Here is a 57,211-nt window from a genome sequence, read left to right as displayed (position 1 = left end):
TCGACGCCACCGGAAAACGCTTGCCGGTGCCCAACTTTCCCGGTTTCGACACGATGGGAACCTTCAAGTACATCCTCGACAGTGGTCACGAGTACACGTGGTTCATCCTCGATCAGAAGATCATCGAGAAGGAATTTGCACTGTCCGGTTCGGAACAGAACCCCGACTTCACCAATCGCGATTTCAAACTCCTGCTCGAACGCATCAAGAAGGGTGCACCCGGACCTGTCGAAGCATTCAAGCAGAAGGGCGTAGACTTCGTGGTGCGCAACAACCTTCGCGATCTTGTCGACGGCATGAACGCGCTCACCGACGAGCCGCTCCTCGACTTCGAGGACATCGAACGTGAAATGATCGCCCGCGATCGTGAGGTCGACAACAAGTACAGCAAAGACTTCCAAATCACCGCCATCCATGGTGCCCGCAACCTGCTGGCCGACAAGATCGTGCGCGTCGTCGCACCGCACAAGATCCTCGACGCCAAAAACGGCCCGCTGATCGCCGTCCGCCTCCACTTGCTTACGCGAAAGACTCTCGGAGGCTTGGAGACCAACCTCGATTCTCAGGTCATCAAGGCTGACGGCAGTGTATTCGCCGGCCTGTATGCCGCCGGTGAAGTGGCCGGCTTCGGCGGCGGCGGCGTCCATGGATACAGCGCACTGGAAGGAACCTTCCTCGGCGGCTGCATTTTCTCCGGCCGTGCAGCGGGCCGAGCGTTGGCACGAGACCTGTAACCGCAATCAGCCCGCTCGCGTACGGCGAGCGGGCTGAATACCGTTTCAACCGAGTAGCGTTCCACCAGTGAGAATTCGTGCAATCATCTCGAGCCGTGGCCCTTCCTGCTCTGGCTGTGCGTGCACTACCGCGCTGAGCGCCTCTCCGTCCAGTAGATGGACGACGGTGAACAGAACCATATCGAGCTGATCTTCCGGAATGTCCTGCATCACCGGGAGCTGACGGGCAACGTCAGCGATCTCCTTGTGGTACCGCTCCGTGACCGGGGCAAGATGCGCTCGAAGTTCGGTATCTGCGCGCGAAGCACCCAAAAGTTCGTACCATGCCGCATTGACAGGTGCACGACATGCCGCTCGCAGCAACAAGAGGCAATCCCTCACGGAATCGGATTGCAGCAGTTCGAGACCGCCGCGAAAGTTCGCAATCTGCTGCTCCCGCACTCGATCTGCAGCTGCGGCCATCAGATCTACGCGCGTCGGAAAGTGCCGGAAGAGACCACCCGATGACACGTCAGCCCGGGTACACACTTCACGAATCGTCGTCGCCGTGTAGCCGACCTCGCCGAGACTGGCCATGGTCGCGTCGAGAATCTTCGAGACCGTGTATTCACGGCGCTCCTGCTGCGTGCGACGGCGTTCGACGTCCACTTTCATTTACGATGTCGCCTTTCGCCGAGTCGAGCGATCACGCTTACCGGCGCGCAAAAAAATTCCGGTTCCGGCACCGGCCCCGTAGCCAGCAGCGAACTCTCCCGATTCGAAGACCACCTCACCACCGATGACTGTCGCGACAACAGCACGATCATTGCGATTCACCATGCGACTGAGCCCGCCGAACTCCGGCATCGGCGCCTCCGCATACTCCTCGGTAGAGCTGTCGAGTCCGGCAGGATCGACGATCACGAAGTCGGCACGATCACCGACACGCAGGAATCCCGCATCGAGGCCGTAGAACTCACCGATTTCTCCGGTTAATTTGTGCACGACTTCTGCCGTGTCCATGACCGGTGTGCCGCGCTCCGCGTACTCGTGAATTCTCTGCAACAAACGGATTCCGTAGTTGTAGAACGCCATGTTGCGCAGATGCGCCCCCGCATCGGAGAAGCCGATGGTCACTCCAGGTCGAGTGAGAAGGTGATTCAGTATCTCGGGTCGGTGGTTGGTGATGACCGTCGTCCAGCGCACGGAAGTTCCGTATTCCACTACCAAATCGAGAAATGCGTCGACCGGATGCATCGCCCGATCTCGTGCGACGTCCCCGAAGGTCTTGCCGATCAACGTCTCGTCCGGACATTCCAGAATTGTCGCGTCGTCGAAATCTCGATGCCAGATGCGTGAGGAGAACTTCTTCTCGAAGTCCTGACGGAACCATCGCCGGTACCCTTCGTCCCGCAATAGGTCGTTGCGGCCCATCTCTTCTCGCAGATGCAATGCTGCTCGCCCGGAACCGAACTCTTCGAAAACCACCAAGTCGATACCGTCCGAGTACACCTGGAACGGAACCGGAAGATGTTGCCAGCGCAAAGCGCCTTTCCCGAACCCGTTGGTAAGCCTCGCTATCGGACCGAAGATCCGATAGAGCCACGGGTCGGATTTGGGATCAGCTGCGGCCAGAACGGACAGCTTGAGCGGCTTGCGCATCAAGCCGGTGCTGGCTGCCGCAAAGAAGATGATGTCGTACTTCGTATTGAGATTCGGAATGGTCTGCAAGACAGCATTTCGGCGTCGCAGGATCTTGTGTAGCCGCCGAAACTCACTCCACCTCGCATACGTCGAGGGCAACGACCGTGAGCGATACCGGTCCCCGTCGAGTTTGTCCCAGGGGTTGGTCATGGTCGAGAGTCCGAGGAATCCTGCGTCGAGCGCACTCTCCACGGCAGCCTCCATGGTTTGCTGCTCTTTTTTGGTCGGTTTCTGACTACCGTCGGTCGATCTGCCCAGCCCCATCACCTTGGCTCGGATATCCGAGTGCCCCAGGAAAGCAGCAACATTGGGCCCCAAAGCCAGAGAGTCGAGCGCCAAAGCATATTCCTGCGGCGACGACCACGTCTTTCCGTTGCTCAAGGCAGCCAAAACGTGTTCACGCGGAAGAGCTTCCACCCTCGAAAACATGTCCGCAATGTCAAGAGGATCGCTGAATACCGTTGACAACGAACAGTTTCCAACCAAAACGGTGGTGACACCGTGCCGGACGGATTCGTTGAGCCCCGGTGCCACCAGAACCTCGGCATCGTAGTGCGTATGCACGTCGATGAAGCCGGGCATCACCCATTTACCCTCGGCGTCGATAACCCTCGTGCTCACACCAGGGCTCAGCGGTTCACGACTGACCTCGACCACCTGGCCGTCCCGGACCCCGATATCTCTGATCGACGCCGGACTGCCCGCACCGTCGAACCACAGTCCGCGTTGAACAATCAGGTCAAGATAACGCGCCATTGGTGACCTCCATCACATTGATGCAGGAAGGCTACTTCATTTAGAGGTTGCGCACTCTCTTTTTGGGCGAATTTTTCTACGCCGCCCAGAGAATTACACCGATCGGCGTCAACATACCGATTGATCCCGTCAAAATCTTGTCAACAAGGCACCCAGCGCTCCCGATCCGTCCGGATACTTGTTCGGTGAGACATGCAGTGATGATCGGCCACGCCAACGCCCTACGCCAACGAACCCCGCGCGCAGCGAAGCAAAGTCTCCGCGAGCGTCAAAAGCTCTCGGTGGCAACAGGTCTGGCAGGACTTTCGCTCGACGCGATGGCCTCGGTATCGTACGGTCCTGAGGCCATTGTGTTGGTGCTGGCGCTAGCCGGCGGGGCCGGACTCGGGTTCACTCTTCCGGTGACAATTGCCATCGCGATACTGCTCGCAGTCTTGGTTGCGTCGTACCGCCAGGTCATTGCCGCCTTCCCCGAAGGCGGCGGCGCCTACGCCGTCGCCCGGAAACACCTGAGCAAGCGAGCCAGCCTGACTGCTGCCGCGTCGTTGATCATCGATTACACCCTCAATGTCGCAGTGTCGATCGCTGCCGGCGTCGCGGCACTGACGTCGGCTTTCCCAACTCTGTTGCCCTATACGGTGTGGATCGCACTGGTGATTCTCGGCGGCATCACGGCGTTGAATTTGCGCGGAATCGCTGATTCGGCGCGAGCATTCATGCTGCCTACCGCCATCTTTGTGGTCAGCATCTTCACCGTGATTATCGCGGGACTGTTTCGAGACGAACCGGCCGCCCAAGTGTCGGCACCGTTCCTCGTCGGCAATGCGCACACAATCGGGGTTCTTCTACTCCTCAAAGCATTTTCGAGTGGTTGCGCCGCATTGACCGGAGTCGAGGCCATTGCCAATGCCGTACCGAGCTTCAAGAAGCCCCGAGTACGCACGGCCCAGCGCGCCGAGGTCGCATTGGGAGTCCTGTTGGGCACCATGCTGATCGGACTCGCAGTACTGATCGAAAAGTTCGCCTTGGCTCCGGTACCCGGAACAACAGTCCTGTCCCAGCTCACATCCGCCGCTCTCGGAAATGGCGTCGGCTACTACGTCGTCCAGTTCTCGACAGTAGTGCTGTTGGCCCTCGCTGCGAACACGTCGTACGGCGGACTACCCAACCTGATGCGAATCCTCGCCGATGACAATGTTCTTCCACACCGCTTCAGCCGGAAGTCGTCTCGGGACGTCTTCACGTACGGAGTGTTGGCCTTGGGCGGTGTCGCTGCCCTGCTTCTGATCGGATCCGCCGGCAAGATGAATACCCTTGTCCCCCTGTTTGCGATCGGCGTATTCATCGGGTTCACTCTCGCCCAGTACGGCATGGTGAAGCACTGGCTGACACTGCGAACCCCCGGCTGGAAATGGCGCTTGGCCCTGGGCGGTTTCGGAGCTGCCTTGACCGCGATCGCAGCGGTGGTGACCACCGCAATGAAGTTCACCGAAGGCGCCTGGCTGATCGCGCTCGCGCTACCGGCACTCGTGTTGGGTATGGAACGCGTCCGCGGCGCCTACCAGCACATCGGGGAACGTCTGACCGTCAGCGCAGACAAGAGCACCTCTCCGGCAATCGGATACAAGCCGGCCGTGCTGGTTCCGGTCTCAGGCCTGACGACGCTGTCGTCGCGCGCCATGGACGCTGCGTACGCCATGTCGTCGCAACCGATCGCCATCCGAGTCTGCATGGAGCACGAGTCGACGGCCGAGTTCGCTCGAAGATGGAATGCAGAGTACCCGAATTCCCGGTTGATCATCATCGAGGACACCGAGAACTCGGTGGGACTCTCACTGTCCCGGTACATTCGAGCACATTTCCCCCACCGGGAAACGTTTGCCGTGATCGCCACTCTTGATCCGGCAACGCCGTGGCACCGGTTTCTTCCGCGTCAACGCACTGACGAGGTTGCCGACGCACTGCGCAAGCACACCGATGCCGTGGTCTGCCAGGTACCGGTTCGGATAGATCCGGCCTTCCGAGATCCTGCGTTGCGCGCCTAGATCACAGCGACGTGCCGAACAGCATCCCGAGCAGGTACGTTGCGCCGGCGGCGCCGTAACCGATGGCGAGTTGTCGAAGCGCACGCTTGAAAGGCGGACCACCGGAAAGCAATCCGACCACCACACCGGTGCCCAGCAGGGCAATGCCAACCAAAACGGAAGCCACAATGAGTGCCGCCGTGCCTTCCAACCCGAACAGGTACGGCAGCACCGGAATGATTGCGCCGGAAGCGAAGAAGCAGAAACTCGCCAACGCTGCACCGATGCCGGAACCGACCGCCTCATGGGTGTCCTCGACATCCGTAGACCCGAAGTTGTTGTACTTCAATGCCTCTGCGGCACGCACTTCAGCTTCCTCTTGCGTCATACCGCGAGCCCGATACACCAGCGCCAACTCGTTGGCATCGACATCGAGGAGTCCGACGGCGTCTCTTGCTGCCGCTCCCGGCGTGGAGGCCTCGAGTAATTCACGTTGGGAGCGCACCGAAACATATTCGCCGGCCCCCATCGACAATGCACCGGCCAGAAGTCCGGCCATACCGGTGATCAACACGATCTGATTGGAAACGCCGCTGCCGCTGATACCGAGGACCAAAGCCAAGTTGCTGACCAGTCCGTCGTTTGCGCCGAACACTGCGGCACGGAACGTTCCCGAGAGTCTGTTGCGGCCACGTGTGGCCAGGGCCCGTACAACTTCTTCATGAATCTTTTCGTCGGCACCCATCGACGCGGTGGCGTCGGCATCATGCGGGTAAGGCGACCGTGTCTCGGCGCGTTGGGCAAGGGCGAGAACAAAAACCGAGCCGAATCGTCTCGCCAGGAAACCGAGTATGCGCGTACGGATATCGCCACGCATCGACTTGCCCACATGATCGCCGAGGAGGGCTCGCCAATGGGCCTCATGCCGGCCTTCAGCTTCGGCCAAGGCAAGAAGGATCTCGCGCTCCTCGCCGGTCCGGCGTCCGGCAAGATCTCGGTAGACAGCCGCCTCGGCCTGCTCATCCGCTAGATACCGGCGCCACCGCTTGATGTCACGAGGCTGCGGATCGGGCCGTGCATCCGGAATCGGCGACATCGAATCTCCTTCGTGCTCGGCGGCGTAGTTCTTGTACGGGCATAGTTACCGCATTCCCGCACATCCCAGACTTAATTCGGATATACCGGACACACGTATCGGTTGTCCGGAGGAGCGAACCCCATGAGTCCAACACAAACACGTCGGATCGTCCTGTTCGCGGCACCGCTGGCGGCACTGGCCCTCGTCAGTGGTTGCGGATCCGACAGTTCCGATACCGCGGCAAGTTCCTCAGTTCCCACACCCACCGCGGCATTGTCGACCTCCGCTGCGCCGGCACCCGCACCGACTACTCACGCCGGGCACTCCACGACCGGGCAATCACAGCCCACCACGACGATGGTCCCGAATCCGCAGAACTGCACCGTCGGAGAACTGAGCGTGACCCTCGGCCAGGCGGGCGGCGCGGCAGGCTCCACCGAACTCCCTTTGGTCTTCACCAATACAAGCTCACGAACCTGCAACCTCGACGGTTTCCCCGGCGTCTCGTATGTCACGGAAGCCTCCGGGAATCCGGTGGGCGCGCCCGCGACCCGATCCGGCTCCGGTTCGGTTGTCTCACTTGCTCCCGGATCCGCCGGAACCGCGCTGGTTCGTGCCACCAACGTCGAGAACTACCCGGCCGATCAGTGCGGTGTCACCGAAGTTGCGGGGCTGCAGGTCTATCCGCCGGGCAGCTACGATTCCGTCTTTGTTCCCTACCCCACCAAAGCCTGCTCGATGACCGGCGCAAACATCAACCAACTGAGCGTCGCACCGGTCACCGGCTGATCCCTACGGCTTCAGGCGTCGTAATCCCCCGAGTGCGGGAATCATGAAGATGCCTGAAAGAACCAGTACCAGAGCGGCTTCCGTCAGCTGGAATCGACGGAACTGATCAGCGGAGTGGTATCGGGTTTCGTAGTGATCGACGCCTTGTTCTTGCAGACACACCTCCATCTCTTGGTCCTGTTGCGCCTCTAGTTCATCGATGCGGAGTGTGTACTCGGCACCTGTCTCCTCGGGGCGTTGGTCGTACGGATTCCCTTCGCCCGATCCTCCCCACGTGCACTCCTCGTAGCGAAGGTCGACAAAATTGCCTCGGATATCGACGTATCCCTGGTCGATCTCCCAATTCACTCCGGGAAGAGAGCCATCCTCCGTAGCCGTGTAGGTAACTCCCCCGTTGATGATCGGCGATGCGTCGACACTCAACGGCGCGTAGTGAGGCCTGGCGACAAATTGAAACATCACCAGTACACCAATTACACCGACCATCGTCAGCGCCATGGCCCCGATCGAACTGCGCACCAGCAGCGCAAATGCCGCCCCGAGCATCAGCGACATGAATGTGTAAGCACCCAAGGCCAATCCACTCGATTGAAAGAACGGGTACGTCAGATTCGACAAGTCGATGAGATACCCACGGCCGCCGACGAATCCGAAACTTTCGCGTTCACGCGGCCTACGCGTCCACTCCAACACAAAACCGAGCAGCGTGGTAGCAGCGGTCAACGGCACGAAAACAACCAGCACTCTCGTCCAGAACCAACGGACTCGGCTGACTGATTGGGTCAATCCCAAGACATGCGTGCCCTGCTCGATATCTCGCGAGAAGACCGTCACACCGACCAGTGCGCCCAGGAGCACCGGAAGCATTGTTGCAATCACGGTAGTCGCGGTCAATGCCGTTTCCGCCGCGCAGACCGCCGTCGCGCTACCGAAACAACCGAGAAACGACCCGAACGGGCGAGCACCGCTGTCGCCCTCGATGATCAGCCCACTGACCAATGCCGTAATTGCCAGCGCCGCAATAGTTCCCAAGGAGACAATGAGCGACGTCCGATGATGACGCCAGGTTACCCAGATCATGCTGACACCTTCGATTCTGCGCTCAGATGCCCGAGCACTAGGTCGTCCAAAGTTGCGTCGTCGATTGTCCAGCCAGCAGATCCACTCGGCCTACGACCCTCGATGAGGTGCGCATTTCGGCGGAGCCCCTTGTCGGTATGCACCACTGTGCCGGCGCCCACTACATCCGACGGATCGCCATCACCCACCAATACGTAATGGGCAGAAACCAATTCATCCAACGGCCCCGAGAGTCGCGCATTTCCGTCGCCGAGGAGAAGCAGTCGATCCGAGACGTCGGCCAGTTCGGAAATGATGTGCGAGGAAAGCAATACGGTGGTGCCGAATTCGGCGACATCTTCGAGTAACGACGACGCGACCGACCGCCTCGCGACGGGGTCCAAATCTGCCAACGGCTCATCGAGGAGCAGCAGTTTCGGCCTGCGCCCGAGCGCCAAAGCCAATGCCACTCTGGTTCGTTGGCCAGGCGAGAGATTCTTGGCCTTCGCGTCGAGAGGAACGTCTGCCCGCTCTACCAAGCCGAGTGCGTACTTGCCGTCCCAATGATCATTGGTGTGCGCACCGAACCGAAGCAGCTCAGCGACAGTAAATTTGGGGTACAGCGGCTTGTGCTGCGCCAGATACGCCAAGCCTGGACTGATGCCGCCGCGACTCGGCTCTGCGCCGAGCACGGAAATCGAGCCGTGATCCGGCGTCATCAAGCCCACTGCCACATTCATCAGAGTGGACTTGCCGGCTCCGTTCACTCCCACCAGTGCCGTGATACTTCCCGTCGCCACCTCGAAGGTGCAGGCGTCGAGCACCTTCTTGCGCCCGAAGCGCTTGTCCACGTCTGCCATGGTGAGCGCAGATTCTTGCTCGGTCATGGTGCCTCCCCCTCTTCTCCGGACGACTCTGTTTCAGTGAACTCGCGTTCGAGTTCCATATCTACGAGTGCCTCGATGTCTGTTCGCTCGAGGCCGGCAGCCACGGCGTCCGAGACCCAGCGAGACAACTCGGTACGTAGCGCGGTGCTTTCTGCCATCCCCGGCTTGGCCAAGGACTTGGTGACAAATGTGCCCAAGCCCGGCCTCGGCGTGACCAACCCGTCGCGCTCGAGCTCCTTGTACGCCTTGAGCACAGTGTTGGGATTGATCGCGAGCGCACCCACGACGTCTTTTGCAGTAGGCAGTCGGTCACCGACCTGTAGGTCGCCGAGACGGAGTGCCTGCTTCACCTGCACAACCAATTGCACGTAGGTGGGAATGCCGGATCGGCGGTCGATACGGAAGTCGATCATCCGAACCCTTTCACTAGTTCATTAGTGGAATAGATATTTACCCTACCTTTGTTCTTCAGGTCAAGGTCTTTGCCCTTCCGGTCAAGAGCAGGCACCCCTGTAAAGTGCAGATGCCCCGGATTTCCGGGGTGCCACGCTGCTTGTGAAGTCCGGTGCGATCCCGGCACTGTCGACGCAACTGTGATGTCGCCCGGATTTTGACGAGGCGAACGAGTCAGGTCACCCAGCTTCGTGGCGACACGATGGTCCTCGGACGAAGGACGCTCGTGCAGCCCAGCCTCCTGGCCGCGCCGCATGGCGACCTTTGCCCACTATTGGAGGGGTGGCTGTGAGCAGTCGGCCGACACGAACGTTCCGATCGATTTTTGCTGCGTTGGCGGTGAGTACAGCCCTGTTGGCGGGCGCCTGCAGCAGTTCGACGTCCGACGCTCCCATTACGACGGCAGCTTCCGACGGATCGTTCCCGGTGACGGTTGCAGCCGGCTCCACCGACATCACCATCGAGACGCGTCCGCAGTCGATCGTCTCGCTGAGCCCCAGCGCTACCGAAACACTGTGGGCCGTCGGTGCCGGCGATCAGGTCAAGGCCGTCGACAATCAGTCCGACTACCCCGCCGGAGTTCCCGTCACAGATCTGTCGGGCTTCGCGCCCAACGTCGAAGCCATCCTCGGCTATGCGCCCGATCTGGTCATCGCCTCCGACGACATGAATGATCTGGTCTCCGGATTGAAGAAGGCCAAGGTTCCGACGCTCTTGCTCCCCGCAGCAACAAGCATCGACGACGTCTATTCGCAGATCGAACTGGTCGCGGCGGCGACGGGCCACAAGGATGCCGGCACGGATGTCGTCAGCGACATGCGCACCAAGATCGCTACCGCGGTTGCCGGCGTTCCGGCACGGACACAGCCCCTGACCTACTTCCACGAACTCGACTCCTCGCTCTACACCGTGACGAGTACAAGCTTCATCGGGAAGATCTACGGCCTGTTCGGGATGAAGAGCATCGCCGACGCGGCCAATCAGGGTGACTACCCGCAACTTTCGGCAGAGTTCGTGGTTCAGGCCAATCCTGATCTGATCTTCCTGGCCGATTCTCAGTGCTGCGGCGTCACCGCGGAAGCTGTTGCAGCACGGCCGGGTTGGAACGGCATGAAAGCTGTGACCGGACATCAGATTCATGTGCTCGACGAGGACCTTTCCAGCCGTTGGGGACCCCGCGTCGCTGACCAGGTCCAGGCTGTTGCTGCCATCGTGGCGCAGGTTCCGACGGCCTGAGTTCTCTGATGACAAAAGCCGGTCTCGCGAACCACCGGATCGCCGCTCTTGTCGGTGCCGCACTCATTCTGTGTGCGGCACTGCTGATCGGCGTTCTGGTGGGGCCGGCAGGCCTGACCCCTGACCGCGTCATTCTCGAACTGTTCGACGGAATTCCGGGCATCCACATCGATTCCGGCCTCACCGTTCAACAGCAGGCCATTCTGTGGCAGATCCGACTTCCCCGAGTTGTCCTGGGAGCCTTGGTCGGAGCAATGTTGGCAGTGGCCGGGGCCGCTTATCAAGGTGTGTTCCGAAATCCGTTGGCAGATCCCTATCTTCTGGGTGTATCCAGCGGCGCCGGTCTGGGTGCAACGCTGGCCATCGTCTCCGGCGGCGCGCTGGGCATGTTCGGAATTCCCATGGCCGCCTTCGCCGGTGGCGTGCTGGCAGTGTTCGCGACCTACGCGCTCGGACGCAGTATCGGTGGCGCTCAGAACGCCGTGGTCATCATTCTCGCGGGTGTTGCAGTTGCAGCCTTTACCAATGCAGTGCAAACCTTTGTGCAGCAACGCTTCGACGATTCACTGCGCGAGGTCTATACGTGGCTGCTCGGCGGATTGTCGACGGACGGCTGGTCCGAAGTTCAGGTTGTCATCCCGTACGTCGTGCTGGCGTCCGCTGTCATTCTTGTTCACCGACGGGTGCTCGACGTCATGGCTGTCGGCGACGTGGAAGCCGCCAGTTTGGGTGTCGATCCGGCACGGTCGCGACTCATTCTGGTTCTTGCCGCCACCCTCGGAACCGCCGCAGTGGTCAGTGCCAGCGGCCTGATCGGCTTTGTGGGAATTGTTGTTCCCCATGCTGTTCGACTTGTCGCCGGACCCTCGCACCGACTGCTCCTGCCGCTGTCCTTGATGCTAGGCGCCGCGTTTCTCGTCCTCACCGACGTAGCTGCGCGCACTTTGATGTCGCCTGCTGAACTCCCGATCGGTGTCGTGACGGCCATGATCGGTGCACCGTTCTTCCTGCTGGTCCTACGCCGCAGCCGGGCATCGACATGACGACGCCCGCAGTACATTGCCGAGTCCTGCGAGTAGCGCTCGGCGGCAAGAACGTAGTCGACGGCATCGATCTTGATGTCTCCCCGGGCGATTGGGTAGCAGTGGTCGGCCCCAACGGCGCCGGCAAAACAACGTTGATGCATGCCTTGGCGGGGTTGATCGTTTCCACGGGTGAGCTCACCGTGTCCGGACGAAGCCCACGGGATTCGGGGCGCAAAGCCATGTCCCAGGTTGTCGCCTTGATGCCGCAGCGGCCCGTGGTACCGGAAGGCGCAACGGTCACCGAGCTTGTCGCGCTGGGCCGTACACCGTATCTACGACGCTTCGGCACCGAGACGGCCACCGATCGCGCCGTGATCAACAACGTCATCGAGCGCCTGGACCTCACTGCATTTGCCGATCGCCGCGCAACCGAACTGTCCGGCGGAGAACTACAACGTGTGGTTCTGGCCCGCGCACTCGCCCAAGAGCCCAAGGTGTTGCTTCTCGACGAGCCGACCAGCGCCCTCGACATCGGCCACCAACAGCAGGTCCTCGACCTGGTAGAGGCAATGCGGTTGTCCGACAACATCACAGTGATTGCCGCAATGCACGATCTCACTCTCGCCGGGCAGTACGGGCAGCGCATCGTGTTGCTCGATCAAGGCCGAGTCGTCGCCGACGGAACACCGTCCGAGGTTCTGCGCGCTGACCTTTTGGGCAAGGTGTACGGCGCTCGCGTTGAAGTTCTGGATCGACCGAGCGGTCCTGTTGTTGTACCGATCCTCCAAAAGAATGCCCGCTGATGGAACTGGTGATGCTCGGTACCGGTGCTGCCGACGGCTGGCCGAACCCGTTTTGTACGTGCGAGTCCTGCAAATCTGCGATCTCTACAGGGTCTGTCCGAGGCCAGACTGCCGCTCTTGTGGACAACCGAATCCTGCTCGACTGCGGACCCGAAGTACCGCGTGCCGCTACGCGATACGGCAGAACCCTCGCCGGAGTCTCACATATTCTGCTGACCCATTCGCATCCCGATCACCTGGGCCCGATGGCTCTTCTGTTCCGGTCTTGGGCCTCTCGCATCGAACCACTCCAGGTTCTCGGACCGGCCGACGCGCTTGATCTCTGCCGCGATTGGGTGGGCCCGGAAGACCCGGTCACCTTCATTCCACTCGTTGCCGGGCAGTCGATAACGCTGGAGACGTATGTTGTTCGCGCTTTGGCTGCGACACACGAAGTGCCGACGTTGCTGTACGACATCACCGACACCGACGGAACCCGAATCTTCTGGGCAACCGACACCGGTCCACTTCCCGAGTCGACCATTGGCGCAATTGCAGAAGCCGACTTCGACGCCCTCTTCCTCGAAGAAACCTTCGGCCACAAAACCGACCACGACACCGGGCACCACGACCTGCCCAGTTTCGCTCGCACCGTCACGGCATTACGCGCTAACGGTGCCGTCACCGACCGAACCGATATCGTGGCCGTCCACCTGGGGCACCACAACCCACCGCTGCCGGAACTCACTGAGACACTGAGCCATTCCAGCGCGAGAACAGTGCCTGACGGAACCGTACTGCAGCTAGGTTTACCGGCACCTCATCGCACCCTGATCACCGGTGGCGCCCGCGCGGGCAAGTCCACCTACGCAGAAAGTCTGCTTGCCTCATACAAGCACGTCACCTACATCGCCACCGGAGATCCCTACGATGACGATCCCGACTGGACCGACAGGGTGGCGTCGCATCGCGCGCGGCGGCCGACTACCTGGACGACAGTCGAAACCAGCGACGTGATCGAAATACTTTCCGGTGCAACCGAACCTATACTCCTCGATTGCCTGGGCACCTGGTTGACTGCTCGCATGAACCGACATGACGTGTGGGTGAGCGGCGATACCCCTGCGGTCCACGCCGATATCGACCAGCTTCTGAAAGCCTGGGCGACCTGCCCCGTTAGGATTGTTGCCGTCACCAACGAAGTTGGCAGTGGGGTGGTGCCGGAAACCAAGTCCGGCAGAATGTTCCGCGATCTGCTCGGCCTCCTGAACGCCCGGATCGCCGACGCCTCCGAGTCGGTCGTTCTTCTGACGGCAGGCATACCCACCAGACTGCGCTGAAACTCAGATAAGACCGGTGAGTCGACGTGCGCAGTCGAACAGGAACCCCACCAGTTCCCGGTCATCCGGCGTAACGCGCTCGAACGATCCCTGGACACACAATCCGCCGGCCACCACGTCCGCATGATCCCGAATCGGTACCGCCAACGCTGATCTTCCGAGTCGACATTCCTGAATCTCGAATGCAAACCCTTGCAAACGAACCGAGCGCAATTGCTCGACAAGTTCGTCTCGATCGTAAAGAGTGAACTCGGTGAGGCGACGCAGTTCCAGATCGTCGAGAATCCGCTCGTCGTACGCGAGCAATAGTTTGCCCAACGCATTCGAGTGAATGTTCTTCGACAGCGCGGTTATCCCGATGATCTCGTGATCCGGATCCTTGTCGACAAATCTCAAGCGGCCGGCGTTGAACGAGGCGACATGCAACCCGTACCGCGTGTGGGTACGCATCTCTTCAACCTGATCGTGCAACGAAGGTGACGGACCACTGGCCGAGGCGGCATGCGAAAGCTCAGCCGTACGCCGACCCAACGCAAAGCCGGATAGATCCGGTACCCGCACAAGAAATCCTTCTGCCACCAACAGATTCAACATGCGATACGCGGTAGCCGAAGGCACACCGGTGAAGGTCGCGATCTCCTTTGCCGTTGTCCCCGGCCCCAGATGCGCAACCGCTTCGAGCATCCCGAGGGCCTTCTGAACTGCTCGGGGTTGCTGACCACTGAAGTGGGCGTCATCTGTGGTCCGATTGCCGACTCGAGTACCGGCGGTAGCACGACCGATGGTCACTCTCTCTGCTCCGGCAAGCGGTTGCCGAAGGCAGACCGATCCGGAACCAGGTGTGGCCGACCATCGCCGTCGATGAGAAGTGTCCCTGTTCCCGGCAGTAAATCCACAGTCTCGATGCTGTCGAAAGCACCAACCGCCCGAAGGCTTTCCGGGCGAACGCGCAGGAGAATCGCGCTCCAGATCGTTCCGGATGCGGCCACTGCGGCAGCGGCAATCACCAACACCCAAACCCCGTGAACTGCCCCGTCAACAACTATGTAGACCAGCAACCCGGCGCCCGCAGCACTCACCGACAAGGTGCACAGACGCGTCGACCACGTGTGCTCACCGATTCTGCGCAGAAACCTCCAGGACGCGAAAGCCACCAACGTGTATGCACAGACCAGTGCAGTTTCCACCACTCCGTCGAAAGATCCCGAATCATCGCGGACCGCATCGGAAAACACAAGCACGCAAACCGTGCTCACAGACACAAACGTGAGGACGGCAACGTAGGGGGTTCGGAATCGGCGGTGCATCCGCGCGAGCGACGACGGCAGTACCCGCTCGACTCCCATCGAGTACAACAATCGCGAACCTGCTTGCGCGCAACCGAGAGTGCAAGCCAACCATGAACACGTCATGCCGATCTTCACTGCCAGCACAACTCCCGGGCCGGCACCGGATGCCGTCCCCTCGAAGTAGGCACCGACGATCGTCGCTCCGTGCCCGGTCATCGCTGCCCAGGCGGCAAACACGAACAGGACCCCGCAGATGATCGGCGAAATCAGCACCGTGCGAGTGACGGTAATCAACGGACGCTTCGATTCGGGCCCGAAGAATGCTGCGCTCTCGAATCCGGCCATGCTCAGCACGGTCAGCATGGCCAAGAACGGGACAGCGCTCAACGACGGATTCGGAAGCGCCACAGTAGTTGCCGTGCCGGTCCGAGTTGCCAGCATAACTGCGATGATCAAGATCAGCGAACAGGCTTCGACAACCAGAATCGCGCGGGTGGCGAACCGAACTCCCCGTACCGCGATCCATGCGACGGTGCCGGCAATCAGAATCGTGACGATCCCGGTCGGAACTGATCCTTCGAAATTGGGACCGACTATCGAAATCGTATCCAGCAGACTGGGTACTGCTTGCGAAAACACCGACACCGAAATGCCGAGATACCCTAATACCAAGGCAGTTCCGGCTGCCAGCGCAGCTTTGGTACCGGATCCCTGAAAGACAAAACTGTAGAGTGAACCGGCAGCGGCCAACCTGCGCGTGAAGTGCGTAATACAGAGCGCGACAAGAAATACTGCGGAGGTAGTTGCGGCAATGGCAACCAACCCGGCATACCCGGGGCTGTACGTGATCATCCAGAACGCAATGAATACCATCCCCGTAGCGGGTGCGATCGTCGACAAGGACTGGCCGAGAAGGTCAATCGGCGTCAATCGTCGCCGCCCCAGACCGCGCAAGGGCGAGTACACCGGATCACAGTCCTGGTCGGCACTTTGAGCGCGCACGATTGCCGCCCGTAACGCCGCTGTCAGGGCCATATCTCACCGTCCATTCTCCACCGTTGAAGAACGGCAGGGTGTTCAATGTCCAAACCTTCTTGCGGGCATATCTCCGATGTCAGTCAAATTAGTCCGCTTATGTTTCCGGCCGGTTTCCACCGTGGCGCGCAGTGCCGATCCAAGTGGGAATTCGCACGGCCCTTTTGCATCGGCGGACGCCACCGATGCTCGGCGAAACATGATGCCCGAGCCGAATAGGCGTCACTACCTGCAGATTTGCTCATTCTCATCCCGGAAATGCAATCCCACTTGCACCTCCCCCGGACGTATCCCCACCGAAGCATGTTCGCCGTAGAACACGTACAAGATGTGTCCCATACGTCACTGCTACTGCCGAGAAGAACGGAGGAATCATGGACTTCACCGTCGCAACCGCGTCAGCGATCATCGGATTTGTCCTGCTGCTTGCAGGCATCCCAAAACTGACGGACCACGAAAGTGTTGTGCGTTCGATACGTGGCTACAAGATCCTGCCAAGCATGCTCGAAGCTCCGGCGGCACGAGCACTCCCGATTGCCGAGACCGCAGCAGGAATCCTTCTGGTGACGGGGATTGCTCGGCAGTGGGCGGCCGGAGCTGCCGCAATCATGTTCACGTCATTCTTTCTCGGGCTCACTGTCAACCTTCTCCGTGGCCGCCGTGACCTTGACTGTGGTTGCTTCGCTTTCGGAATCGGCGAGATTCCGCGCATCGGATGGTTCCATGCGGTGCGCGCCGGAATCCTTGCCGTTGCATCGGTGGCCACAGTTGTGATCGGCAGTTCAGCGACGGTGCCACTTCAGGCTGCTGGTTCGGCTCTCGCCCTCCTCCTGGTATTGGCGGGCGTCTCAGCCGCGCAGATTCGATCCGTCGTTCATCTCGGAAGACGCCCGGTCGACGACTACCTCTCCGGCGCCTCCATCCGCTTGCGGGCAGCGCACGCCACCTCTCGCTACGGCGCTTGACCTACACCCTCTCCCCACTGACTGCGCAAAGGCAGGACTATTGCGATGACTACTTTTCTGCTCGTAGCAACCGTGATCCTCGTGATCGCCGTGGCCGTTCTGTTCATGATGATGCTTGCCCTCGCACGTGAAATCGGCCGAGTGCAAGTACGACTCGGCCCCCTCGGTGCCCGGATGATGGATACCGGACCCAAGGTCGAGCAGGCAGGTCCGTCGTTTGCGGGTCTGATCGACCAGGAAGGTCGAACCGTCGGAGTCGGCGGCCATCGCGACAAGCCACAGCTCCTGCTGTTCACGGCGCCGAGTTGTTCGACCTGCAAGAGCCTGCTTCCCGGACTGCGGGCGATGGCCCGAGCCGAATCCGACCTCGACGTCGTCATCATTTCCGACGGAACACCCGAAGAGCATCGAGAGTTCCTGGCCGGCAGTGGGATCGGCGACGAGCTCAGCTACATCGATGCTCGAGACGTCGGTATCGCCTACCAGGTGGGCACAACTCCGTACGGCGTAATCCTCGACGAGCACGGCAAGATTCGCGGTAAGGGCCTGTGCAACCACATGGCTCAGGTGGAGAGCTTGCTCAACGCCCTCGAATCCGGCACGCCCTCACTCCAACACCTTCACGCACGGGCGAAGTCGGGCAGCGCGGCCTGACCCCAGAGCCTGCTCGTTCCTCTTCACGAATCAGGAGAAAATCGTTGGACGACAATGTATTCCCACAACACAACATGACCGAGAACCGATATCCGGTGGACGAGGCAACCGTACAAGCGCAAGCCGAATGGATGGCGGGCCAAGGCGGTTCACTGACCAGCCGCGCGGGGCGCAAACTCTCCGAACGAGTCTCGCGACGATCGATGATCAGTCGAATCGGCAAATGGACCATGGGAGTTTCCGGAGTTGCGCTGATCAGTACCTTGCCGGTCACTCGCACCGCTTTCGCTCAGGACGCAGAGCCCGCCGCACCGGCTCCGAACCCCGGACTTCCCGGCCCCGATCCTCTGGTCCCCGTCTACGACGGTAAAGATCCGGCCGAATGCGAATACTGGCGCTGGTGCAACATGGACGGCACTTCCTGCGCTGCCTGCAATGGCGGCGGAGTCACCACTTGCGCTCCCGGCAGCAAGCCCGGTGCGGAATTCTGGGTAGGGTGCTGTACCAATCCGGATACCGGCAAGACATATCTGATCGCGTACTACGACTGCTGTGGTGCACCTTCGTGTTCCAATGCATTCTGCGGTGAGCCGGACATGCAGGCGGTGATGTACAACCCGGTGGCCGGCAGCTACGACCAGGAAATCATCTGGTGCGTATCCGACGAGTCACAGGCGTACACGTGCACGATGGCGCCGATCATCGGCGAGGACTGCCAGACCCGTCCCGCCGCACGCCCCAAGGTCGGTGCCGGATCATGACCACTTCCCGATACCGAAAATTCGCCCGTCCCGCAGTAGCCGTACTCCCACTCACCGTCGTCCTTGCCCTCGCCGGATGCAGTTCGTCCGACAACGACGAATCGTCCAGCGCCGGCGATGTCACCTATCCCACCGTGCCGTTCACCGCGCCCGGCGAAGGCATTTCGATCGGACACGACGATCAGGAGATCGGCGATACCATCCCCGAGCCGCTGCACGTCGGTTCCATCATCCCGATCGCACCTGATCGACTTCTCGGGGTCGAAGGTGGGTTCGGGAAACTCGAACTCAGCGTCAATGTCATCGACCCGAAAACCGGTGTAGCCGAGAGCCGCATCACCGTGGGACCGGGCATCTGGGACCCGGTCATTCACGGATTTGTCGGGGCTACGCCCGAGGATCCCGCCGTTCTCGCCGCCGAGGTGTGGAGGCCTCGAGGTTCGCGTGGCGCAGCCGATTTCACGGTCAGCACCTACTCCGGCAACCTATTGGAGCCTGCCGAAGTCGAACTCCCGGACGTGGCACGCGTGCATTCTCGTCCCGGTTCAAATGCGGTGACGTCCGACGGCAAGTTCTTTGTCACGTGGGATGACGGCCTGTACGGCATCCGCGTCGTGGATCTGGAGAAGAAAGAAGCCAGCGGAGCCCTGCAAATCGTCGGTTGCGGACCCTTTACCTGGATGGTCGGGCACGAACTGTACAGCGTCTGTGAGGACAGCCGTGAGCTGCTCCACGTCACGATCAGCGACGACGGTGTTCCGACGGAGACGGCCCGCTCCAAGGTTCTGCCCGATGATTTTGTCTCCACCCGCAAGGTCACCTGGGCCCCCGACGCACAGAAAGCGTTGTTGGTCAGCGAGAACGGCGATGTGTACGTCTTCGACTTCTCCAACGGACTACCGAAAGAGACCGTCAAACCGATCGGAAACGCGGGTCAGGATTCTGGCCGGTTCTCCGACAATGTCATCAATGCCGACGCCACCCGTCTCGCAATTGCGTACACCGACAGCGCCATTCATCCGGACTCTGCACGCGGTGGCTCGTTGGTCAAGATCGATCTCTCCGACGCCGCTACATTCACTCCGGTGAAAAGTCTCTCGCTCGCGGATCTCGGTCTCACCGATATCAAGAGCATGGTCTTCTCGGTCGACGGTGCCACCTTGTACGTACTCGGTACCGGACCGGAAGTCGACGGGTCCGCACCGCAGAAGATCGTGGGTTACAACGCAACTACCGGTGAACAGGTCAGCTCCGCTGCGGTCTCCGGAAATGTCGGTGATGTCAGCGGATTGATCACGCCGGAAGTAATCCGATGAGTCGTCCCGGATCCGGAGTCGGCAGGTCTATGTCGGTACAGCTGGGGCGGCGCCGATTCCTCAGTCTGGGTGCTCTCGGCGCCGCTGCTCTCGGAGTCGGTGCTGTCGGATCGATCGCCGGATGCAGTTCCAGTGCAGCATCTCCGGCGCAGCCAACCGATCTCGACTACATTCTGCCGACCGATCCCGAGGTTGCTGCCGCAGAGTCGGCGCGGTCCTGGAGCGGAAGTACCGCCGCGTTTGCTTTGACTGCCGGATTCTCAACGGTTGATCTCGGCGGACGCCTGGTGGATACGTGGACGTACGGCGGCGCTGCTGTGGCGCCGGAGCTTCGTTTGACGTCCGGTGACCGTGTCAACGTCGCCGTACACAACACGCTCGATACCGAAACCACGTTGCACTGGCACGGAATTCGTATTCGCAACGACATGGACGGGGCCGCACCCACCACGCAGGCTCCAATCGGAGTCGGTTCGACTTTCGACTACGACTTCGTCGCCCCGGATCCGGGAACGTACTGGTATCACTCACACAGCGGACTGCAGGCCGATCGAGGACTTTTCGGTGCCATGATCGTCGAAGATCCGAATGACGCCAGCGGGGCAGATGTTGATGCTGTTCTGGTACTCGATGATTGGCTCGACGGGCTGGGCACGAGTCCGGATTCTGTTTTGATGGCACTTAATCCGGCAATCGCCGGTGGCCACGGTGGACATGGCGGTGCCGCATCGGCGCCAGCGGAGCATTCCGCAGACGAGATGACGCTCGCGCAGCAATTAGTGAATTTCGGCCACGGCTCGTCGGAGGTTCTCGGCGGGATGACACAGCACATTGCGTATCCGTTGCATCTGATCAACGGGCGACCGCCCAATGATCCTGCCGTCGTCACCGCCGCCCCCGGCTCTGTTCTTCGACTACGAATCATCAACGCAGCAGCCGAGACTCCGTACCGATTCGCGGTGGCGGGTCATGAGATGACGATCATCGCGGCCGACGGCTACGACGTGGAACCGGCCACAGCCGACACGATCATCGTCGGCATGGCCCAGCGTTACGACGTACTCGTAACAGTGAAGTCCGGATCGTGGCCGATCATCGCGAAGGTCGAGGGTCGCGACGGCTATGCGTCGACGGTCCTGCGTAGCAACGACGCATCTGCCCTGGGGAATCCTGATGTAGGTGGATCGATTCCGGAACTGGGCGGCAGGCTGGTGCTCGAAAGTTCGCTGCGCCCCGCACAAGCCGTGCGGCTCGAAACGACGTCACCGGACCGTGACTACCGAATCGAGTTGATCCAAGCCGGTGATCGATACGTCTGGGGCATGGCCGGGGCGGATGCGGGCAAGTTGATCATGAAGCAGGGCGAGCGTGTTCGCATCACGATGAAGAACTCGTCCACCATGTGGCATCCGATGCACACTCACGGCCATACATTCGCCGTTCCGGACTACGGCGGACTTCGCCGCGACACCGTCAACGTCCTGCCCGGCACCGAACTGGCCATCGAGTTCGATGCCGACAACCCAGGCGAGTGGATGTTCCACTGCCACAATGCCTATCACTTCGAAGCCGGCATGACCGCAAACCTGCGCTACGTCCGCTGACAAGAACCAATTTCGGGAGGATCTCTCATGAAAAAACTCGTACCCGCTTTCCTCGCCGCCTGCGCCGCACTGAGCCTCACCGCATGCAGCAGCGAGAGCACTGCGTCCACCGAACCCGCCGTTGTGATCGAGGTGAAGAACATGGCCTACACGCCGGCGTCGGTCACCATCCAGAAGGGCCAGACCGTCGAATGGAAATTCAACGACGGTGGGCTCCCCCATGACGTGGTCGGTAACGGTGCATTGGAAGGAAAGCTGAAGAGCGAGTTGCTCACCGAGGGAACCTTCTCGTACACGTTCGACGACACCGGAACCTTCACCTACCACTGCACGCCCCATCCGATGATGGTCGGCACCGTGATCGTTCAGTAATGAGGAGGTGGATCGCCGTTCTCGGCGTTGTTGCCACAGCTGGGTGCATTCCTGCTTGTGGCACAGAAGATCCCGCCCCCGACGTCGTGGTCGAGATCAGTAATGTTCAGTTCAGCCCGATGGATGTCACGACCTCGCGCGGCGGCACGGTCGAGTGGCGCTTCGACGACGGAGGATTGCTGCATCACGTGGAATCGCCGGGACTGTTCGACAGCGGCATCACCGGCGACGGCACCTACCGGCACACGTTCACCGACCCGGGTGTCTACGAGTACTCGTGCTCCGTGCATCCATACATGACCGGAATCATCACAGTCCTGTGATCGCTTTTCTTGAACTACACACCTTTTGGAGGTTCTGATGACTACCGTTCTCTCACACGGCCCACTCGAGACGGATGTCCCCGACATCCGCCCTACCCTTCAAGGCTCGGTCGGCACCGCCACCCGGGTAACACTGATCGCCGCGGGTGCCGCAACCGGCGCCGGCATCGCAATCCTGTCGGGTCCTTCGAACATCACCGCTTTGACGACGGCAGTCGTCGGAGCAGGATTGGTGACGTCACTGGCAGCCAATTGGTCTACCTGCGGCATGTCGGTCGCCGGAGTGGTCGCTGCACCGAAACAGCCTGACCGCAAGGGTTCTTCGACTCCCATTCGCCGACTCGGCTGGCACGCACTGGGTTCCGTCACGACAGGAGCCGTGACCGGAGCACTGATCGGCGGCCTCGGCGCGGCTGTCTCCGGCTACATTCCGATCGGCTGGGCTTTGGCAGCCTGGGCCGTCCTGGCGCTCGCCTACGGACTGCACGAGTTGGGTGTCCTCAACATGCCGACTCCGATGCGGCGCCAACAGCTTCCACGACATCTGCGTCGAACGATGGCACCGTGGAAAGTTTCACTGATCTTCGGCGCAATCATCGGGCCGGGATTTTTGATTTTCATCCGATCCAGCGCGTACTACCTGCTCGCGCTCGGCGTCATCGCCTCGGGTTCGCCGCTCCTTGGTGCCGCCCTATTTACCGTAGTCTCGCTCGGGCGGTGCATGCCCAGCCTCGCCGCAATCGTGCATACCCGACGTGGTGGCTCGATGCCCGGCTTCCTCTCGATCATGTGCGTCGTCGACCGTCGAGTACAGAGCATCACCGGCGCAGCACTGATTACATTGGGGGCCTTTGCCGCTGCATCCTTGATCTGAATTTTTACCGAATACGTATGGCCGGTGAGCATCTCGCGCACCGGCCATACGTGTGCCACTTCCGGGCCATGCTGTGTCACTGCACGTTCAAGGCCAGCTGCACAGAATCTTCCCGCGGAGTGGTGACCTTGGCATCGCGTCCCCACAACATATCCAGTGCCGCTTTGGGTTTGGCCAAAATCCATTCCCGAGCAGCATTCTTGACCAGAGTCGGCGTCGCGCAGCCGCAATCACTGTTCACGCCGTGCGCATTGATCCCGGCATCGCGGCACAGCGCCACCGCCCGAGGCACGTGATACCCCTGCGTGACAATCAACGCGTCAGCAATGCCATACGTATGTATTGCCCGGAAACAGGTGTCGTACGTATCGAGTCCGTACGGATCCCCGACAATCCGACGCTCATCGATACCCTGCTCCACCAGGTAGTTCGTCATTGCAGCGATCTCGTCGCCCGAAGCGCCGTTTGCATCTCCCGACACCAGTACCGCACGCGCCTTCCCGTCCTCGACCAGCTGAACAGCTGCGTCGAGGCGACCTCTCAGGAAGGCCATCGGCTTCCCATCCTTGATTTGTGCGCCTAGAACGATCACCACCGGAGCTTCCGGTGCATCCGCCACGTCGGAGGTATGCCCAGCCGACGCGATAGAAATCCAGACGATGGTGCCCACGTAGACAACGAGGCCCAGTGCAACGAGACTAACAATCCATCGCTTCACTAGCGGAACAGATTCGCCACAAACGGAATCGTGTCGGCCTGCGACTCGACAAACGCACCGCTGTGATCGGTGTTGTAGGTCTTGAATGTCACGGGCTCACGATTGGCGACCAATGCCGCGACCAGCGAAAGTGCTGACGGTGCAGGTACATCCACGTCGAGCAGCCCTTGACCGATGAAGATCGGACGGTCGTAACCGCTCGTCGGAACACCCATGTAATCGTTGAGCAGCCCGTAGAAATTCGGGATCTGATTCAGTGGCCTCGACAAGAGGTCTCCGAGCACCAACGTCTTCGACGCGTCTTCCAGGTCTCCGGCACACAGCTTTTCGGCCAAGTCCACGTTTTCCCGGCCCAACGGAGTGAGGTACGAGTTCAGGTCAATTTCGGGATGCGCCTCCCGGAAACCGGCCAAAATGTAGAGCGCATACGACGTCAGGCCACCGCCGATTGCAATGGGAGGAAATCCCGGTCCGGCCGGCTGGAAAGCCAGTTCGATGTTGGCGGGCACACCCGTCCCGACGCCGCCCCGGTAGTCGAGCGAATCGCCGCCGTATTCGGTGGCGTAGCGCGCTGTCGTGATGGCTGCTCCACCGCCTTGCGACTGTCCGACTACCGCCCAACGATTCGAGATAGTCGAATCGATGGCACGAGCGGCCTTCACGGAATCAACGACGCTGTGCGCCTCTACTTTTCCGTCCAGGTACGGCATGAGGCCAGGAGTTCCCAACCCCACATAGTCTGTCGCGACAATTGCGTAGCCTTCATTGAGCCAACGACCGAGGTACGGGTAGTCGCGATCGGGCAGGCCGGGGCCGACAAGCGAAGGCGCACACGAGTCGTCGAGGCCTGTGGTTCCGTGTGCCCACGCGATGACAGGCCAGCCGCCTTCCGGAGCGGGGCCGGCGGGAACGTAGTAGGCGCCGCTACTGAGCGCGGGTTGACCGTTCGAGCCGATGGTCCAGTACGTGAATCGCTTCGCGTCGGCGGTCCCGGGAATCCAGAGGTCCTTGGGCAGTGGCTCACTCGAGACCACAGTTCCGGCGCCCTGTGAAGCAATGGGAGCTTGCGCGAATGCAATGGGCGCGGCGACGGCGGAACCAATCGTGGCAGCGCACAACGCCGTGACGGATATACGAACTAGCGACCTCGAGTGGAACTTCACGTGAAGACAACCCCGATTCCTTCGACGCGCTACTTACGCATCACCAGGACTCATCGTAAAACGTGATGCCGGTCTGTGCGGCTGATTGTCACCGCCCCAACGACGACGCCGACCACCACACCGATGAGTGTGTCTGCGACGCGAGCCACCGCAGAGCCTGTTGTAATGGGCCCACTAAGTCCGATGAGCACCAACGCCATGGGTGTCACCGCCAATGAGGTCAACGCATAATTTCTGATTACCAACAGCTCAGCAGCGCACTGCAGAATCACCACTGCGACGACAGCTTGCCAGTAACCAAGTGTCATCGCGATCAATCCGACCGCGATCACTGCCCCGACGACATTCCCGGCCAGACGCTGAATTCCGCGCTGAACTGTCTGCTTGTAGTTGAGCCCCTGCATCGCCGCAACCGCACCCATCGACGCCCACATCGGATGCTCGAGACCTGCGCCTACCGCTAGCCATCCCGCAACTGCCGACGCCAGAACGATACGAGCAGCATTCGTTCGAACCTCACGCGAATACATCCGCGACAGCCCGGCTACGAAGTAGCCGTCCGGCACCGGCATTTCCGATGCAGGTTCGAGGGTGTGTTCGATCATGCTGGAGCGCTTGAGTTTACGAAGTTCCTGCTCATGCAGAGCTATGTCGCGAATCAGCGCCGGGTCACCGTGCTCGCGCCAAGCATTCACCGCAGCATCTGCCGCGTCGAGCACCGCTACCAATTCACGGCCGTGACCCACTGTCGACTTGATCCGGCCGCTCGACGCAATAACCAAGCGCGCATGAGCAATTGATGCCTGCGTGGGCGCAACACCAGGCTCGCCGGTCTGCTCCAACCGCCCCACTGCGGCTACCGCACGGGCAACCGCCAGTCGCGCCGGGCCCATCGGCAATACGAGCGCGGGAAGCATCGCGGCCACCCACCCCACCAGCACGCCCAGAGCGCCCGCGAGGATCAACCGGATCAGATCCGAGGCGGTGGCGGTGGCGGTGGCGGTGGCGGTGAATCCCGCTGCCCCCGTCGCAGCAAATACAAGAATCACTGGCCCCGGCCCCGTGATCCGGAAGCCCGACATTAAGCAATACGCGACACCTGCCAGCAGTGACAACGCGCCAATTTGCATCCACACCGGAACCCCGACAAGTCCCATCGCACCGCCAAAAGCAACGGACGCGACCAGCGCTGCTCCGACCATCGCGAGCTTGCCGGCCAATCTCGGATACGGCTCATACCTGCCGAACGCTGCACACACCGCACCGAGTGCGGCAAAACCCGCCAATGCCTGATATCCGAGCAGTCCACCCACAATCAGGACGACGGCCGCGGCAAGCCCTACCCGAATAGCCGGCGCGATAGTCGCATCAGCCGGCCCGATCCGAAATGCTGCCCGCCAGGTCGATCCGGATACCGAGTGAGCCAACGCATCACTCGAATGTTCGAAGCGACTGGTGGCAGTTTCGGGAGACGGCATTGACTCAGCATACAGTTATTTCACTAGTAAATTACTTGTAAAATAGTGTGAACCTGCTCGCTAAGATGAATCCATGGACCAGGCGAACAGTTCCGAAGACGACTTCATCGACAAAGTCCGTCGCGAATGGAAGCGCGCTTACCCCGAAATCGACACCTCTCCCGTCGAGGTGATGGGCCGGATCGCTCGCATCAGTTCACAGTCGCTCCACCAGTTGGACCGGGCACTGGCTGCCAGCGGAGTCTCCCGCGCAGAGTTCGACGTCATGAGCGCACTCGCACGCAGCGATCGCCCATTGCGTGCCAGCGAGGTCACCGCCGTCACCATGTTCAGTGGCGCGGCCACCACCAAACATGCCGATCGACTGGCCAAGTTGGGACTCGTGGAGCGTCAGCGTTTCGAGCGCGACGGGCGTGTAGTACTGCTGACGCTGACGGAAGCAGGCCGGGCTTTGGTCGAAGCGGAATTCCCTCGCCGAGTCGAGCGCGACCGCCACATGCTGTCCGGACTCGACGCCGACGAACAAGCACAACTCACGGCACTGCTGAAACGGATCTCCGTCAACATCGACGCCGGACTCTGAGACTGACATCGGACTTTGAGACTGACACCACGTCAACGTCCCGGCGGAAATCCACCCGTCGCAATCGGACCCCATGAATCGACGGTGACGCGGATCAGGCTCTTGCCCTGCTTGCGCATCGCCTCGCGGTACTCGTCCCAGTCGGGGTGATCACCGGCGATCGAACGGTAGTAGTCGACCAAAGGTTCCACCGATTCCGGTAGGTCGATCATCTCGGCCGTCCCGTTCACCTGCACGTACGGCCCATTCCATTCATCAGAGTGGATACACAGCGAAACAGCGGGCGTACGACGCACATTCACCGCTTTGGCCCGCTCCGGGTAGGTGGAGATGACGATGCGGCCTTCGCCGTCGACGCCACACGTAACCGGCGATATCTGAAGTTCACCCGACTTCTTGATCGTCACCAACGTGGCGCGGTGTCGCGGCCGAATGAACGCGAGAAGTTCAGAAAGCGAAACCCGATCTGCACTGGCAATTTTCGACATAGCTCCAGACTAGGTCTGAATTCGACACCGATACAGGTGTGCGCTCAGGGCATCTCGATTGTCTGCGCTCGGGCGATCTCACTGATCGCCGTGGCGATGTACGTTGCCTGCGGTTTCTTGGTGCCGGCAGACAAACTGCCCATCACCAGTACTGCTGAACGCAGATACGCGCCGTGGCCGATCCGGAAAGAATCATCTTCCAGATCGGAGATGCCGAGCGCCCCGGTATAGACCGCAGCCAAGGCTTGCACGTCCAAATCGGGCAGCCACGTGATGGTGGCTTTCGCGCACGCAGTCAAAGCATCCTGCACGTCTTCGCTCGAGAGCCCGTCTGGATGCGTGTCTTCGAGTAGTTCACGCACGATGGCCGCATGTACTGAACTGACCTGCTCAAATGACAGATTCTTCAATTCGTCGACGGCCTCCGTGAGCGCACCACCGCTGGCTGCGCGCACTGCGGCCAACGCATCAGCTGTCGCGTCGGCGATATTGCGGGCAACCTTCGGCCACTCTGTCGGCCAGCTCTGCTCGGGGTTCACGTTCGGATCTCCTTCTTTCGTGCTCGCGCGAAGCCTTCTACCTACCGGATATCTGCCACTGCCTCAGGCTAGACGCCCGATACCCCGGCACTGAGTGCAACGGAGACCGGCACGACGGTCAGACACACCACTGCCGCGACAAAAAGCCCGATTACGAGTCGACGATCCCACTTTCCGCGGGCACCACTCGCAGCGAGCATGAAAATCACAAAACCAACACAGACAGACACGATCGTCACAATCACGGGAGTACCAACCATGTGTTGATTGTCCCCCACCCCATTGTGGGTATACCCCTCGGAGGTGAATACCCTGCCGACCAAGGAGCGGAAATGCCGAAATACCTCTGGCAAGTGACCTACTCGACGATCGGTGCCGCGGGTCTCCAGAAAGAGGGCGGTAGTGCACGCCGCGACGCGGTCACCCGAATGGTCGAAAGTATCGGCGGCACAGTCGAATCCTGCCATTTTGCGCTCGGCAGTCACGACATGTTCGTGATAGGCACTCTCCCCGACAACATTGCCGCAGCGGCGTTGAGCATACGAACAGCCGCCGAAGGCGCCGCTCGATCCGAATCCATCACCTTGCTCACACCGGAGGAAATCGATGAAGCAGTCAATCGCCCTACCGAGTACCGCAAGCCCGGTGCTGAATAGATCCAGGTCATACACAGGTTGCACCCATCATGGCTGACACGAAGCAGACACCTGACCTGGGCACGTACGGAATCTGGCGGGGAGCAGCCGGATTGAAACCCGACCTGGGAGCGGCAATCGAGAAACTCGGGTACGGCACCATCTGGATCGGCGGCTCACCGCACGCAGATCTTCGAGTGGCAGAAAAGCTGCTCGACGCGACCGAACACATCACCGTGGCGACGGGAATCGTCAACATCTGGTCGTCACCGGCGCCAGAGGTGGCCGAGTCGTATCACCGACTCGAAGCCAAGCATCCGGGCCGGTTTCTCCTCGGCGTCGGCGTCGGACATCCGGAGGCAACTGGCGACTACACAAAGCCGTACGCCGCGCTGGTTCAGTACCTCGACGAGTTGGACGCGGCGCAAGTTCCCGAGTCCCGTCGCGTTCTTGCCGCACTGGGGCCCAAGGTACTGAAGCTCTCGGCTGATCGTGCGGCCGGCGCGCACCCGTATCTGACGACGCCCGAGCACACCGCCGAAGCTCGCGAGATTCTCGGACCGTCGAAAATCCTTGCGCCGGAACATAAAATTGTTCTCGAGACCGATCCGGAGAAGGCACGGGCAATCGGCCGTCCGGCTGTAGCCAACCCCTACCTCCATCTCCGCAACTACACGAAGAATCTCGAGCGTCTCGGTTTTGCACCTGAGGAAGTCGCCAACGACGGCAACGACCGGGTTATCGACGCCTTGGTGGCGCATGGAACTGCGCGGTCAATCGCTGATCGACTCCGCGAACATATTGCCGCGGGTGCCGATCATGTTGCGATCCAAGCTCTTCCCGCCGATGGGGACCCAGCGGCAACGTACGAAGCTTTGGCAGCCGAACTTTTTCGCTGATCTCACTTCTACACTGATCTCACTTCTACACTGATCCCATAGCAGGCACACACGTCTAGGCTTCGCATCGGATCGCAGAGAATTTCTGCGACGGACTCGGATCGTATCTGCCGATGTGGCACGTTCGGTCACTCACCGATTGCTGTTCCCGGTCAGCTTTTCTGGCCGGCGGTTCACCGTCACCGGACAGAACTGCATCAAACAACACAAAACAGTCCTCATTGACCAACAGTTGGCAACCCCTGCCGGAGAAGAACACTGGCATGGCGCGGCCCCCGACCGCTTCATGACCCACCTCGTGCTCTGGGAAGGCCCCGGCGATGGCAGCACCGAAACCACGTGGGGTGAGAAGGTCACCGACGACGAATACAACGCTCCTCGCACCAACCTTCACTGAATCCAGACCCGACAACGCATACAGAAACACCGAGGAATGCAACCCCGTGACTGACATGATGACCGCCCTGTTCGGCGGACACGGCCCGGATTGGGTAGCCCGCGAAGTACCGGTGCCCGAACCCGGGCCCGGCCAGATACTCGTTCGAACCAACGCTGTCGCGCTCAACAACGCCGACCCGCAGATGCTCGCCGAGTTCGATCGCCCGGATTCCGACCACGAGTACATCGCCGGATATGAGTTTTCCGGTCAGGTCGCAGCATTGGGAACTCCACTGTTTCTTGCACTCGCGACTTTCTTACTTCTCGTATCTATCGTCCCGACAGTCGTCCACAACAGTCGCATCGAACGTACTGGTACAGCGTAGCGATTTCACGACATCCCCGTGCAACGCAAAGTGATGTTCAGCCGGCCCGACGACAATCCACTCTCCGGATCTACGCTTCCTGCAATCACTTTCGGCACACCGTGATATGCAAACCGTGACGGCCCGCCGAATACGAAGAGATCACCGGACTGCATTTCCAGATCCATGTACGGCTTGTTTCGGTTCGAAGTGTTCCCGAATCGAAAGATGCAACTCTGCCCGATGCTCAGGGATACGACGGGTTCGTCAGTGCGCTCGTCTTTGTCCTGATGCATTCCCATGCGGGCGTTCTCGTCGTAAAAGTTGATCAGCGCAGTATCCGGCGTGTACAGCTTTCCCGAATCTCCATACGCCTCGACCACAGCATCTCGCCCCAACTCGATCAGCCAATCAGGCAGGAGCGCAACCGGAGCGCCATTCACGTCGTCGGCCGTGCGCGTGTATTTGTACGGTTGCCAGTGCCAGCCGAGGCAGACGGTTTGCACCGACATCTTGTGTCCACCAGGCACAACCGCCGAGCGCATCGGAACGGGCGCACTCGCCCACCGCCGACATTCGCTCACCAGCGTGCGCTGCAGATCTGAACTGAGCCAATCTGGGACGTGGACGGCCCCGGGTGCCACCTCCATTCGAGGACGTGGAATCAGCGCATTCATGATTTCCACGCTACCCAAGCTCTTGACGTCCCCCGACCTCGACTCATATCGTAATCAATAGATTGGTTGATAAAGGAGATGGTTGACAAGTGATCTTGGATCCGGCGGCGGACGAACGCCTCGACAGAGCATTCATGGCACTCGCAGACCCGATACGACGGCGGATCATCGCCCGCCTGAGCACGGGCCCCCTGACGGTCAACGAATTGGCCGAGCCGTTTCAGATCACCAAACAAGCTGTTTCCAAACACATTCAGGTACTCGAAGCCGCCGGGCTGGTGACTCGCAGTCGCGACGCCCAACGACGTCCGGTACATCTCAACGCCGCCGCACTCGAGGCTCTGACGGCCTGGATAGATCGCTGTCGACTGGTCCACGAACAACAGTTTCGCAAGCTCGATCACCTACTCATCACCACGCAGAAGGAGAGTTAGCCATGGGTACCACCACCAACCCCGTCGTCATCACGGCTCCCGAGGGATTGCCGTTTATCGACATCACCCGCGAGTTCGACGCACCTGTCAGTGCGGTGTTCCTGGCCCATTCGGATCCCAACCTGGTCAAGCAGTGGCTCGGGCCCAACGGATACGAGATGGAAGTCGAGGAGTACACCTTCGCGAGTGGCGGCCGATACAAGTACATCCACCACAATCCTGAGGGTGAGGAGTACCGGTTCAACGGAGTGTTTCACGTGGTTCGAGACAATGAATTTGTCATCCAAACTTTCGAATACGAAGGCTTCCCCGATGTCGTCAGCATCGAATCCATGACGTTCGAAGACCTCGGCAACGGCCGTACTCGCCTCTCCGGACACTCCGTGTATCCGAGCCTCGAAGCGCGTGACGGCATGATTGCGAGCAACATGGAACTCGGTGTCCGTGAAGGTTACGAGCGCCTGGACAAGATCGTCACGCAACTCTGATCGACTGTACGACCGAACACTCACTGCGAAAGGCACTCTCATGGACTGGACCCTCGAAGTTGTCATTGTTCCCGTCAGCGATCTCGAACGCTCCATCGCGTTCTACCGGGATCAGATCGGCTTCAACCTCGATCACCACACGGTGAACGAGCACATGACGGTCGCCCAACTCACCCCGCCCGGTTCGGGTTGTTCGATAGTCATCGGCAATCTCCCGTCGCAGACCGAGATGGCACCGGGATCTTTGAAGGGGCTTCAACTCGTAGTCGCCGATGCGGCGGTGGCAAGGGCAGAACTCATCGACCGAGGCGTCGACGCCAGCGAGGTCACTGTTTTCGACGAGCGTGACGGCGGTACCTTCTTCGGTTTCGCCGATCCCGACGGAAACACCTGGGCCGTGCAGCAATTGAAGGTGCGCGGCGAAAAGCCGCTCATTCCAAAGGACTATCGAGATCGTTTCGGCGCCTAGAGGCCGCCTTGCAGACGAAATAATTCGCGGGCATACGCCACACAGGTCCTAATGCGGGACACTCCAATCTCCCGCCCCGCAGGACGACAAGATGCGCGTCGAGCAATGACCCACTCTGGGCGCAATCAATCGCGCTGGGCACCACTGGCGTCCTTGATGTTTCTGCAATTCCCTCGATCAGCATGTGCCAATCGAGGGAATCAACCAATCGATCAACTCACCGGTTCAGCACGCAGTCCGCCTCACTCGGAGGAACAGCAACCGCTTGCCGGGGTAGCTGGACTGCCCTGACTCTTCTGCGGCTTCGGGATGTCGAGGGCAGGGTTGCGATCGAAGAACCCATCGGGCTCGAAGACGAAGCCGATGTGATCGACCGGCATAACCGGCCACTGCTCCGGTTTCGGAAAGTGAAAGGTTCCCAGAACCGGCCACAAAACAAGTTCCGCTCCGTCGATCGAACGATTCTGCTGCTGCCACACGTGCACGCCATCCTCACCCGGTTCAGCGTGATTGGGGTACTGCCCACCGATGAATTGCTCCTTCGGTTCGTATGGCGTTGCCCACAAATGGTTGTGAATGAACGGCGCACGACGAGCCATGACGCTGTCCGGCTTGCAGAACGAACTCGTCGTATTGGGCAAGGTCAGACGATATGCCGTCGGCTCGCCGTACCGGTTCTTCGCGTCGGCACTCTCCACACGCCAATGTCTACCTGTCGACGGGTTGGTCTTCTGCGCGGCATCGACTTCTCGTGTCAGTGGGACCCTGACGGTTCGAACAGCATTGCCATACGGATCGAGTTCGGGATCCGATTCTGTTTCGGCATGCTCTTCGACGAGCCGGTTGAGCGCTCCGTCGACGGCAGCATCCAGGCGAATTCCGAAGTAGTGCTGATGATTCGGAGTCTGTACGTTCTTCGAGACAACGCGCCCGTAGGGCGCTGATTCACCGTCTTCAATTCCCGAAGCCGACATGATTCCGGTTAGTTTGACCTCGAGTTCGATCTTTCCGTCCTGATGAAGTGACCAGTAGAAGCCGTAGTCATAGTTCGCGACGGTCTGAAAGTTCGAGATGATGAGTTTTCTCGCTCGTCGAACCTCACCGACATCGCGCCGCAGATCCATATGCTTCCACAGGATGCTGTTGTCTTCCTCATGCATGCAGATGGCTTGTGGGATCTCTCGAGCGGACCCGTCACCACCGAGCACTGCCACATCGAAATAGTGGATCACTCCGAGGCAATCACAGCCCAGCGCAAGGGAATTAGTCAGCGGACCTGCACCGTACTCGCCCCAGTCGAAGAAGTTCTTGCGGTATTGAGTCGCATTGGAATCCAAGTAGGGGACATACATTTCATTGCACGCCGCGCGCTTGAGAATCGACCGTCCGAAAAAGGTCAAGTCGTACAGGACCAGCCCTTCTCGATGAGTGAATCCGACGCGGAACTCCCAGCCTTGCCAGCTGACCTTCCAGCCGTCCACATCGAAGCTGGTACCTTCCGGCTGAACAACTTCGAGGGGTGCGAGGCCGCTTCGATCCGGCCCCCAGGCACCGGACTCGAAATTCCCGTGCTCATCCGACATCGGTACGACACCGTGATCCTCGACCTCGAGAATCTCCATCGTCTCCATGTCGATGATCGGCACGACACCTTGGACCGGGCGAGCGTATCCGTTGTCGCCCTCGTTCACTCGATGCCAGACGGTTCCCCACGTGACTCGGCGATCTTTGTATCGTTCGGTCTCGAAGCCTCCCATCGACTCTGCGTCAACCATGACCAATGAAACATCGTGGATTCCACGCTTGGCCAGCGCAGCCTTGAATGCAGGATCCGATCGGCAGGCCGCAGCGGCAGCTCTTGCCTCCTCCGACGTAATGCCGGGCCTACGCGAGTCGATCGACCGCCAGTCGACGCATACCGGGACGTCCTTCAGGAGCACATCGACTTCCCAGGCCTTGGCCGCGCCGTAGTCCATCACCACCAGCCCGACTTTTCGTGCGTGGCCGGAATCATCCGGCGCCCGTCGCGCGTGACTCTCGTCGAGAGTGGCTCCCCAGAATCGGACCCGATCGCCGACGCGCGCGTCGGCACGTACCGCAGCAACCGCCGACTCGATCTCGGCTGGACTCAATGGATCCAACCTGTACGTAGTTGCGGGGGCCGACGCCTGCGTCGGTGCGTAGATACTCACTGGCACTCCTGTCTGTCGGACATGGACCGCCTAATCAATAGATCAGCGGTTCAAATTGGATACAATATTACACATGATGCATCCAGTTTCGCATTAGATGCCCAACCGGTGTCAAGATGCACTCCATTGATTAGTCGCAATTCGCCACAGAGATATACAATTTGGGTTAGGTTGGATCCGATAATCGACGGGGGGCGAAGCGCCGCCGGTTCCGCAGGTAGACGCCGAAAGGTCGCCGATGAACATGACCAAGAACGACAGCGACAATGCACTCGTGGACAGCACTGCTGAGGCGATTCGCGCTCAGATCATGTCCGGCGAGATCCCTATCGGAGCGCAACTCGGGCAAGCCGAGCTCGCCAAAACTCTCGGTGTCAGCCGCACTCCGGTACGCGAAGCTCTTCGCCAGCTCCAAGCCGGAGGACTGATCGACATCGTGCCCAATCGTGGTGCCGTCGTCCGGGTTCCCGTGCCATGGGAGGTCCGCGAGGCCTACGAAGTCCGAGCCGAATTAGAAGGACTCGCCTGCGAACGGGCAGTCGACTACATCACGGATCGAACACTTGACGAACTCCGTGAAGCGAACCAGACTCTGCGCGAGGCTCAGAGCAATCCGACGACCGAAGATGCACCCTCCGCCACCACACCGGCAAATGATCGATTCCATCTGCTGATTCATCAGGCTGCAGGCAACGAGCGACTTGCCAAGGTTATCGGCGAACTGAACTCCAACTACCCCCGCAACGTCTCTGCCCTTGTACTCCAAGATAACTCACGGCACCGCGAGGACAACATCCGCGAACACGAACGGATTGTCGAAGCACTCGCTGCCGGCGACAAGGAGACCGCCCGCAATGAAATGAGGGCGCACGTGCTCAATGCCGGCGAGCAATTAGCTCGATGGTACGAGCGTCGATCGGACACTGTGTACAAGGGCTGAAAGCACAAGGACTGAAACCAACTCAACACCATCGAAAAGGTGGGTGGTGCCGCGCACTTGGCGGAACCACCCACCTCCTCAACTCAACGCATCAGTCGCCAGCATCGCTCCGGGCGAGATGAAATCGAGATCCGGCCTCGCGATACCCGTCGCCATGTCCGCCAAGGCAGCTCCGATCGCGGGACCGAACTTGAAGCCGTGTCCCGAACATGCTGCTCCAACCAAGATTTGGGGCCTTCCCGGCAACGCCCCGACTGCAAAACGATTCTGTGGAGCCATCGTGTAGCGGCATGACAGCGCCTCTTCCACCGCACCGTCCGCGGCGGGAAGAAAGCGTCGAACCAGCGCGTGCAAGGTTTCGATCTCGACTTCTGTAGGCGATCTGCGAGGAACAGAAAGATCATCGGCCGGGCCATGATCCAGCCCAACTTTGACCCCGCTCCCGCCGATCGCCGGAATACCGTACAGCAATCCCACCCCTGGTACCTCCACCGAGAACACGCCGAGTCCGGGAGGCGAAAGTAGTTCCGGTTTCGCAGAATCGACATGAATGTTGACGATCCGGACGACATCGAGAAGAGATTCGAATTCCGGCAACAGAGACGACGTCCAGGGGCCCGCACACACCACCACACGATCAGCCCGGATCCGACCTGCTGTCGTGGTCACAATCGCGCCATCGCCGTCCGTCTCGATCTTGACGACTCGGCTCGACTCACGCCGGTCGACTCCACTGCGCCAACCAAGAATTCGCAGTTGCGCCAGAGCGTTCTCCGCGTCGATCACACCGGCCGCCGGATCGTATAGAGCTCGGAAACCTGATCCCAACACCAACCCCGGAAACAGCTGTGCTGCCTGATCATGTTCGAGTAGTTCGCAATTCGGTCCGTCAAGTCCACTGTCGGCATCGATAGCACGCGCATACAGACCACCGGTGGTGGTGATCAACCTGGAGTCACTCTGCTCTTCCACATCCGCCCAGGCCTCGTATGCCTTGTCCACCAGGGGATACCAGATCGGATTCGGGTACGCCCGACGAATCATTCGCGTACGGCCGTGGGAGGAACCCTCACTGTGCATTCCCCCGAACTGCTCCAGATTGACAACCCTCAGCCCGCGACGAGCCAAATGCCACGCAGTGGAACTGCCGTATATCCCACCTCCGACAACAACAACATCGGTATGCTCGACCCGTTCGACAACCGACGTACCTCGAGCCGTACTACCGAGAGATGAAGACTTGTTCACAACAACCGGCCCACCGGCACTAGAGAGCAGTGCTGCCTCGAGTGCGTCCAGGTCGTCAGTATCGTTGTAGACGTGCACCGATGCCCGAACCACGCATTCGAGCCCTCGATGCCCCAGATCCCACTGACCGTGCGATGCAGGCACGGCCACGACACGAATGCCTTTGCGCCGAAGGACTTCCTTCGTCTCCCGCGGATCCTGACCGGAGACGATGAACGTGACGATTCCGCCACCCGAAGCAGGCGGATCCACGACGGTCACGCCCTTGATTGCCGACAACCTGGACCGCATCCGACTCGCTAAACCTTCCACGTGAGCGGCCACCACCTCGATTCCGGTCGCTTGTGCCTGCGCCAGTGCAACTCCGAACCCGAGCTGCAACGCATGAGGCGCCTCCCAGGTTTCGAATCGCTTTGCACTCGAGTCCAATTCAAAGGTCTTCGCACTACTCCATTCCGCGCCGCGAACGTCCGGCGACAACGGCCTCAACGATTCACGAACGGTAGGCGAGACGTACAAGAGTCCGGTTCCTCGCGGTCCCCGCAAAAACTTCCGCCCTGTTGCAACCAGAATGTCACAGCCGATGGTCCGAACGTCAACCGGCAGTTGGCCGACGGACTGAGTGGCATCAAGGAGGAACAGCACTCCTCTGGACCGACACAGAGCGCCGACCTCGTCAACCGGTTCGATCAGCCCGGAAGAGGTGGGCACATGCGCAACAGTAACCAAACGGGCCGGGCGCTCCAGCGCTTGTTCCAGACGCTCGAGATCTATTCGCCCACTGTCATCGGAGGGAATGATTTCTACGACTATTCCAAGAGACTTCTCCAACTCGAGAAGGTTGATTGCGGAGCTCACGTAAGTGGACCGTGACACCAGGACCCGGTCGCCGGCACCCAGCCGTAATGCCTCGATGATCCGTTGCCAGCCGGTAGTAGCGCTCTGCATCAGTGCGATGTCCGTCTCGTCTGCCCCGAGAAGCCCAGCAGCCAGGCCGTACACGGCATCGATTCGATCGCGGACCAGCGCGTCAGCTTCGTAGCCGCCGAGCCTCGACTCCAGTCTCAAGTGAGATTCGACAGCCGAAAGGACTGCGGCCGTTGGCAATGCAGCTCCTGCAGCGTTGAGGTGATGGGAACCTGCCCAACCGGGTGTCTCTGCACGCTCAGTCGCCACGTCGATCGCAGCGGTGTCCACAAATCCCGATGTCATCGCATTCAACTCCTCCAGGGGAACGATCCCCACAGTTCTAGGATCCTTACACTAACAGTTTGTATCCAATCTGACCACAGATGGACACATATTAGGTCGTGGGATGCAAAAACCCCCGAAACACCGAGACGCTTCGGGGGCTCTTGAGCGAGACAGATTAGAGTCGGATGACAACACTCTTCGACTCGCAAAAACCGTGCAGCGCTTCATCTCCGAGATCGCGACCGAGGCCCGAATCGCCCCGCCCGCCGAACGGCAATGCCGGATCGAAGACGTTGTAGGTATTCACCCAGACGGTACCCACCGACAACCCGGCGGCCATTCTGTGCGCACGTGCGAGATCGTTGGTCCACACGCCTGCCGCCAGTCCGTACGAGGTGTCATTGGCGATAGCCAATGCATCGAGTTCGGTGTCGAAGGCTATGACACCGACAACCGGACCGAAAATCTCTTCCCGTGCAATGGTCATCGAATTGTCCACGCCGGTAAACAATGTCGGTTCCACGAAATATCCTGGCCGATCAGGCACCCCGCCGCCCACCGCGACAACGGCGCCCTCTTCCTTTCCGATCTCGATGTACCGCAACACTTGTTCACGCTGCTCCGCCGAAACCAACGGTCCCACAGTCACACCCCCATCGAGACCGTTACCCAGGGATACATTCCGTACAGCCGCGGACAAACGTTCGATCATCTCGTCCAGAATTGTCCGCTGCACCAGCAAACGACTCCCCGCAGTGCACATCTGACCCGAATGCCCAAAGGAGGCACGCATTGCCGTCAGCACAGCGGCGTCCAGGTCGGCATCCTCGAAGACAATGTTGGGGCTCTTGCCGCCCAATTCCAGGGTCAGTCGTTTGCTGGTCGGCGCTGCTGCCGCCATTACCAGTCGACCCACGTCGGTGGACCCCGTGAAAGATACTTTTGCCACCGACGGATGCTCTACCAACTGTGCCCCGACGGTGCCGTCTCCGGTCAGGACATTCACAACGCCAGGTGGAACCCCGGCCTCTTCGCAGATGCCGGCGATTCGCAGCATTGTCAACGGAGTCTGCTCTGCGGGCTTGACCACGACAGTGCATCCCGCGGCAAGCGCAGGAGCAAGTTTGAAACAACCCGTCATAATCGGGAAATTCCACGGCAGGATCAGTGCGACAACTCCAACGGGTTCTCTGGTGGTGTAAACATGGTGATTGCCTCCGTCCACGGGCACCGTCGTCCCCGTCAACCGCGAGGGTGCGCCGGCGAAATGCCGGAATGTCCTGGCACTCATCAACGTATCGGCCCTCGAGCGCTCGATGGGCTTACCGTTGTCGAGGGTCTCGAGAACTGCGAGTTCCTCGACTCGATCCTCGATCAGGTCAGCGATTCTCGTCAGTATTCGTGACCGTTCCATCGGATCAAGCCCACGCCACCGCGCATCCACATGGGCTGAGTGTGCGGCTGTGACAGCGGCTTGGACGTCCTCGGATGTCGCAGAAATCGCTTGTGTCAAAACCTTTCCGTTCGATGGATCGATGACATCGAACAGTTCACGGCCGTCCGATGCAATCCACTCACCACCCAGGAACAGCTTCTCCTCGGCTGGCAATGTCGGCAACGACGGTGCAGTCATGTTTGATCTCCTTTGTATTTTCGGTCGACATCACGAGTACACGGAGACTTTCCCCGGCCTCTGCCATGACCACCAGTTCGGATCATGTCCCGGCCACACCTCGGTACCCGACTCCTGCTCCATGTCCGCCAAGCGATCGATCGAATACTGCGCGGCGGTGCTGTAATTCGCATCAACCATCCATCCGGGGCGGCGACGCTCGAGTATGTTCTCGCGCAGATCCGCGGCGTCGAAGGCGAGGACGATTGTCCTGGTCCCGAGAGAGACCGCGAAGGACTGATGTCCTGGTGTGTGCCCTGGAGTATCGACAGCCTTCAAACCAGGTGCAAGCACGGTGTCACCGTCGACTGTCACCACGGTTAATCCGTCAATCTGGTAGTCATCGCGAAAGTAACAGTGGCTCAGCGTCGCTACCGTATTCGCGAACTCCCATTCTCGACGCTGGACAAACACCGGCGGGCCGTCGACGAAGTGCCTGAGCCCCCCGGAGTGATCAAGGTGGAGGTGCGACATGGCGGCGCCCACCAGCTTCGACCACACCAGGCCGGCAGCTTCTGTCTGATCGAGCAGCGGGTCCCCCGGAGGCACGACCGCCGTGTAACTCTCGTAGTTGAAGACGGAAGCCCTACGCGCCGGGTCACGGATGACGTCAACATTGAATCCGGTGTCGAGCAGGATCCAATCCCCGTTCTGGTACTCGACCGCCGCAGCCGTCACCGGTTCGAGAAGAAATGTCGTACGCGATCCACCTTCCATGGACATCGACTCCGCGATTGGTTCATAGCCGAGTACAAAATGGTGGAGGGCGACGGGGAGCGAGTCCAGTTCCAGAAGCGGCTGAGCGCCAATGCCTATCGGGGTTGCGGCCAAGGCTCTGCGACCGCATCGAAAACTGCCTTGGCTGTGGTTCGGATACAGCGAGCCATTTCGCGTTCCCCGTTCTCAGCCGTAGCCAACTCGACCTCGCGACCCCAGACTCCACTCTTGCTCACTTGATCAGTTCGGTAGTCCCAGAACGTGTCACGGTCCTCGAGCGACTCCGCACGATCCATATGCACCACCTCGGGATCGATATGTAGCATCAACGACGTCTCGAAGTAGTTGGCGTGCATCAATCCTCGCCCGTAGGTGACTTTTCCGTCGACCTCCGGTCCCGGGTACATCGTGACGTAGAAGATGCACCGAACTCGCGCGTCGGAGTACTTCACCCGCAATTTGTCCGCCGCTACCTCCATCGGGCCGGCGTTCCAGGTGTGTGCATTCACGAAAACGAACTGTCGAACCCCGAGGGAGTACAGCGAATCCACGATGTCCTCGAGCACCGAGATCATCGTCTCCGGCCTCAATGTCAAAGTCCCCGGCAAATTGCCGTGGGAACCGGAGACTCCGTAGACCAATGGAGGTACCACCGGCACCCCCGTCAGTGCTGAAACGCCCAGACACACATGATGGGCGATCTCGCCGTCCACACACAGACCCAGGTGGGGTCCGTGTTGTTCAGTGGCGCCCAAAGGAATCAAGACCGCATCGGTTCGTTCGACCACGTGCGCGCACTCCGGTGCCGTCAGCCGTTCCCATTGGACCGGTTTGCCGCTGCCGCCGTACTGCGTCACCAATTCGGGTTCGACAAGGGGGTTGTACAGCCGCGCACCGCTGTCCGTCATACCGACACCTCGAGCTCGAGCAGCTTGGCCATGTTCAGACCCTCCACCTTCGCACGGTCCGCAGCATCAGGAATAGCCTTCTTGATCTTGAAGCGTTCGAGATCGAAATCGCTACCGGGCCATTCCGTGCCCATCAAGATCTTGTCCGGACCCAATCGCCCGTAGGCACGCTTGACATCCGAGAGGAGTGTCGCTGACGTGTCGAGATAGATATTCGGATTACGCTCGGCAACAGTGATGGCATCCGGGACGTTCCACACCGCCCCCATATGGGCGATGATCGTCGGGACCTCCGGAAAATACTTGGCAACTTCCTCGATCGCGAACGGAGAACAGAATGCATCGTCCAAGGCATTAACGAGAACGATCATTCCCGCATCCGCACAGGCTTGAAAGATCGGATCCAGCAGACCGTGATCGGAAACCATGTATCCATGCATAGACGGATGTAGCTTCAGTCCCGGCAGCCCAGCTGCCGCGAGGCGCTGTACCTCCTCGATCGCATCGTCCGCCTGTGGCATGACCTGCCCGAATCCGAAGAGTCGATCGGGCTGCTGCGCAACAAGATCGATGAGAAAGTCGTTTTCAATGCGCTGGGCAAGAGAACACACCATCGCTTTGTCCACGCCGGCGGCATCCATCCGGTCGATCAAACGACTCACGTCGAACGGAGCGTACGGCGGGGGCGTCTCGCCTCGCCGTACACCGGTCAGATAGTCCGATCGACCACGGACATCCTGCGTAGTGTTGTAAGCATCGATAATCATAAAGCTACATTTTCCCTTCGAAATATCACTGAACAATTCAGAATTACGTCGACGCAGAGAGGAACTTCCGTTTGGGGCCACGCAGTCGCGGTATCGCGGCCATCAGTCTCTTGGTGTACGGATCCTGCGGATTTTGCAGTACCGCAGCACAATTCCCGTATTCGAGGATCTTTCCGCGATTCATCACACTCACCGTGTCCGCATACTTTCCGACCACTCCCAGATCGTGGGTGATCAACAGAACGGCAGTGTTCATCGAACGCGCCATCTCCGCTATCAGCGTCAGGATTTGCGCCTGGATAGTGACATCCAGCGCGGTTGTCGGCTCGTCCGCGACCAGTACCCGCGGCTCGCAGGCCAAGGCGATCGCAATCATCACCCGTTGCCGCATACCACCCGAAAACTCGTGTGGATAGGACCTGGCAGCCTTCTTCGGATCCCGAATACCCACCGCGGCAAGCATCTCGACTGCTCGATCGGCCGCCTCACGGCGTGACAGTCCTGCATTGACCTCCAAGGTCTCCGCGATTTGCCGTCCGACTCGGTGCATGGGGTTCAGACTCCGCATCGGATCCTGGAACACCATCGACAAATCACGTCCGCGCAGTCGACGCATCGTTTTCTCTTCGGCGCCAAGGAGATTCAGTCCACCGAACTCGACAGATCCTTCGATCGTCGTCCCCGGGCCGTGAGTTAATCCCATCATCGTCGAACCGGACACGGACTTGCCCGATCCGGATTCACCCACGAGCGCATGTATCCGCCCCGGGTAGAGATCGAGATCCACTCCGTCCACGGCCACTACCGGTCCATGATCGGTCGCGAAGGTGACACGCAAACCAGCGACCCTCATGACCGGGTCGGGGCTCGAACCTGCGGCATCGACTACCGATACTTCTCTATCCACGACGCAACCTCGGATCCACACTCAGCATTGCCAGATCGACAATTGCGTTGACCAGGGTGAACAACAGCGCGATCGCAAGCGCAGCGCCTTGAAGCAAGAAGTAGTCCCGTCGATCGACCGCCTCGACCAGCAAGCTGCCGACACCTGGGTAGGAGAACACAGCTTCGGTGATGACTGCCCCTCCGAGAAGCCCACCCAACTGCAGTCCACTCGTCGTCAGGATCGGAACCGAAGCATTTCGCAGGATGTGTTTGACTTCGATATCGCGCTCCGACAAACCCTTCATTCGAGCGGTCCTGACGAAAGCCTGAGATCGCGAGTCGAGAAATGCCGCGCGGGTCACGCGTGTGAGAAAACCTGCACTCGTCGCGGCCAGTGTGAAAGCCGGCAGTATCAAATGCATCAACCATGGGCCGATCAATCCGTAGTTGTTCTGCAACACGGCATCTACGAGAATGAATCCGGTAGTCGGCTCGTAGTCGATGCTCGACGGCAGGCGACCGAGGATCGGCAGCCAACCAAGTTCGACACCGAAGACAATGATCGCGACCAACGCCACGACGAACCACGGCAAGCTGAATCCGATTGTCGAGCCGACCCGAATGATGCTGTCCACCCAGCTGCCCTTGGTTCGAGCCGCGATGATGCCGGTCGTAATGCCCATCAACGTCGTCAGGATCACCGCCGCGAAGGCCAACTCGATGGTTGCCGGGACTGCGTCCGCCAACGAACTCGCTACGCTGCGCCCCGAGTAGAAGGAATCACCGAGATCGCCGGTGAAGATACCGGTCAGATAATTCCAAAACTGCACGGGAAGAGAGGCATCCAACCCGAGACTGGCGCGAACGCCTTCGATCTCCTCTGCTGTGATGCCGGCATCGGAACTCGTCAACTGATCTACCGGGTCGCCCGGCAGCATATGGGCGACGAAGAACACGATCACCGCCACCACCAAACCGATTACCGGCACCATCAACAGTCGACGCACCACTGCAGATCCCATCAGCCTCTGCAGTCCACTCGGCTCGACAGTTGTGTATTCGTACGGTGTAAGTTTCACCGCCTCAGCAGTACTCATCATCGTCCTTCGATATCGAGCGCATCACGCAAGTCGTCACCGGAGAGGTTGGCTGCCACTGCGAAGAGAGTGATCAACAATCCCGGAATAAGGCACAGCATCGGATACGCGAAGATGAACTCTTGCCCCGACCGAACCATGTAACCCCAGTCGGGGGCACTCGCGTCCTGCCCGAGCCCCAGATACGACAGCGCAGACGACAGTCCGGCAGTTACCGCGATCGTCGAAGTTGCTTGCACCAGAAGCTGGCCGGAGATATTCGGAAGAACCTCGAGGACCACGATTCGGGGACCTCGGAAACCGAGCGCCTTCGCAGAACGAATATAGTCTTGTCCTCGCTCAGCGAGCGTCAAGTTACGTGCCAGTCGCGCGAAGTACGGGACCTGCGACACCGTGATGGCCACGATCATGTTTCCGACTCCGCCGCCGAGCAGTGCGACCATCAAGATCGCGACCAAGACCAGTGGAAACGCCAACACAACATCCATCGTCCTCATCACCACCGAATCCGCCGCGCCACCGAGATAGCCGGCGAACATCCCCGCTGCAGTACCGATCACACCCGCCAGTACCGCACTCCCGACACAGACCATCAACAGGGGCTGTCCGCCGGCCAGCAGCCTCGCCAGGAGATCTCGACCGAGTTCATCCGTGCCCATCAGGTGCCCGGAACTGCCGATCGGTAGAAAGGACTCCGAATCCTGTGCCAGCGGATCAGCACTGATCAGCATCGGCCCGATCAACAGCACGACAATGTAGGTCGCCAGCGTGCCCCAGGAAAACCAAGCCAACGGCTTGCGCAGCATGCGCCGACGGCCGAAGCCCATGCGCAATGCCTGGAAACTCTTCTGCGAGGCAGGTTCCCGCACACCGAACGACTCGGCATCGCCGATCGCACTCATGCCGTCAGAGCCGCTGTCGCAAGCTGCGCGCGCTGACTGCCGAGCGGCTCGGCACCGATCTCGGCGGCGCCGTTGGAAGCCACGATGTTTCGCGTGTACGCAATCATCGCGATCGCCATGAACTTGTCCGCAAAAAGGGTCTGAGCCCGGGTGTACAGGTCGGTTCGCACGCTGACGTCGGTAGTTTGCCGCGCTTGGTACAAGAGATCGTCGATCTCGGCCATCACGGCGGGGTCGAGCGTCGCGTGTCCTGTTGCTCGATTCGCATAGCTACTCGCCGACCCCAGCATGGTTCCCGTCTTGTCGTCCGGATCGGGGATGTATCCATTCCGTTCCCACATCGCCAACTCATGATTTCCGATGTCGAAGAATCGGCTGGAAAATGCCCCTGGATCAAGGAGTTCCACCTTCGGCACCAATCCGATCGCCTTCAAGTTCTCTTCCACGATCTGCGCGGCTCGCGGATACCAGTTGTTGTTCTGAGCGATGAAACCGACTTCCTTGCCCGTCGCGCCCGCAGCGGCGACTAGAGCCTTTGCCGCCTCGAGATCGCGCTTCGAGATACTCGCGAGGTCGGAGTTGTATCCGATGTCTGTCGGGCTGAGTGTGTATCCCGTTGGCTCCTCGCCAAATCCGGAGAAGGCGTTCTTCACGATCTGCGAACGATCGATGCACATGTTGACTGCTTTACGAACATTCAGGTCGCTGAGCACTCCCTTGGTGACATTCATCATCATGAAAATGTTGACGCGGTTCGGAGTGTCGTACACCGTCACCTTCGGATTCTTACCCAGCGACTCTGCCGCCGAATGCACGACGAACGACGACGCATTGACTTGACCAGATTGCAGTCCGGCATTCAGCGAGGATGCATCCGAGACCTGCTGTAGAACCAATCGGTCGAGGACAGGGGATCCACCCCAGTACCCATCGAATGCTTCTAGCGTAATCGACTGCTGGGGAGTAAGTTTCGCGAGCTTGAATGGTCCGGTACCGATGAGGTGCTGTCCGACGTCCACACCGTACTGCTCAATCGACTTCGCCGAGAGAATGCGGGTCGAGATATCCGAAAGTCGAGCCGGCAGAATCAGGTCAGGCCGAATCAAGCGCACCGCGAAGGTGCGATCGTCCACCGCGACCACCTCACGAATGTTTCGAGCCGTCGAACCGCGCATCGGACGCGACGAGGCCGGAGGCAAGGCTGGATCACCGTCGACAAGTTGACGATTGAAGGTTCGAACGCAGTCCTGCGCAGTAAGGAAGGAACCGTCGTGGAATGTGACCCCTTCCCGCATCGTGAACGTCACCGTCAGACCATCGGCCGACGTATCGACCGCAGACGCAAGATCGAGCTGCATTTCAGGGTTGACGAAGTCGAAACGTGTCAGTCCGCTGCAAATCGTATCGACCGCAAGCCAGTCTCCCAACGTCGTATACACGGCGGGATCCACTGTGCCATTTGTGCCGTCGATCGCGAAGGTCAGCGTTCCACCTTTGCGAATCTCCGCCATATTCGCATTCGCGCCGCTGGAGTCGGGATTCTGCCCACATGCCGTCAGGAACGCACCAACCCCCATGGTGCCCAACCCGACGACGCCGGCATTGACCATGAATCCTCTACGCGTCATACGCACGGGGACGATCAATTCGCCGTTGTCCCCACGATTTTCGTTGTCACGCCACTTCGAAAACGTCATCTGAGTTTCTCCCATTCACCGGATCGCTGTGTCGAACGTAGCAGGTTGGATCCAATAGATGCCTTAACGCATCCACTTGTTAACAGGGGTGTTACGCAGGATGCGATTCTTCAATTCGCCGTAACGTGAGTGAACTCGTCGAGATCGGGAACCGCGTCGAGCAACATCTGTGTATACGGGTCAGAGGGAACGGTCACTACCTGTTCGGCATCTCCGATTTCAACCAGCAACCCGTTGCGCATCACAGCAATTCGGTCACACATATGTCGAACGACACCCAGATCGTGGGAGACGAACACGATCGTCAACTCCAACCGAGCCCGAAGCTCGACCAACAAATCGAGGACCTGCGCCTGAACCGACACGTCAAGAGCGGATACGGGTTCATCGGCAATAAGAACCTGTGGCTGCGCGGCAAGCGCCCTCGCTATGACCACCCGTTGCAACTGACCGCCGGAAGCCTCCGACGGATATCGGTGCGCAAACGACGCTGGCAATCCGACCGATTCCAGCAGAGTGGCCACAGCATCGGACGACCCGGCCTTACCGGTTCGAACACCGAGAGCATCGGCGAGCGCGCTGCCGATGCGTCTGCGCCGGTTGAGTGCACTGCCCGGGTCCTGGAAGACCATCTGTAGATCCAGGCGAGTGCTTCGAGGCAACCGAAGGTTCGACGGCAGCGGCTGACCCAAGTACGAAATGGAACCTGCATGGACCTTCTCCAGCCCGGCCATCGCACGAGCCAGACTGGACTTACCGGAACCGGATTCACCCACCAACCCCAAGGTCTCCCCCTTCACGACTTCAAGGGTGATACCGCGTACCGCGTGCGTCTTGGAACCAAAAGATGCTCCTGGATAGACGATATGGACGTCATCCACGTTCATGATCGGATATGTGTGCGTGCTCGGTTCAGTCATTTCTGCCTTCCTTGACGTGTGTATGTCCCCCGACAACGACTCCCGACTGCAGCACCAGTGCGATATCACCAGGCTCAGCGAGACAACTCGGATGCTCGAGCGGATCGCGCACCGTGGTAACACCCGTCGCCAACGTATCGCGTAGAAACGGCACTGCTCGCAGGATCTTCAAAGACTCGGGCTCGGTCAACATATCCACTTTGTTGCCACCGGGAACCGCCGTCATGTGCGTGTGCGCGTCGATGAATCCGGGCAGCACCGACGCGCCGGCAAGATCGATCACGAAAAGTCGATCCGGATCCGAAATCGTGCCCCTGAGAATGGTTCCCGATGGCGCGGACCGAACGATCCGGCCATTCTCGATCAACAGTTCCCAGCCGGTATGCGGCACCGCTCCAGTTCCGTCGACAACCCGGGCATTGGTCAGCAGCATGGATCCACTCATCGGCCATACCTTCCCCGAGTTGCCAGCACTCGACATTGTTGGGATCCTAAGTCTATGAAATTGTATCCTGATGGTCTCGAGTCTCGCGATGCGGAACTCTGGGACGCTGCCCTCGAAACTCTGGCTCGGACATATCGAACCGGTCGACACGAGGTCGCCGCTGCAATCCGTACCAACTCCGGCGCCATTCACACCGGGGTACACATCGCAGGATCCGCAGGCCGGTCCTCGATCTGCGCCGAAGGCATGGCCCTGGGCGCCGTTCTGATCGGAAGCGATTCGACTGTGCCACTCTCGGACGAGATCGATACCGTAATCGCAGTGCTCTATCGACCGGATGAACACGGTGCGACTGTTCGTACAATCGCACCGTGCGGCGTATGCCGAGAGTTGCTGTTCGACTACGCTCCCAATTCCTGGGGTTATGTATACGACTGGGGCACAACCAGTCTCCAGCCGACCCTGCATACGACGGAGCCCGAGACCGAACGCGGGTTCTCCGGCTCGCCGACAATCGCCGGTGGACACGCTCGGCGCATCCTCATCCGAGATCTCTTGCCGGGAAAGAACCTCAGGGACTGGTAGCCCCACCCACGTCGGCAGCCTGCGCGACAACCGACATGCCATCGGCCCGCGGATCAGAGGCCGCGTGCAGCACCCCATTGCTCAACCGAGCAACCTGCACGTGACCCGCTTCATCCCATCTCGCACCTCGAGCCGAAACCTCGAATCCCTCGGTTTTGGCGGCCTCGGCCAACGACAGCTGCATCGCCGTGTCTTCCGTCACCACAGTTGGTTGGTCGCAACCGATGTCGACGCCGCCGAATACCCATCGGTTGCGTCCCAAAACCTCGGCCAGATCGCCACTTCGGGGATCAGCGACTGCTGCTGCAACCTGCGCCAGGATCCACGGCTGCGCGCGTCCACCTTGGCATCCGAGCGCCAAGACCAGCGGGTCGACCTCGCCTCTGCCGAGTGCGATGACCGGGCTCAAGGTATGTGGTGGGCGCGTTCCCGGGCGCAGCATCGCCGGGTGGCCACTGTCCAAGGAGAATGCCGATCCACGGCTGTGCAAAAGTACACCGGTCACCGGCTCCACGATTCCCGATCCAAAGCTCTGATAGACGCTCTGCACCAGGGTTACCGCTCGCCCGTCGGAATCCACTGCGGTCACGGCAACGGTGTCGCCCTGTGGCTTGGGCATGCCCGGACTCGTAGATGATGCAATCCGGACTCTGCCGTCTGCTGCATCGAAGAACCGAGAGATATCGACATCCACCACAGCCGGATCCGCAAGTATCGCATCTCGAACTCGGGATACTCGAATGCTGCGCGAAAGTAACTGCGAATCGGTAACTTCGGAAGATTCTCCGAGAACTGCCAGTAGCGCTGCGCCTTGACTTGGTGCCGGAGCAACAAACCAATCCACGCCGCCGTTCTGCCACTGCACTGCCTCGGTGATCTGGGCTCGATGTGCCGCGAAATCCGAAGTCCGCAGCGGACTTCCCAGAGTCCTCAACCCGTCGACAAGGCGATCCGCCACTTCGCCCTCGTAGAAATCCCGAGGTGAACGGGCAAGAATACGCAATGTTCGGCCGAGCGCCGCCTGCACCAGCTGGTCGCCGACGCCGAAAACAACACCGCTGTCCTTGAAGAAGAGCTGTCGAGCACCGTCATCAGCGCGCAAGACATCGGCGTTCGCGTTCAATGCCCGGTGCAAACCGGCAGAGACATCTACCCCACGTTCTGCCATCTCGGCCGCTTCACCGAAGGCTGACGAAAGTGGTAATGCTGCACCACAATCAGCAATCGCCTGCCATCCAGCAACAATTCCGGGAACCGTTACGGACAGCGGTCCACGACCAGGCATGCGATCATGCGAGTCTCGCACGGCGTCCACGTCCATGCCGGCTGCGCACGCTCCCGCGGAAAGGATCGCACGTGGTTTCATCCCGGGTTCGCGCACGACGGCAATCAGGTCTCCGCCGAGTGCGCACTGATGCGGGTAGACGACAGTCAGCACGGCCGCCGCTGCCAACGCCGCATCGAATGCGTTTCCGCCCGCGGCTACCGCCCGCTCCGCCGCGGCTGTGGCCGCGTGATGGGGAGCGGCGATCGCTACCTGCAACACGTCACTCATCGCCGGATGAGGACGGTGCGAGCCGGAGCCGCCTCGCTGTCCTGCAACTTCATCGGCAGACATACCAATTCGTAGGGGCCTGGCTCGATCTCGCTGAGGTCAAGACCTTCGAGAATGATGATCCCGTTGGGCAGCAGTGCATGATGCGTATCCCACTCAACGGTGTTCTCCGGCGATTCGAGAGTCAGATAGTCGATGGCGACGATCTTGACACCTCGAGTTCGTAGGAGCTCCGCGCCGTCCGGTGAAAGTCCGACCCATTCCGTGGGCTTCTCCAGGGCTCGCAATGCGGTTGTCGAGTTGACTGTCTTGAGAATGACGCGTTCTGCGTCGCCGAGCCCAGCAGCCTCCAACTCGGCAGCACCGACCTGACCCTCGATGTTCGTGAGATCCAGTACCACTGCCGGACCGACCAGAATATCGAGATCGATCTTGTCCACGGGGAGTTCGCCGTCCTTGAAATGCAGTGGCGCGTCGACGTGTGTGCCGGTGTGCGCACCGATCAACCAGCGAGTGACATTGGACGCGTCGCCGGCAGCGATGGATTCGACGGTAGTGATCTCGGGCTTCTTACCCCAGTGCAGCATGTCGGGATGGATGGGGAGAGTGATGTCGAAGATTTCCACAGTTCCTGCTTCCGAATCGAGCCGAGGGCTCATTGTATGTTGAATTGCACTGCACTGCAGTGCACTACTCTGCGTGACCCATGTGTCGGTCGGCGACAGAAATAGCTAGAAGAGACCGAAGTACTCGCGCTGTTCCCAGTCCGAGACGTAGCCGAGATATCGCGCGAACTCCGCACGCTTGATCGTGGAATACCATTCCACGACTTCAGTTCCCAGCGCAGCACGGAACACCTCGTCCGCCTCCAGTGCATCGATTGCGGCGCCGAGACTCCGGGGCAATCGCTGCGCCCCTGGTTCGTACGGATCATTCGTCGGCGCACCCGGATGTAGACCGCGCACGATTCCGTCGAGCCCACTGATCACCTGAGCCGCCAAGTAGAAGTACGGATTTGCCGCAGGTTCCCCCGACCGATTCTCCAAACGGGTATTCGGATCGCCGCACCGACCGACTACCCGCACCATCGCACCTTTGTTGTCCAGGCCCCACACGATCGCGTCGGGCGCCAGCGAGTACGGCGCATACCGCTTGTACCCGTTGACCGTTGGCGTACTGAATGCTGTTGCAGCAGAAGCATGCTCGAGGAGTCCTGCAAGATAGTGCGATCCGACGCTCGAGAGCACACTATCGCCGTCACCACCAGGGAATACCGGTGTACCGTTGTCGAGGCGTCGCAGAGACTGGTGCAGATGCCACCCCGTCGAAGCCACGGCGGCACCGACCGGTTTCGCCATGAATGTCGCGTGATACCCGTTGCGACGGCATATTTGCCGGATCGCCGACCGAGCAAGAACGACATTGTCCGCCGTCTGCATGGCGTCGGTCGGCGCAAGAGTGATCTCCATCTGACTTGGACCGAATTCCATTTCGATCGAGCGCAGCGGTAAATCCAGTCGGGTCAGTCCGTCGTGCAGGAGTTGCACTACCTCGTCGAGAGTATCCAGAGATTCCTCGTGCAACAATTGCGACCCCGCACTCGTTGCCTCCACTTCGGCCGGCTTGCCCGGCGCACCAGGAACATTGGTCCTTTCCAGCGTCATGGCCCCGTCAGTTGCCTTGAAAACGTGAAACTCGAGTTCAGGCCCGGCGGTGAGTTCAAATCCGTGCGCGGCCAGACGATCCAGTTGACCTCGCAAGATCGACCGTGGACAGAACGGAACCGGTCTCCCGTCGGGAAAACGTAAATCGCACAATATCCACCCGGTGCGTGGGGCCCATGGCAGAACCCTGAAAGTCGACGGATCCGGAACGAGAACGATATCGCCCGCGCCCGAGAACCCGTCGACACCGACTCCCGTCTCGCCGGAAAACACCTCGAAGGCAGAGCGTCCGGACGTGTCCTTGAGCATCAGCGAACTCGGCGCCGTTACACCGGAACGCAGCACACCCGGCACGGCATCACGTGTGATCGTCTTTCCTCGCAGCACTCCGTGCTGATCGACGAACGCAAATCGAACCAGTTCGATTCCCACTTCATCCATCACTCTGCGGATTTGCGCCGCTGCAGCGTATTGCTTATCCGTCCACAGCCCATGTCGGTCGACAAATCCGCCGCGGTCGGCGGCGAGCATCGGACGAGCACCATTACCCCCACCGGCGAGCGGTCGGGTGTCGACACTACGCATGGCGATCTACCGACGAATCCACCAGATCTGCAGCCCACGGTGATTGTGTCCGTCGTTCCTTCTCCCGATCTCGCCAATGCTCTTCCCACCCCTCGGCCGGAGCGATGGTGTCTACAGCGCTCGGACCTCGCAGAGCGGCAGCAGATTCGGAGTCCACCGCCAGCGCGGGCGTCGGTGAGCCTGCTTCGAAAGCTTCGAGAGCACGCAGCAGGAGTCGACGGTTTGCAGTCACGGCTCGATCCGAGATGCCGAGCCTCTCGACCGTTCGATCCTGAATGCTTCCCATGCTCTCGACGGCCCACTGATCGTGCACGTTGATGTCGAGCCCCATCCCCGTATAGGTGAGGTTGCGCTGCTCCTGCGCGTCGAATCCCCAGTTATTGGAGCGGTTCCGAATTGGGCGGTAGTCCGGCAGGGTAACCTCGGCAAGCCGCTGAGCCAGCAAAGTCTCTTGGTCCGTCGGCTCCGCGAAGTCGTAGAAGATCATGAACCATTGGTGTGTGTGGTCGTCAATGGGCACATGCCATTGACAGAACACCTTGCTGTTTCCGAACGGGACGACAAAAGCGTTGGGAAACATCAGATTGGTTACTCGTACGTGCTTGATTTCCTCGGTGAGTGCTCGCACCGCCAACACCCGCAAACCGTGATCAACTTGCTCTACCTCGATGTCCGGACGGTATGAGTCCGCGACGAGTTTGGACAGCTTCTCCCCTGTGCCGTCTACGATCTCACTGAACTGCTGTCCGTATGCTTCACGCGGATCTTCGCCGACAAATCGATGCAAGAAGGACACGTGACTGGGGTCGATACCGCCTTCGAGTCCCTGCAGCCAGTTGCATTCCCAGAGTCCTTTGAACGCGAAAGTGTATTCCTCAGGGGCCGTGAAACAGTCGTAGTCCGGGAATGGCGGTGGATTCCCGGCACCGAGGTACCCGAAGATGATTCCGTTGCGCTCTTCGCACGGATAGCTGGAAATCTTGATCTTCGAGGCGAAGCGACTATGTTCCGGCTCGGCAGGCTGCTCGAGACACTGCCCGTCCGCCCCGTAGAGCCAGCCGTGATAGAGGCAGCGCAGGCCACCGTCTTCGAGCCGACCGAATGACAGATCGACACCGCGATGTGCACAGAACCTACTGAGCAGACTCCAGCCCCCGTCAAGGGTTCGAAACAGGACCAGGTCTTCGCTCATCAGTCGCACTGCCTTCACCGGCCGCTCGGTGGGCATCTCGGATACGAGCGCGACCGGCTGCCAGTACGCACGCATCATCCGGCCAAGGGGAGCATCGGGACCAGTCCTGGTCAGCCGCTCGTTGTCTTCCTTCTTGAGCATGGACAAGCCTCCAATTAAGTATCCGATTGACTCTAAGTTGTATCCAATATTCCACACCTTCTCGGAAGCGCAAACCCGGGCAGCCGAAATCTTCTCCGTCCAATCAGATTCACCAGGTACGCGGGACGCATAATTGGATATAAATAGACAAAGATAGGATCCAATCCTATTCTGTTCAGATGCAGACTGCTGAGGAAGAGACCCGGGTCGGCCTCGCAACAATCGAAATGTGCCCGTGACCGACGTCGTCGTGGTCGGCCTCGGCCCGGCCGGGATTGTCGCGACGTCCGTATTGGCGACAGCCGGTTACTCGGTGACGGCGATCCAGACTGCGACTGCCAACAGCGACCGGTGCCCCGTAGCGTCCCCCTCCTCGACGATTCGCCGCCGCGCGTGGCAGCGGGCCGTTCCTGCTCCGTATCCCCAACAGGGCGCCGATGCGGTCGGCGGTTCGAAGTTGTTGGCCGCGCCGCAGAGTTACCGACTCGATCCGTGGAACCTGCGGGCACGTTCCTCGACTCTCACTCGGTATGGAGCGTCAGCCTTACCCGCGGACGCGGACCTCGCGGACTGGCCGTTCCCGGCTGGCGAGTTGGACGAGTACCACCAGCGAGTGGAGCGAGCAATGAATGTCGGCGTGCGGCCCACCGCCACCTGGACACGCCGAATGGCAACCACGGCAGACAAATTGGGGTGGAATTCGTTCACGGCTCCGGCTGCGGCGTCGACGGACTGCAGTAGCTTGCTCGACCGGGCCCGCGCCGTCGGTCATGTCGACCTACTGGCCGATGCCGCAGTACTGGGTATCGAGACCGACTCGTCCGGGGCGGTGTCTGGTGTTCGGTACGTTCGCGACGGCGAGGTCTGCCAGTTGTCCGCGCCGGCTGTCGTGCTGGCAGCGTCGGTGGTGTCGAATGCACGACTCCTACTCCTTTCCGGGATCACCGCACGGGGTCAAGTGGGGCGATACTTCATGGCACACAATTGTTTCGTCGCGAACGGCTGGTTCCCCGGAACGGATCTGGGCCGCGACGCTGCCGGCCCCGCGACGGCCACGGCGGTTACCTCGTTCGAGGGCGACGAATTCGATCACACCGGCCTCGGCTTCCTCGGCGGCTCGATACTGCAGGCGGCGATGACAGGCCCGCGTACCGACGGTTGGCGCGCCGCAGTGGCTGCGACACTTCCCGACGAACTGTCCGTCCCCGACAGAGCAACGGGTTGGATCCGGGAACAACAGCATTCGATCGGAACGGTATGGGCTCAGCCTGATCAGCTTCCCCGGGCCGAGAATCGGATCGATCTGGACCCCACGTATGTAGACGCACTCGGCCGTCCGGTTCCACGACTCACACTCGACCTAGCGGAGGACGATCACAGCAGGGCAGCGTTCCTGGGTGACCGGATGCAGGAGTGGTTGCGTGCGGCCGGGGCGCACACCACCTGGGTAACACCACTGGTACCCCAACCTTTGGGCACCCACCTGTACGGCGGCACCCGTATGGGACTCGACCCGAACGCTTCGGTGGTAGACGGTTATGGACGCTGTCACGACGTACCGGGACTCGTCGTGGTGGGGTCGTCGACGTTCCCGGGAACTGGCGGCCGCGGACCGGTCCAGACCATCGAAGCGCTCGCATGGCGGTCAGCAGAACGGTTGACGGAGGATCTCCGATGACCCTGCGGAAACTGGGCACTCGGATGTCTGCCATGAGTCCGGGCCCCTCTTGCGTCCTGCAACGTTCTACGGAGGCGTAGTGATAAAGGTAACTCCCGACGGCACTGTCGGCCGACGGTTTTGGCTACTCTTCGCGGCATCAACCCTGTGCTGCCTAGCTTCTGGCGCGGCAACTCCCGCTCTTCCACAGTTCTTCGAACACGAATTGGGTCGCAGCGCAGCAGTGGTCGGAGCCGTTATCGCCGTGGCATCGCTGATCGCGATGATCAGCCACCCTGCGCTCGGCTATATTGCCGACCGACGAGGTCGACGACCACTTGCATTGTGCGGCAGCCTTATCGCAACATTCGGAGTCGTCAGCTTCCTATGGTCGGGCGACATTCTCACCGTCGGCACTGGACGCATCTTCCTCGGACTAGGCTTGGCCGCCTGTAACATCGCACTCACCGCATGGGTTGTGGACTCGACACGTCTCGATCAGCGTGGGCGAGCTGTAGGCATCTTCGGGGTCAGCGTGTGGCTCGGACTGGCCGGCGGCCCACAGATCGGTCAAATACTTTTACACACTTGGGGATTTGATTCGGTCTGGATCGGGGCCGGCGCACTGACAGCGCTGGCATTGATTTGCGTCTGCTGCACCCCACGCACGCCGACACCGACCCGGCCCCCCAAGGGGAGCGCTGGCTGGATCAACACCGCAATCCTTGTTCGCCGTCCCGCTGCAGTAGCCGCGCTAGCGTGGGCTGGCGAAGGGATTCTGCTGACCTTCCTCCTTCTCCATCTGGAAAACCAAGGGCTTGGATCTACCGGGTTTCGAAGCGCTGCCATGATTTTCACCGTCTTTGCCGCCAGCGTTGTCGTGTCGAGACTCGCTCTCGGACGGGTCGTCGACCGAGTTCGCACAGACCTGGTGTGCGCGGCGGGAATGCTCACCGTAGCAATTGGTTTCGCTGTGACGATATTCGCCGATAACTTCGCGGCGGCGGCTGCAGCAGCCGTGATACTCGGATGCGGATTCTCCCCACTCTATCCAGCACTCATCATGCTCGCCACGACAAATCTCGACCGAACACGTCGAGCCGTCGGGCTTGGAATCTTTACTGCGAGTGTCGAAGCGGGGGTTGCGGGAGGGGTCCTGATCGGCGGATTACTAGCTGCACGGTATGGCGTGAGCGCGGCTCTGTGGGCTGCGCTGGGCGCACAACTTATCGGTGCAGTACTGGCTACCGGAACAAATCGACCTCCATCACAAGAATCGTTGCGCAAGCCCGCCGGACCCCGACAGACTGCGCGGGTAATCGCGCAGTGATGCCCACCTCTGAACGCGCCGGCAAAGATCTCAGCTTCACCCGATTCACCAGATTCGCTGCAGCACTCGGCATTTTATCCGCTATCAGTCATGTTGCCAGTCTCAACAACCCCAACTCGGCGTCAGTAGCAATAGCCGTCATGGCTGCAAGTTGCGCTGTGTGCAGTGGGCATCTCTGGCGATCGCCGACCAACGACATGCTGGCAGCATCCGCTGTGATGACTGCCTCGATGCTGTCGATACACCTGCTCCTCGGCGCAAGTCACGGCTCGCACTCACCGTCAACTGTCCACACACCCGTGAATACACCAGGAGGTGCAGCTTCGTCTATGCCGTATCCGATCGCATTCGGATTACTCGAACTGGTAGTGATCACAGGCGTGGCCTTCCGCCGCACCCGTGAGATGCCAGAGGAGATTCGAATCAACGAGCCTCGAATTCAGGATCGAGCGAACCGGCCGCGAGAATCTCGGGTGACACTCGCCGCGCGTACCGCTGCGCAAGAAAAGCACACACAATCAGTTGGATCTGATGAAAGATCATGAGCGGCAAGACGATTAAT

58 protein-coding genes and 1 pseudogene (2 of these 59 only partly in view) are annotated in these 57,211 nt (G+C 60.2%); 27 read left to right on the top strand and 32 right to left on the bottom strand.

The window, feature by feature from the left end; all coding sequences use genetic code 11:
• A protein-coding gene (locus tag QM600_RS02110) for an FAD-binding dehydrogenase (RefSeq protein ID WP_283259821.1) crosses the window boundary here: on the top strand, positions 1-734 show its final stretch. Its footprint begins 922 nt before the window's first position; the window shows 734 of its 1,656 coding nt (coding positions 923-1,656); the start codon falls outside the window, past its left edge; the stop codon is at positions 732-734.
• Positions 735-779: 45 nt separating this feature from the next.
• Here QM600_RS02110 and QM600_RS02105 read toward each other — a convergent pair whose 3' ends face one another.
• A complete protein-coding gene (locus tag QM600_RS02105; RefSeq protein WP_283259820.1) occupies positions 780-1,382 on the bottom strand; it encodes a TetR/AcrR family transcriptional regulator in 603 nt (200 codons plus the stop codon).
• Between the two features lie 6 nt (positions 1,383-1,388).
• Entirely contained in the window at positions 1,389-3,173 is a 1,785-nt protein-coding gene (locus QM600_RS02100) for an N-acyl-D-amino-acid deacylase family protein (protein ID WP_283259819.1), read from the bottom strand.
• 317 nt (positions 3,174-3,490) lie between these two features.
• Here QM600_RS02100 and QM600_RS02095 point away from each other — a divergent pair, with 317 nt between their 5' ends.
• Positions 3,491-5,218 (top strand): APC family permease, encoded by a 1,728-nt coding sequence (locus tag QM600_RS02095; RefSeq protein WP_283259910.1) that lies wholly within the window; start codon positions 3,491-3,493, stop codon positions 5,216-5,218.
• Between the two features lies 1 nt (position 5,219).
• On the opposite strand, the gene QM600_RS02090 is transcribed toward QM600_RS02095, so the two are convergent.
• Complete coding sequence (locus tag QM600_RS02090; RefSeq protein WP_283259818.1) at positions 5,220-6,293, bottom strand: VIT1/CCC1 transporter family protein; 1,074 nt, start codon at positions 6,291-6,293, stop codon at positions 5,220-5,222.
• Positions 6,294-6,416: 123 nt separating this feature from the next.
• Between QM600_RS02090 and QM600_RS02085 the strand changes: the two genes are divergently transcribed.
• Entirely contained in the window at positions 6,417-7,064 is a 648-nt protein-coding gene (locus QM600_RS02085) for a DUF4232 domain-containing protein (RefSeq protein WP_283259817.1), read from the top strand.
• A 3-nt stretch (positions 7,065-7,067) separates the two neighbouring features.
• Here QM600_RS02085 and QM600_RS02080 read toward each other — a convergent pair whose 3' ends face one another.
• Genes QM600_RS02080 through QM600_RS02070 form a run of 3 tightly spaced genes read right to left on the bottom strand, consistent with a single transcriptional unit; the run spans position 7,068 to position 9,423 of the window.
• Complete coding sequence (locus tag QM600_RS02080) at positions 7,068-8,144, bottom strand: ABC-2 membrane transporter-related protein (protein WP_283259816.1); 1,077 nt, start codon at positions 8,142-8,144, stop codon at positions 7,068-7,070.
• Positions 8,141-9,010, bottom strand: a complete 870-nt coding sequence (locus tag QM600_RS02075) for an ABC transporter ATP-binding protein (RefSeq protein WP_283259815.1) — start codon at positions 9,008-9,010, stop codon at positions 8,141-8,143. Before QM600_RS02075 ends, QM600_RS02080 begins: the two co-directional genes overlap by 4 nt.
• Positions 9,007-9,423, bottom strand: a complete 417-nt coding sequence (locus QM600_RS02070; RefSeq protein ID WP_283259814.1) for a GntR family transcriptional regulator — start codon at positions 9,421-9,423, stop codon at positions 9,007-9,009. Before QM600_RS02070 ends, QM600_RS02075 begins: the two co-directional genes overlap by 4 nt.
• Before the next feature lie 328 nt (positions 9,424-9,751).
• Here QM600_RS02070 and QM600_RS02065 point away from each other — a divergent pair, with 328 nt between their 5' ends.
• From QM600_RS02065 to cobU, 4 genes are read left to right on the top strand one after another with little or no spacing between them, the layout of a single operon-like run.
• Positions 9,752-10,699: an ABC transporter substrate-binding protein gene (locus tag QM600_RS02065; protein ID WP_283259813.1), complete on the top strand. Its 948-nt coding sequence runs from the start codon at positions 9,752-9,754 to the stop codon at positions 10,697-10,699.
• Between the two features lie 8 nt (positions 10,700-10,707).
• A complete protein-coding gene (locus QM600_RS02060; RefSeq protein WP_283259812.1) occupies positions 10,708-11,742 on the top strand; it encodes a FecCD family ABC transporter permease in 1,035 nt (344 codons plus the stop codon).
• Positions 11,739-12,527, top strand: coding sequence for an ABC transporter ATP-binding protein (locus QM600_RS02055; protein ID WP_283259811.1), 789 nt, complete (start codon positions 11,739-11,741; stop codon positions 12,525-12,527). The genes QM600_RS02060 and QM600_RS02055 overlap by 4 nt, the downstream gene beginning before the upstream one ends.
• Complete coding sequence (gene cobU, locus QM600_RS02050; RefSeq protein ID WP_283259810.1) at positions 12,527-13,846, top strand: bifunctional adenosylcobinamide kinase/adenosylcobinamide-phosphate guanylyltransferase; 1,320 nt, start codon at positions 12,527-12,529, stop codon at positions 13,844-13,846. Before QM600_RS02055 ends, cobU begins: the two co-directional genes overlap by 1 nt.
• 3 nt (positions 13,847-13,849) lie before the next feature.
• Here the strand turns inward: cobU and QM600_RS02045 are convergent, their stop codons facing one another.
• Together QM600_RS02045 and QM600_RS02040 are read right to left on the bottom strand one after the other, a co-directional pair.
• Positions 13,850-14,635 carry an IclR family transcriptional regulator gene (locus QM600_RS02045; RefSeq protein WP_283259809.1) on the bottom strand — a complete coding sequence of 262 codons (786 nt, stop codon included), beginning with the start codon at positions 14,633-14,635 and terminating at the stop codon, positions 13,850-13,852.
• Entirely contained in the window at positions 14,632-16,170 is a 1,539-nt protein-coding gene (locus tag QM600_RS02040) for an APC family permease (protein ID WP_283259808.1), read from the bottom strand. The genes QM600_RS02045 and QM600_RS02040 overlap by 4 nt, the downstream gene beginning before the upstream one ends.
• A gap of 374 nt (positions 16,171-16,544) precedes the next feature.
• Between QM600_RS02040 and QM600_RS02035 the strand changes: the two genes are divergently transcribed.
• The 8 genes from QM600_RS02035 to QM600_RS02000 all read left to right on the top strand — a co-directional run bounded on the left by QM600_RS02035 (position 16,545) and on the right by QM600_RS02000 (position 23,039).
• Positions 16,545-17,135, top strand: a complete 591-nt coding sequence (locus QM600_RS02035) for a MauE/DoxX family redox-associated membrane protein (protein ID WP_283259807.1) — start codon at positions 16,545-16,547, stop codon at positions 17,133-17,135.
• Positions 17,136-17,180: 45 nt separating this feature from the next.
• Positions 17,181-17,789 (top strand): redoxin domain-containing protein, encoded by a 609-nt coding sequence (locus tag QM600_RS02030; protein ID WP_094270308.1) that lies wholly within the window; start codon positions 17,181-17,183, stop codon positions 17,787-17,789.
• 74 nt (positions 17,790-17,863) lie between these two features.
• The gene (locus tag QM600_RS02025) at positions 17,864-18,550 is read left to right on the top strand and encodes a methylamine dehydrogenase light chain (protein ID WP_283259909.1); all 687 of its coding nucleotides are present in this window, start codon (positions 17,864-17,866) and stop codon (positions 18,548-18,550) included.
• The gene (locus tag QM600_RS02020; protein WP_283259806.1) at positions 18,547-19,866 is read left to right on the top strand and encodes a hypothetical protein; all 1,320 of its coding nucleotides are present in this window, start codon (positions 18,547-18,549) and stop codon (positions 19,864-19,866) included. Before QM600_RS02025 ends, QM600_RS02020 begins: the two co-directional genes overlap by 4 nt.
• Positions 19,863-21,470 carry a multicopper oxidase family protein gene (locus QM600_RS02015; protein ID WP_283259805.1) on the top strand — a complete coding sequence of 536 codons (1,608 nt, stop codon included), beginning with the start codon at positions 19,863-19,865 and terminating at the stop codon, positions 21,468-21,470. Before QM600_RS02020 ends, QM600_RS02015 begins: the two co-directional genes overlap by 4 nt.
• Positions 21,471-21,497: 27 nt before the next feature.
• Positions 21,498-21,842: a cupredoxin domain-containing protein gene (locus tag QM600_RS02010; RefSeq protein ID WP_283259804.1), complete on the top strand. Its 345-nt coding sequence runs from the start codon at positions 21,498-21,500 to the stop codon at positions 21,840-21,842.
• Positions 21,842-22,165 (top strand): cupredoxin domain-containing protein, encoded by a 324-nt coding sequence (locus QM600_RS02005; protein WP_283259803.1) that lies wholly within the window; start codon positions 21,842-21,844, stop codon positions 22,163-22,165. Before QM600_RS02010 ends, QM600_RS02005 begins: the two co-directional genes overlap by 1 nt.
• A gap of 37 nt (positions 22,166-22,202) precedes the next feature.
• Positions 22,203-23,039, top strand: coding sequence for a methylamine utilization protein (locus QM600_RS02000; RefSeq protein WP_283259802.1), 837 nt, complete (start codon positions 22,203-22,205; stop codon positions 23,037-23,039).
• Between the two features lie 76 nt (positions 23,040-23,115).
• Here QM600_RS02000 and QM600_RS01995 read toward each other — a convergent pair whose 3' ends face one another.
• The 3 genes from QM600_RS01995 to QM600_RS01985 all read right to left on the bottom strand — a co-directional run bounded on the left by QM600_RS01995 (position 23,116) and on the right by QM600_RS01985 (position 26,398).
• A complete protein-coding gene (locus QM600_RS01995) occupies positions 23,116-23,757 on the bottom strand; it encodes a SanA/YdcF family protein (protein ID WP_283259801.1) in 642 nt (213 codons plus the stop codon).
• Positions 23,757-24,875 (bottom strand): alpha/beta hydrolase family protein, encoded by a 1,119-nt coding sequence (locus QM600_RS01990; protein ID WP_283259800.1) that lies wholly within the window; start codon positions 24,873-24,875, stop codon positions 23,757-23,759. Before QM600_RS01990 ends, QM600_RS01995 begins: the two co-directional genes overlap by 1 nt.
• A 95-nt stretch (positions 24,876-24,970) precedes the next feature.
• Positions 24,971-26,398 carry an FUSC family protein gene (locus tag QM600_RS01985; protein ID WP_283259799.1) on the bottom strand — a complete coding sequence of 476 codons (1,428 nt, stop codon included), beginning with the start codon at positions 26,396-26,398 and terminating at the stop codon, positions 24,971-24,973.
• A gap of 73 nt (positions 26,399-26,471) precedes the next feature.
• Between QM600_RS01985 and QM600_RS01980 the strand changes: the two genes are divergently transcribed.
• Positions 26,472-26,981 (top strand): MarR family winged helix-turn-helix transcriptional regulator, encoded by a 510-nt coding sequence (locus tag QM600_RS01980; protein ID WP_283259798.1) that lies wholly within the window; start codon positions 26,472-26,474, stop codon positions 26,979-26,981.
• 32 nt (positions 26,982-27,013) lie between these two features.
• Here QM600_RS01980 and QM600_RS01975 read toward each other — a convergent pair whose 3' ends face one another.
• The 3 genes from QM600_RS01975 to QM600_RS01965 form a co-directional block, all read right to left on the bottom strand.
• Complete coding sequence (locus QM600_RS01975) at positions 27,014-27,469, bottom strand: PPOX class F420-dependent oxidoreductase (RefSeq protein WP_094270319.1); 456 nt, start codon at positions 27,467-27,469, stop codon at positions 27,014-27,016.
• A 44-nt stretch (positions 27,470-27,513) separates the two neighbouring features.
• A complete protein-coding gene (locus QM600_RS01970) occupies positions 27,514-28,008 on the bottom strand; it encodes a hypothetical protein (protein ID WP_283259797.1) in 495 nt (164 codons plus the stop codon).
• Positions 28,009-28,076: 68 nt separating this feature from the next.
• Positions 28,077-28,268, bottom strand: coding sequence for a hypothetical protein (locus tag QM600_RS01965; protein ID WP_033233559.1), 192 nt, complete (start codon positions 28,266-28,268; stop codon positions 28,077-28,079).
• Between the two features lie 72 nt (positions 28,269-28,340).
• Between QM600_RS01965 and QM600_RS01960 the strand changes: the two genes are divergently transcribed.
• From QM600_RS01960 to QM600_RS01945, 4 genes are all read left to right on the top strand, one after another.
• Positions 28,341-28,664 carry a GYD domain-containing protein gene (locus QM600_RS01960; protein WP_283259796.1) on the top strand — a complete coding sequence of 108 codons (324 nt, stop codon included), beginning with the start codon at positions 28,341-28,343 and terminating at the stop codon, positions 28,662-28,664.
• Positions 28,665-28,693: 29 nt separating this feature from the next.
• Positions 28,694-29,542 carry an LLM class F420-dependent oxidoreductase gene (locus QM600_RS01955; protein ID WP_283259795.1) on the top strand — a complete coding sequence of 283 codons (849 nt, stop codon included), beginning with the start codon at positions 28,694-28,696 and terminating at the stop codon, positions 29,540-29,542.
• 232 nt (positions 29,543-29,774) lie between these two features.
• Entirely contained in the window at positions 29,775-29,939 is a 165-nt protein-coding gene (locus QM600_RS01950; protein ID WP_283259794.1) for a cupin domain-containing protein, read from the top strand.
• 46 nt (positions 29,940-29,985) lie between these two features.
• Entirely contained in the window at positions 29,986-30,306 is a 321-nt protein-coding gene (locus tag QM600_RS01945; protein ID WP_283259793.1) for an MDR/zinc-dependent alcohol dehydrogenase-like family protein, read from the top strand.
• Between the two features lie 5 nt (positions 30,307-30,311).
• On the opposite strand, the gene QM600_RS01940 is transcribed toward QM600_RS01945, so the two are convergent.
• Positions 30,312-30,962 carry an alpha-ketoglutarate-dependent dioxygenase AlkB family protein gene (locus QM600_RS01940; RefSeq protein WP_283259792.1) on the bottom strand — a complete coding sequence of 217 codons (651 nt, stop codon included), beginning with the start codon at positions 30,960-30,962 and terminating at the stop codon, positions 30,312-30,314.
• Positions 30,963-31,051: 89 nt separating this feature from the next.
• On the opposite strand from QM600_RS01940, the gene QM600_RS01935 reads away from it, so the two are divergent.
• The 3 genes from QM600_RS01935 to QM600_RS01925 are packed head-to-tail and all read left to right on the top strand — an operon-like array spanning position 31,052 to position 32,353.
• Complete coding sequence (locus QM600_RS01935) at positions 31,052-31,396, top strand: ArsR/SmtB family transcription factor (protein ID WP_283259791.1); 345 nt, start codon at positions 31,052-31,054, stop codon at positions 31,394-31,396.
• Positions 31,397-31,398: 2 nt separating this feature from the next.
• Entirely contained in the window at positions 31,399-31,884 is a 486-nt protein-coding gene (locus tag QM600_RS01930) for an SRPBCC family protein (protein ID WP_283259790.1), read from the top strand.
• A 40-nt stretch (positions 31,885-31,924) separates the two neighbouring features.
• Positions 31,925-32,353 (top strand): VOC family protein, encoded by a 429-nt coding sequence (locus QM600_RS01925; protein ID WP_283259789.1) that lies wholly within the window; start codon positions 31,925-31,927, stop codon positions 32,351-32,353.
• Between the two features lie 242 nt (positions 32,354-32,595).
• Here QM600_RS01925 and QM600_RS01920 read toward each other — a convergent pair whose 3' ends face one another.
• Positions 32,596-34,545, bottom strand: a complete 1,950-nt coding sequence (locus QM600_RS01920) for a primary-amine oxidase (RefSeq protein ID WP_283259788.1) — start codon at positions 34,543-34,545, stop codon at positions 32,596-32,598.
• 244 nt (positions 34,546-34,789) lie between these two features.
• Here QM600_RS01920 and QM600_RS01915 point away from each other — a divergent pair, with 244 nt between their 5' ends.
• Complete coding sequence (locus QM600_RS01915) at positions 34,790-35,485, top strand: GntR family transcriptional regulator (protein WP_283259787.1); 696 nt, start codon at positions 34,790-34,792, stop codon at positions 35,483-35,485.
• Between the two features lie 78 nt (positions 35,486-35,563).
• Here QM600_RS01915 and solA read toward each other — a convergent pair whose 3' ends face one another.
• The 11 genes and pseudogenes from solA to QM600_RS01860 all read right to left on the bottom strand — a co-directional run bounded on the left by solA (position 35,564) and on the right by QM600_RS01860 (position 47,940).
• Positions 35,564-37,945 carry an N-methyl-L-tryptophan oxidase gene (solA, locus tag QM600_RS01910; protein WP_283259786.1) on the bottom strand — a complete coding sequence of 794 codons (2,382 nt, stop codon included), beginning with the start codon at positions 37,943-37,945 and terminating at the stop codon, positions 35,564-35,566.
• A 157-nt stretch (positions 37,946-38,102) separates the two neighbouring features.
• Complete coding sequence (locus tag QM600_RS01905; protein ID WP_283259785.1) at positions 38,103-39,560, bottom strand: aldehyde dehydrogenase family protein; 1,458 nt, start codon at positions 39,558-39,560, stop codon at positions 38,103-38,105.
• A gap of 30 nt (positions 39,561-39,590) precedes the next feature.
• Positions 39,591-40,430, bottom strand: coding sequence for an N-acyl homoserine lactonase family protein (locus QM600_RS01900; RefSeq protein ID WP_283259784.1), 840 nt, complete (start codon positions 40,428-40,430; stop codon positions 39,591-39,593).
• Between the two features lie 80 nt (positions 40,431-40,510).
• Positions 40,511-41,224: pseudogene (locus QM600_RS01895) on the bottom strand (creatininase family protein); the annotation flags it as partial.
• The gene (locus QM600_RS01890; protein ID WP_283259782.1) at positions 41,221-41,991 is read right to left on the bottom strand and encodes an amidohydrolase family protein; all 771 of its coding nucleotides are present in this window, start codon (positions 41,989-41,991) and stop codon (positions 41,221-41,223) included. The gene QM600_RS01890 and the pseudogene QM600_RS01895, both read right to left, overlap by 4 nt.
• Positions 41,992-42,034: 43 nt before the next feature.
• Positions 42,035-42,898 (bottom strand): ATP-binding cassette domain-containing protein, encoded by an 864-nt coding sequence (locus QM600_RS01885; RefSeq protein ID WP_283259781.1) that lies wholly within the window; start codon positions 42,896-42,898, stop codon positions 42,035-42,037.
• On the bottom strand, positions 42,891-43,976 hold the full coding sequence (locus tag QM600_RS01880) for an ABC transporter permease (RefSeq protein WP_283259780.1): 1,086 nt from the start codon (positions 43,974-43,976) through the stop codon (positions 42,891-42,893). Before QM600_RS01880 ends, QM600_RS01885 begins: the two co-directional genes overlap by 8 nt.
• On the bottom strand, positions 43,976-44,878 hold the full coding sequence (locus QM600_RS01875; protein ID WP_283259779.1) for an ABC transporter permease: 903 nt from the start codon (positions 44,876-44,878) through the stop codon (positions 43,976-43,978). The genes QM600_RS01880 and QM600_RS01875 overlap by 1 nt, the downstream gene beginning before the upstream one ends.
• Positions 44,875-46,575 carry an ABC transporter substrate-binding protein gene (locus tag QM600_RS01870; RefSeq protein WP_283259778.1) on the bottom strand — a complete coding sequence of 567 codons (1,701 nt, stop codon included), beginning with the start codon at positions 46,573-46,575 and terminating at the stop codon, positions 44,875-44,877. Before QM600_RS01870 ends, QM600_RS01875 begins: the two co-directional genes overlap by 4 nt.
• Positions 46,576-46,685: 110 nt before the next feature.
• Positions 46,686-47,495, bottom strand: coding sequence for an ABC transporter ATP-binding protein (locus QM600_RS01865; protein WP_283259777.1), 810 nt, complete (start codon positions 47,493-47,495; stop codon positions 46,686-46,688).
• Positions 47,488-47,940: an amidohydrolase family protein gene (locus QM600_RS01860; protein ID WP_283259776.1), complete on the bottom strand. Its 453-nt coding sequence runs from the start codon at positions 47,938-47,940 to the stop codon at positions 47,488-47,490. The genes QM600_RS01865 and QM600_RS01860 overlap by 8 nt, the downstream gene beginning before the upstream one ends.
• Positions 47,941-47,994: 54 nt before the next feature.
• Here QM600_RS01860 and QM600_RS01855 point away from each other — a divergent pair, with 54 nt between their 5' ends.
• The gene (locus QM600_RS01855; protein WP_283259775.1) at positions 47,995-48,525 is read left to right on the top strand and encodes a cytidine/deoxycytidylate deaminase family protein; all 531 of its coding nucleotides are present in this window, start codon (positions 47,995-47,997) and stop codon (positions 48,523-48,525) included.
• Here the strand turns inward: QM600_RS01855 and QM600_RS01850 are convergent.
• The 4 genes from QM600_RS01850 to QM600_RS01835 all read right to left on the bottom strand — a co-directional run bounded on the left by QM600_RS01850 (position 48,512) and on the right by QM600_RS01835 (position 53,662).
• Complete coding sequence (locus QM600_RS01850) at positions 48,512-50,080, bottom strand: gamma-glutamyltransferase (protein ID WP_283259774.1); 1,569 nt, start codon at positions 50,078-50,080, stop codon at positions 48,512-48,514. The genes QM600_RS01855 and QM600_RS01850 overlap by 14 nt on opposite strands.
• The gene (locus QM600_RS01845) at positions 50,077-50,739 is read right to left on the bottom strand and encodes a cyclase family protein (RefSeq protein ID WP_283259773.1); all 663 of its coding nucleotides are present in this window, start codon (positions 50,737-50,739) and stop codon (positions 50,077-50,079) included. Before QM600_RS01845 ends, QM600_RS01850 begins: the two co-directional genes overlap by 4 nt.
• 72 nt (positions 50,740-50,811) lie before the next feature.
• On the bottom strand, positions 50,812-52,329 hold the full coding sequence (locus QM600_RS01840) for a glutamine synthetase family protein (protein WP_283259772.1): 1,518 nt from the start codon (positions 52,327-52,329) through the stop codon (positions 50,812-50,814).
• Positions 52,322-53,662, bottom strand: a complete 1,341-nt coding sequence (locus QM600_RS01835) for a Rieske 2Fe-2S domain-containing protein (protein WP_283259771.1) — start codon at positions 53,660-53,662, stop codon at positions 52,322-52,324. The genes QM600_RS01840 and QM600_RS01835 overlap by 8 nt, the downstream gene beginning before the upstream one ends.
• 229 nt (positions 53,663-53,891) lie before the next feature.
• On the opposite strand from QM600_RS01835, the gene QM600_RS01830 reads away from it, so the two are divergent.
• Together QM600_RS01830 and QM600_RS01825 are read left to right on the top strand one after the other, a co-directional pair.
• Entirely contained in the window at positions 53,892-55,340 is a 1,449-nt protein-coding gene (locus QM600_RS01830; RefSeq protein ID WP_283259770.1) for a GMC oxidoreductase, read from the top strand.
• 79 nt (positions 55,341-55,419) lie between these two features.
• Positions 55,420-56,649 carry an MFS transporter gene (locus QM600_RS01825; protein WP_283259769.1) on the top strand — a complete coding sequence of 410 codons (1,230 nt, stop codon included), beginning with the start codon at positions 55,420-55,422 and terminating at the stop codon, positions 56,647-56,649.
• Positions 56,650-57,072: 423 nt separating this feature from the next.
• Here the strand turns inward: QM600_RS01825 and QM600_RS01820 are convergent, their stop codons facing one another.
• A protein-coding gene (locus tag QM600_RS01820) for a bile acid:sodium symporter family protein (RefSeq protein ID WP_283259768.1) crosses the window boundary here: on the bottom strand, positions 57,073-57,211 show its final stretch. It continues 878 nt past the right edge of the window; the window shows 139 of its 1,017 coding nt (coding positions 879-1,017); its start codon lies off the right edge, out of view; its stop codon occupies positions 57,073-57,075.

It is taken from the genome of Rhodococcus sp. IEGM 1379 (assembly GCF_030056815.1).
Classification (GTDB): Bacteria; Actinomycetota; Actinomycetes; order Mycobacteriales; family Mycobacteriaceae; genus Rhodococcus_F.
This window is presented reverse-complemented; position numbering and strand designations above follow the sequence as displayed.

Bases quoted from the DNA above. Each gene is read 5' to 3' on its own strand.
- QM600_RS02080 (WP_283259816.1), bottom strand. From the start codon at position 8,144: ATGATCTGGGTAACCTGGCGTCATCATCGGACGTCGCTCATTGTCTCC.
- QM600_RS01905 (WP_283259785.1), bottom strand. From the start codon at position 39,560: ATGACTGCACCGTCGTTGCCGACATTGCCAGCCGAGGAGAAGCTGTTC.
- QM600_RS02015 (WP_283259805.1), top strand. From the start codon at position 19,863: ATGAGTCGTCCCGGATCCGGAGTCGGCAGGTCTATGTCGGTACAGCTG.
- QM600_RS01975 (WP_094270319.1), bottom strand. From the start codon at position 27,469: ATGTCGAAAATTGCCAGTGCAGATCGGGTTTCGCTTTCTGAACTTCTC.
- QM600_RS02005 (WP_283259803.1), top strand. From the start codon at position 21,842: ATGAGGAGGTGGATCGCCGTTCTCGGCGTTGTTGCCACAGCTGGGTGC.
- QM600_RS01930 (WP_283259790.1), top strand. From the start codon at position 31,399: ATGGGTACCACCACCAACCCCGTCGTCATCACGGCTCCCGAGGGATTG.
- QM600_RS01845 (WP_283259773.1), bottom strand. From the start codon at position 50,739: ATGAGCCCTCGGCTCGATTCGGAAGCAGGAACTGTGGAAATCTTCGAC.
- QM600_RS01985 (WP_283259799.1), bottom strand. From the start codon at position 26,398: ATGCCGTCTCCCGAAACTGCCACCAGTCGCTTCGAACATTCGAGTGAT.
- QM600_RS01915 (WP_283259787.1), top strand. From the start codon at position 34,790: ATGACCAAGAACGACAGCGACAATGCACTCGTGGACAGCACTGCTGAG.
- QM600_RS02030 (WP_094270308.1), top strand. From the start codon at position 17,181: ATGACTACTTTTCTGCTCGTAGCAACCGTGATCCTCGTGATCGCCGTG.
- QM600_RS01880 (WP_283259780.1), bottom strand. From the start codon at position 43,976: ATGAGTACTGCTGAGGCGGTGAAACTTACACCGTACGAATACACAACT.
- QM600_RS01860 (WP_283259776.1), bottom strand. From the start codon at position 47,940: ATGAGTGGATCCATGCTGCTGACCAATGCCCGGGTTGTCGACGGAACT.
- QM600_RS02060 (WP_283259812.1), top strand. From the start codon at position 10,708: ATGACAAAAGCCGGTCTCGCGAACCACCGGATCGCCGCTCTTGTCGGT.
- QM600_RS01960 (WP_283259796.1), top strand. From the start codon at position 28,341: ATGCCGAAATACCTCTGGCAAGTGACCTACTCGACGATCGGTGCCGCG.
- QM600_RS02075 (WP_283259815.1), bottom strand. From the start codon at position 9,010: ATGACCGAGCAAGAATCTGCGCTCACCATGGCAGACGTGGACAAGCGC.
- QM600_RS01890 (WP_283259782.1), bottom strand. From the start codon at position 41,991: ATGATTATCGATGCTTACAACACTACGCAGGATGTCCGTGGTCGATCG.
- QM600_RS01940 (WP_283259792.1), bottom strand. From the start codon at position 30,962: ATGAATGCGCTGATTCCACGTCCTCGAATGGAGGTGGCACCCGGGGCC.
- QM600_RS02070 (WP_283259814.1), bottom strand. From the start codon at position 9,423: ATGATCGACTTCCGTATCGACCGCCGATCCGGCATTCCCACCTACGTG.
- QM600_RS02055 (WP_283259811.1), top strand. From the start codon at position 11,739: ATGACGACGCCCGCAGTACATTGCCGAGTCCTGCGAGTAGCGCTCGGC.
- QM600_RS01955 (WP_283259795.1), top strand. From the start codon at position 28,694: ATGGCTGACACGAAGCAGACACCTGACCTGGGCACGTACGGAATCTGG.
- QM600_RS01840 (WP_283259772.1), bottom strand. From the start codon at position 52,329: ATGCGTAGTGTCGACACCCGACCGCTCGCCGGTGGGGGTAATGGTGCT.
- QM600_RS01870 (WP_283259778.1), bottom strand. From the start codon at position 46,575: ATGACGTTTTCGAAGTGGCGTGACAACGAAAATCGTGGGGACAACGGC.
- QM600_RS01855 (WP_283259775.1), top strand. From the start codon at position 47,995: ATGAAATTGTATCCTGATGGTCTCGAGTCTCGCGATGCGGAACTCTGG.
- QM600_RS02010 (WP_283259804.1), top strand. From the start codon at position 21,498: ATGAAAAAACTCGTACCCGCTTTCCTCGCCGCCTGCGCCGCACTGAGC.
- QM600_RS01925 (WP_283259789.1), top strand. From the start codon at position 31,925: ATGGACTGGACCCTCGAAGTTGTCATTGTTCCCGTCAGCGATCTCGAA.
- QM600_RS02090 (WP_283259818.1), bottom strand. From the start codon at position 6,293: ATGTCGCCGATTCCGGATGCACGGCCCGATCCGCAGCCTCGTGACATC.
- QM600_RS01965 (WP_033233559.1), bottom strand. From the start codon at position 28,268: ATGGTTGGTACTCCCGTGATTGTGACGATCGTGTCTGTCTGTGTTGGT.
- QM600_RS02035 (WP_283259807.1), top strand. From the start codon at position 16,545: ATGGACTTCACCGTCGCAACCGCGTCAGCGATCATCGGATTTGTCCTG.
- cobU (WP_283259810.1), top strand. From the start codon at position 12,527: ATGGAACTGGTGATGCTCGGTACCGGTGCTGCCGACGGCTGGCCGAAC.
- QM600_RS01850 (WP_283259774.1), bottom strand. From the start codon at position 50,080: ATGAGTGACGTGTTGCAGGTAGCGATCGCCGCTCCCCATCACGCGGCC.
- QM600_RS01875 (WP_283259779.1), bottom strand. From the start codon at position 44,878: ATGAGTGCGATCGGCGATGCCGAGTCGTTCGGTGTGCGGGAACCTGCC.
- QM600_RS02040 (WP_283259808.1), bottom strand. From the start codon at position 16,170: ATGGCCCTGACAGCGGCGTTACGGGCGGCAATCGTGCGCGCTCAAAGT.
- QM600_RS02000 (WP_283259802.1), top strand. From the start codon at position 22,203: ATGACTACCGTTCTCTCACACGGCCCACTCGAGACGGATGTCCCCGAC.
- QM600_RS02020 (WP_283259806.1), top strand. From the start codon at position 18,547: ATGACCACTTCCCGATACCGAAAATTCGCCCGTCCCGCAGTAGCCGTA.
- QM600_RS02025 (WP_283259909.1), top strand. From the start codon at position 17,864: ATGACCGAGAACCGATATCCGGTGGACGAGGCAACCGTACAAGCGCAA.
- QM600_RS02095 (WP_283259910.1), top strand. From the start codon at position 3,491: ATGGCCTCGGTATCGTACGGTCCTGAGGCCATTGTGTTGGTGCTGGCG.
- QM600_RS02085 (WP_283259817.1), top strand. From the start codon at position 6,417: ATGAGTCCAACACAAACACGTCGGATCGTCCTGTTCGCGGCACCGCTG.
- QM600_RS02100 (WP_283259819.1), bottom strand. From the start codon at position 3,173: ATGGCGCGTTATCTTGACCTGATTGTTCAACGCGGACTGTGGTTCGAC.
- QM600_RS01865 (WP_283259777.1), bottom strand. From the start codon at position 47,495: ATGACTGAACCGAGCACGCACACATATCCGATCATGAACGTGGATGAC.
- QM600_RS01835 (WP_283259771.1), bottom strand. From the start codon at position 53,662: ATGCTCAAGAAGGAAGACAACGAGCGGCTGACCAGGACTGGTCCCGAT.
- solA (WP_283259786.1), bottom strand. From the start codon at position 37,945: ATGACATCGGGATTTGTGGACACCGCTGCGATCGACGTGGCGACTGAG.
- QM600_RS01980 (WP_283259798.1), top strand. From the start codon at position 26,472: ATGGACCAGGCGAACAGTTCCGAAGACGACTTCATCGACAAAGTCCGT.